The sequence below is a fragment of the Bacillus sp. 205(2023) genome (assembly GCF_037027485.1).
GTDB classification, from domain to species: Bacteria; Bacillota; Bacilli; order Bacillales; family Bacillaceae; genus Bacillus; species Bacillus halotolerans.
Map to the genome: position 1 here is coordinate 634,385 of NZ_JAXCHF010000001.1, position 57,671 is coordinate 692,055.

Here is a 57,671-nt window from a genome sequence, read left to right on the forward strand (position 1 = left end):
TCGTCGACATCCCCATCTCCTGCATATCAATAAATTGCTGTTTTTTCATCGTTACACCTCTTACTGTAAAGGATAGTGTTTTCCCCTTTACTGTAAAAAGTCTCCCTTGCAGGAGACTCTTTTTTTGTTTCATTTAAATGTATTACGGATACAGACGGTTCAACAGTCTTGGGAACGGAATTGTTTCACGTACGTGAGGCGCTCCGCTGATCCAAGCTACTGTACGCTCTAATCCAAGGCCGAATCCGGAATGTGGAACTGATCCATATTTTCTAAGTTCAGCATACCATTTATATGCGTCAGAATCCAGTCCATGTTCTTTAAGACGCGCTTCCAAAAGTTCCATATCGTGAATCCGTTCAGAACCGCCGATGATTTCTCCGTAGCCTTCAGGCGCGATCAGATCTGCGCAAAGCACTACATCTTCGCGGTCAGATGCCGGCTGCATATAGAACGGTTTTAAGGACGTCGGATAGCGAGTGATGAAAACCGGTTTGTCATAGTGCTCGGCAATCGCTGTTTCATGAGGCGCTCCAAAATCGTCTCCCCACTCGATATCGTCAAAGCCTTTTTCTTTCAGAAAATCAACCGCTTCGTCATACGTAATTCTTGGGAACGGCGCTTTGATTTGCTCAAGTTTTGACGTGTCTCTTCCTAGTGTGTTTAATTCAATTTTGCAGTTCTTAAGAACCGATTGCACGATGAAAGAAACGTAATTTTCCTGTACTTGAAGGTTCTCTTCAAATTCTACAAACGCCATTTCCGGTTCGATCATCCAGAATTCGATTAAGTGACGTTTTGTTTTAGATTTCTCTGCTCTGAACGTCGGTCCGAAGGAGAATACTTTTCCTAATGCCATCGCCGCAGCTTCCATGTACAGCTGTCCGCTTTGAGAAAGGTAAGCATCTTCATCGAAGTATTTTGTCGCAAAGAGCTCAGTTGTTCCTTCAGGCGCACTTCCAGTCAAAATCGGCGGATCTACTTTTACGAAGCCTTCGTTATTAAAGAATTCGTAAGTCGCGCGAATGATTTCATTACGGATTTTCATGATCGCATGCTGACGCTTTGAACGAAGCCATAAGTGTCTGTGATCCATCAAAAATTCCGTACCGTGTTCTTTTGGCGTAATTGGATAATCAGTCGCTTCGTGAATGACTTCAATATCTGTCACAGCTAATTCATAACCAAGCGGAGAACGCTCGTCCTCTTTGACAATTCCTTTTATATAGAGTGACGTTTCCTGCGTCACAGATTTAGCCGTTTGGAAAATGCTTTCTTCAACCTCCGCTTTTACAACGACACCTTGAATAAAACCTGTACCGTCTCTCAGCTGTAAAAACGCGATTTTCCCGCTTGAACGCTTATTAGCGACCCAAGCTCCGATCGTTACTTCCTCACCTACGTGCTTGTACACTTGGTTGATTGTTGTTTTCAAAATATTTCCCTCCAAAACAAGAAGACATTCGGAAGCTTTTGCCCCGCGAACTCTTTTATCATCACTTTATTATACCCGGTCTTAACTGACCGGGTCAATGCAGATAAAAAGCGGCTTTTTGTCAGCCGCTTTCTGATCCGTTAGCTATGTTTTTCTACAAAACGTTTGATTCGTTCCACCGCTTTTTCTAGAAGGTCTAATGATGTCGCGTAGGACAACCGGACATTATCAGGAGAGCCGAATCCGGAACCTGGAACAATCGCGACTTTTTCTTCTTCAAGAAGCGCCTTGACAAATTCATCTACATCTTTGAAACCGCAAGTTTGAGCTGCTTTTTTTGCATTCGGAAATAAGTAAAAAGCACCTTCCGGCTTCACACAGCTGAAGCCCGGGATTTCAACGAGCTGATCATAAATCGTGTTTAATCTATGCTCAAATGCTTTTCTCATCTCCTCCATTGGCTCAGAAGGTCCGTTGTATGCGGCAATCGCTCCGTATTGTGCGATAGATGTCGGATTTGACGTGCTGTGGCTTGCAAGGTTTGTCATCGCTTTGATGATCTCTTCTGCTCCAGCCGCATAACCGATTCTCCAGCCTGTCATGCTGTGTGATTTTGATACGCCGTTGATGACGATCGTTTGCTCTTTCAAACGGTCAGACAGCTGTGCGATAGAAACGTGTTTTTTTCCGCCGTATGTAAGTTTTTCATAAATTTCGTCAGATACTATCAGGATGTCATGATCAAGGCATACTTCGCCAAGCGCGGCCAGCTCTTCTTCCGTATACATAACGCCAGTCGGATTGCTTGGTGAATTAATAACGATTGCTTTTGTTTTTTCTGTAATCGCTTTTTTCAGCTGCTCAGGAGAAATTTTAAAGTGATTTTCCTCAAGCCCTTCCACATAAACAGGCTGACCGCCAGCGAGTTTCACCTGTTCCGGATAGCTTACCCAGTACGGCGTTGGGATAATCACTTCGTCTCCTTCATCCAAAATCACTTGGAAAAGGGTATACAGTGCATGTTTGGCACCAGTACAGACAATCAATTGAGACGGTTTGTATTCAATATTCTGGTCACGTTTAAATTTCTCTGCAATGCTGTTCTTTAATTCAGCCAAACCGCCTGAAGGCGTATATTTCGTATGTCCTTCGTTCATTGAGCGTACAGCTGCATCAATAATGTGCTGCGGTGTATTGAAGTCGGGTTCGCCCGCTCCAAGGCCGATGACATCATGGCCTGCCGCTTTCAATTCTTTCGCTTTCGCTGTAATGGCCAGTGTGGTAGACGGTGTTAATGCGGATACTCTTTTTGCCAGTTTCAACTTGAACTCCCCCTAATTCGTCTTAAGGCGTGATATTTTTGAGAATCTTTCCAGTTGTAAAGTCCACATAACTTAAACTGTATTGCCCTTCTTTGTCTAAGTACGTTACTTCCCAAAGCAGGACGTTCCCTTCTCTTGCCAGGTGAACCTCTTTTTGCTTTGAAACCAGCCCTTCATCTTGTATGATTTTCGCCGCTTTGTCCTCGGTGATTCCCTCTTTTGCTTCTTTTGAGAGAATTTTTGCTTTTTTATCTTCAGGAACCCATACATATAATTTGATGCCTTTTTTGTCGGTTCCCTTTACGATATAATACTTTTCTTTTCCGACAAATGTTTCGACTTGATCAACGCTGGTGAGGTCGGTTTCTTTTTTCGCTTCAGCAGCTGCTGCTTCGTGCCCCTTTTCCTTTTGTGCCATGGCTGATTTATAAATGTTTGCCGAGACAAGAAGTACTGCTAAAAAAATAATACCAAATATGGCGGTAAATATTAATGCTTTTTTTCTCATCTTCTCACCTACGTACGATAAATGGTAAAAACGGCTTGGTTTTTGTTTTCTTCATCAAGCGCAAGACCGAACATCAGATTATCTCTTTTCAGTGTCCGATTCAGCGTGTCTACAATTTTATAAAGGTCATCCGAATGCTCTACATTAATTGTTGAAAGAATTTCGATTTTGCTTTCCATTTTTTCATCCTCCAAATTGAACAAATATTGTTAGTCATACTCCTTTTCAGGACGCGCCATACTAGTACCACAGAGCGGAAAAAACCGCTTTTACAAATAAAACACGTCCTACTCCCACACCGGAAAGCCGCTTTATGCGGCTTTTATTCACTTTTTCCGGCAACATAAGCTTCAATCTCACTGTCAGTCACTTCAGATATTGCGGACGTCGGCAGAGCGTCAAGAAACAGGCGCCCGTAACCAGCGGTTTTGACTCGCCTGTCTAATATGACAATCGTTCCTTTGTCTCCGGCTGTCCGGAGCAAGCGCCCAATTCCTTGTCTGAACGTCAGCACCGCTTCCGGCAGTGAGACCGTTTGAAACGGATTGCGCCCTTTTTTCCTCGCCAGCTCACATTTTGCAGCGTGCAGCGGATGATCCGGAGCCCGGAAAGGAAGTCTCACGATGATCACTGTCGTCAGCTCATCACCAGGGAAATCAACGCCTTCCCAAAAATGATTCGTTCCAAGCAAAATGGCCTGATTGGCTGTTTTGAACGTTTTCATCAGTTTTCCGGGACTGCCGCCGGTTATGCCCTGAGCCAAAAGCTGAATGCCTGAAACACTCATGGCGAGCTTGAGTTCCTGATGTACTTTTTTCAGCATGTCATGAGACGTAAACAGCACAAGGATTTTCGGCTGTTTTTCTTTTGCCATCAGTTCGATATAACGTGCGGTATCCTGTATAAATTCAGTCTGCCCCGTATCTTGGATCGATTTTATTTCTTTTGGAATCATTACCTGCATCCGCTCATCATAAGAAAAAGGCGACGCGATCCTCATTGTGCGGGGGAAAAAGTCGCTTAACCCCAAACGCTCAATGATAAATTGAAACGAATTTTCTATCGTTAGGGTTGCAGATGTAAGAACGACACTGTTTTTCCGGGCAAAAAACTGATCAGCAAGAAGCTCGCCCGGTTCCAGCGGCTGCGCATATATAGCTACTGCATTCTTTGCACCTTTAGCATCTATCTCAATCCAAACCGCTTCATTTTCATCTGAGCCAAAGAACAGCTGATTTAGAGTCTGGCAGTACTCCCCCAAATCATTCATGCTTCTACTATATTCATCGGCCAAAAAAGCATTTTTGCTTTTCATAACCGTCACATGTTCTTCCATCAGAGCCGTCTGGGTCTCGAAAAGCTGCTGCAAATGCGCCAGCATAGAACAAAGCCTTTCCGCTCCATCTGTTAAAATAGGCCATCCTTTATCGTGACTTTTTTTGTTCACGTTAAAGACAAGACGGTTTAAGTCTTCTTTAGGTTTTCTTCGTTTGACAAAAGAATGCACAGAGCTGAAAAACGCATCACTTTCCGCCTGAATATGCTGAATCCACTCCTCCACTTCGAAAAATGAATCCACCGGCAGGCTGTGGCGCTGAAAAAGCTGTCTCATTTTTTTCAGAAGCCCCTGCTCTTTCAGCGTTCCGATTCTGCTCAATTTTGTATGCAGTTCTATGTAAGTTGCTCTTTTTCCTAAATGTTCGCTTGCAGCACGTTCAAAATGGTGTGCTTCATCAATTACAAAAGTCCCGCTATCCGGGAGTCTTTTTTTCCGGCTTGCCTCATCGGTTAGCAGAAGAGAATGATTCGTAATCACCAGATCAGACCGCATGGCACTTTGTTTGGCCCGTTCATAAAAACCAATCACTTGATCCCTCTGATTTCGTTTATAAGAATGATCATCATATGCCAATCTGTCCCACAGCAGTTTTCCGCCTGACGGCAAATTCAGTTCTGCTACATCTCCCGTGTTTGTCTCTGTCAGCCAAACAAGAAGCTGGGCTTTTGTCAAAACGGCATCATAGTTATCGTCTTCCTCATGAAGCACCTGCTCAAACTTATAAAGGCACAGATAATGCGTTTGCCCTTTTAAAATAGCCGCAGTCACCGAAAAAGGGAACATATCTTTGATGATCGGCAAATCCTTCGTCAAAATCTGCTGCTGAAGAAGGGTTGAATACGTGCTGATGACGACCGGTTTTTTTGATTTTTTAGCAAAAAGCGCAGCCGGAATCAGGTAGCCGATCGTTTTTCCGATTCCGGGAGCAGCTTCAATCAGCGCGTGTTCACGATTGGCAAAGGCCTCAGCCACTTCTTTCATCATCAGCATTTGGCCTTCTCTTTTTTCGTACTGGGGCATGAACTCAGAGAGCGCTTTTTCATTTCCTGCTGCCCAATTTTCTATCTCAAATAGAAATTCTTCATCTTCATTGAGACGTTCAATCCCAGGTTCAGGTTCTCTGACAGAAAAAGATGAAAAACGCGTATAGCCTGGCATATCTGTATGTCTGTTTTCATAAATGAACATATCTAACAAATGCGTCAGATCACTGATAAAATGCTGTGACAGCCTTCTTAATTGCTTTAATGTCGGATAAGGAAGCCGCCTTAGCTTTTCAAGAATTTCCAAAAAAATAAGTCCTGTGACTTCAGCGTCGCTGTCAGCTCGATGCGGCTGATCATGCCGCAGCTGAAGCTCTTCGCTTAATTCAGTCAGCTTATATCCCTCAAATCCCGGAAATGCGATACGGGAGAGCTCAACAGTATCCAGCACTTCACAATCTGGGAGCTGGAAACCCGCTTTATGTAACTCATGCTTCACAAACCCGAGGTCAAAATGGATATTGTGGGCGACAAAGTAAGCGCCGTCAAGCAAATGAAACACTTCTTCAGCCACTGCTTTAAACGGCGGCTGATTTTCTACCATTTGATTCGTGATTCCCGTAAGCTGTTCAATAAAAACCGGAATGGATTTATTTGGATTAATATATTTTGAAAACCGCTCAGTAATTTGTCCATTTTCAATTACAACCGCTGCAATTTGAATGATTTTATCGCCCTTTTTTGGCGAATTCCCTGTTGTTTCTACATCTATAACAACGAACCGTTGCTTTTTCATTAAAATGGACACCTCAATTCTTGCATACGACAAAAGTGTAACACGTTTTGTACGGAAATGGAGCGGCAAAACCGTTTTACGCTGAAAATCTTAAACGAAAACCCCCGATAAAGGAGGGGGCGGTATATCTACAAAATGGTGCTGGCAGGTTCTTGTCCAAGCATTTGTTCAATTTTGTTTTGGTCATTCAAAACGGCAACTTTCGGCTGATGGTTTGCCGCTTCTTGATCAGACATCATTTTGTAGGAAATAATAATAACCTTATCGCCTTCCTGTACAAGGCGTGCGGCAGCTCCGTTTAAACAGATGACTCCGCTTCCGCGCTGACCGGGAATAATGTACGTTTCCAGGCGTGCTCCATTGTTATTATTCACAATTTGCACTTTTTCATTAGGAAGCATTCCTACCGCATCAATAAGATCTTCATCAATTGTAATGCTGCCCACATAGTTAAGATTTGCTTCTGTAACCGTTGCCCTATGAAGCTTTCCGCTCATCATCGTGCGATACATCATTATATTCTCTCCATTTCTCGAATATCAATAATGATATTGTCTATTAAACGCGCTTTTGAAAATGCAACTGCTACAGCCAGAATAATCTTTCCTTCGAGCTTGTTCACAGGCTCAAGTTCCGGATAAGAATATAGCTCAACATAATCAATTCTGCCGCTTGTCGTTTCAATGATGTCTTTTGCAGCATTGATGACCGCTTCAGGATTTCTCTCACCTGCTCTGATCAGCTCGGCACTCGTCTGAAGGGCTTGGTAAAGCTTAGGCGCTTCTCTTCTTTCCTCAGCCGTTAAATACACATTCCGGGAGCTTTTGGCTAACCCGTCTTCCTCTCTGACCGTATCTACAGCAACCAGTTCAATATCCATGAAGAAATCACTGATTAAACCATCAACAACTGCCACCTGCTGCGCATCCTTTAAACCAAAATAAGCGCGTGTCGGTTTAACAAGATTGAACAGCTTCGTCAGCACGATGGCAACTCCGTCAAAGTGTCCTTCTCTTGAACGCCCGCATAAAACATCTGTACGTCTCTCAACATGTATCGTTACATTTTTTTCACCGGGATACATGTCACGGGCATCAGGAGTGAAAAGAATATCAACGCCGGCATTTTCCGCAAGAGCGGCATCACGTTCGAGATCGCGCGGATACGCTTCAAAATCCTCCCCGGGACCGAATTGCGTCGGATTTACAAAAATACTCATAACGACGGCATCATTTTCTTGTCTGGCTTTGTCTGCCAAGGTTAAATGCCCTTCATGAAGAAATCCCATCGTCGGAACAAATCCGATTGTTTTGCCTTCTGCCTGATATTGTGTAATGATTTCTTTCAGCTGTGAGATATCTGTAATCTGCTTCATCTTATTTTCCTCCGTACAAGCCTTCCAGAACTGCCTGATTCATCTGAAAGGAATGCTGTTGTTCAGGGAAAGCACGATGTCTTACATCATGGACATATCCACTGATTGCTGTTTCTATAGTGCCGTCAATTTGCGTATATTGTTTCACAAATTTAGGTGTTCTAACAACACCATGGCCGATAACATCGTGATAAACAAGAACCTGTCCGTCCGCTTTTACACCAGCTCCGATTCCAATGACAGGAATGGATAATGTTTCTGCGATTTTTGACGTGAGTTCTGCAGGCACACATTCAAGCACAAGCATCATGGCTCCCGCTTCCTCACATTTTATGCTGTCTTCTATTAATTTCTTGGCGCTTTGTTCATCTTTGCCCTGTACTTTATATCCGCCTAATACACCGACTGATTGCGGTGTCAGCCCTAAATGACTGACAACAGGAATGCCACCGATCGTCAAGGCGCGGATGGATTCAAACACCCCTTCACCGCCTTCCAGCTTCAGCGCGTCGGCTCCGCTTTCCTGAACGATAGCTGCGGCATTTTTCAGCGTATCCTCTTTAGACAAGTGATAGGACATAAACGGCATGTCGGTTACGATAAAAGTATTTGGCGCACCTCTTTTGACCGCTTTCGTATGATGGATCATATCCGCAACTGTCACGCCGACAGTTGAATCAAGACCTAGCACGACCATTCCTAGTGAATCGCCGACTAAAATCATATCCACTCCCGCTTGTTCAGCAAGCTTGGCTGCCGGATAATCGTATGCCGTCAGCATGACAATCGGTTCTTCCTTCTCTTTCATTTTTAAGAAATCAAGTTTTGTTTTCACTTTTTCTCCTCCTCATTTTTAGAGGAGATGAGCTGCCGTTTCTTATCCAAGCCAAAAAACCTTCCGCTACACGAGAAGGATTCTTCACTTTCTAAAGTTCGGCGAGTTTCATCCCTCTGTCCCAGTCCTTTTTGGATCAAGGCAGACTGCTGCTATGTCTATCTATTTTTTATGAATAGGTGCAGTTCGCAGGCGATACTGCCCAATGGAAGTATATCAAAATCAACAGGCTTGTACCAACTACAATGAACCCATTTCGATATCTGCCGAATAGATTTTTTTTATGCCTTCCTTTGTTTCTAAAAGAAGAACACCCTCTTCGTCTATTCCTAAAGCTTTCCCATAAAATGTTCCGTTTAGCGTTCTTGCTCTTAATTCACTGCCGATACCCAGCGCGTAGCTTTCCCACAGAAGTTTAATCGGCGTGAAACCATGCGCTAAATAATCGCGGTACCGTTTTTCAAAAGAAAGCAAAATATGCTGCATGATGCTGGCCCGATCTATTTTTTCACCGGCTGCCTGACTAAGGCTCGTTGCGGTTTCCTTTAGCTCCTCGGGAAAATCATCGGCCTCTTGATTAACGTTTATGCCTGTTCCGATAATGACTGAACGGACGCGGTCTTCTTCCGCCTGCATTTCAGTTAAGATGCCGACTGCTTTTTTTCCGTGAATTAATATGTCATTAGGCCATTTAATATCCGTTTGGAGACCTGTTGCCTCCTCTATTCCTTGCACAACAGCTACCGCAGCAAGAAGCGTAAGCTGAGGTGTTTTTTGAAGCGGAATGTCTGGACGCAAAATTAGGCTCATCCAGATGCCTGTTCCTTCTTGAGAATGCCACAGCCTTGACATACGCCCTCTGCCGGCTGTTTGTTTATCTGCGACAACGAGAGTGCCCTCCGGCGCGTTATCATTAGCAAGCTCATGAGCCTTTTTTTGAGTGGATGAAAGGACGTCATGATAAAAAAGATGCTGGCCCATCACTTCTGTTTTCAGCCCAAACCGAATTTCACTTTCACTGAGTTTTCCAGGCTTTTTGATAAGCCGATACCCTTTTCTTCTGACAGCTTCCACTTCATAGCCTTCTTTGCGAAGCTCCTCAATATGCTTCCATACAGCTGTTCTCGAGCATCCGAGAGCATCACTGATTTTTTGGCCGGAAATAAACTCGCTTCCGGCCTGAGAAAATAATTCAATAAGATCGTTTCTTAAGGTTGATCGCATGTCTTCAGCCACTCCTCTATGTGTTCCTTCTGATTGGAGAGCTTTCCCGTTACAACAGCCTGCTCTATCCGCTGTAATTCTTCAGATACCCATTTTCCAGCGGGCTGGTTTCGCAGTGCAAGTAAATCCCGCCCTGTGATGGCAAGATTCTTCAAACTTTTGATGGGCAGGCTTTGATAAGCTTCTCTAACTTCCTCCAGTCTCTCGCCGTTCAGCTGCTTGGTTTGCCGGAGCATTGATATTTTGACCGCGGATAAAAGCGCTTTTTCACCTGCCTTGTACATGGACATAGCGTCAAGGCTCTGGCCAAATGTATCGGCAATGTGAGCGGCTTCCTTCATCACTTTTCCAGGGAGCTTCCAGGCTTTCAGGAAAAGCATCGCTTCTTTCAAGTCTATCTGAAGATCAATTAAAAGCGCTGCCCAAAGCTCCTCACGAGAAGCGAGAAGAGAAAACGGAAACTCGCTCGCCGTCAGCAGGTTCTCTCGTTTGTGATAAAAACCGGGCAGTTCTTCATAAAGCCCCGTATGTACAAGCATTTGAATGGCCTCTTGGGACGCTTTTCCCAGTAAAAGCTTCTCGAACTCTATAGTTTTCCGTTCGACTGACACATGAGACAGAAGTGTTTTCTCTTTTATGATCGCTTCTTCTGTTTCTTTCGAAAGCGTAAATCCGAGCTGGCTCATAAATCGCACCGCTCTCAGCATGCGAAGCGCATCCTCCTGAAAGCGGTCCTCCGGTTTTCCAACCGTTCGAATCAGCTGCTGATCAATGTCTTTCTTGCCGCCAAAATAATCAAGAACTTGACCGTCAGCTGTCATGGCCATCGCATTAATCGTCAAATCCCTGCGTTTCAAATCCTCTTCTAATGAGGTGATAAAGTGCACTTCTGACGGTCTTCTGTAATCTTCATAATCTGATTCAGTCCGGAATGTAGTGACTTCATAGGTATCATCTTCCCAGAGCACGATAATGGTTCCGTGCTCTTTGCCGACATCAACTGTCCGCTTAAAAAGCCGTTCTACTTGGTCCGGTGCCGCATCTGTCGCAATATCGACATCTCCAATTGTTCGTTTCATATAGCTGTCACGAACTGCGCCTCCGACAAAGTAAGCTTGGTGGCCTGCTTCAATTAATGTGCGGAGCACGGGCAGTGCTTTAATAAAAACTTGTTCCATGTCATCACTCCGGTTCTGCTAAATCGGCATATATCTGTTCATACTGGCTGACAATCTTTTGTGACGAAAATTCATTATTGAGCATTTCCATGGCCGCTTCGGTAAACCGCTTGCTCAGCTGTTCGTCTTCTAAAATGCGAACCGCTTTGGCTGAAGCGGCTTCGACATCGCCGACATCCACCAAAAACCCGCTCACATTGTTTTTTATCACTTCAGGGATACCGCCAATATTCGTTCCGATGCAAGGTACTCCGCATGCCATCGCTTCAAGCAGGACAAGGCCGAAACTTTCTTTTTCAGACAGCAGCAGCTTCAAATCACTGATAGAGTAAAGCTCCTCGACACGGTCTTGATTTCCAAGCATCAGCACTTGTTTTTCCAGCCCATATTTTCTGACAAGCTCACAGGCCACTGATTTCTCAGGACCGTCTCCGACTAAGAGCAGTTTTGCTTTTGTTTTGCCGGCTATATTGCGAAACACCTGGATGACATCCTGCACACGTTTGACCTTTCTGAAGTTGGACACATGGATCACGACTTTTTCATCCGGCAGTATGCCGTGTTTCTCTTTAATGGCCGCTGTGTTTTTCTTAAGGTATACACGTTCATCTATGAAATTATAAATCGTTTCTATTTTTTTCTCCGGCTTAATTAAATCGTACGTTTCAGCAGCAAGGGCTGATGAGACCGCTGTCACCCTGTCTGAAGCCTCTATCGCAAAACGGATAAGATCTTTTAAGGATGGATCGTAGCCTAATACTGTAATATCCGTTCCATGCAAAGTTGTTACGATGCCGATATTCCGTTTCAGCATCTGCTTTGCGAGATAAGCGCAAACGGCATGCGGCAGAGCGTAGTGAGCATGGATAATGTCTAAATTCTCCCGTTCCGCCACCTCAGCGATTTTGCTTGCCAATGTTAAATCATACGGCGGATATTTAAAAACGGCATATTGGTTAACTTCAACTTCATGAAAGTGAATATTAGGATGGTATGTATTTAATCTAAACGGGATGCTCGATGTTATAAAATGGATTTCATGACCCTTTTCAGCAAGCTGTTTCCCGAGTTCTGTCGCAATGATACCTGAGCCGCCGACGCTCGGATAGCATGTAATGCCTATTTTTAACTTTTTCATTGTTCGCCCCCAAGCACATCATGATCCAGCATCAGCATCCGATTGGAAAAGAAGCCCTCGGCGTACCCTACACCCGCTTCTTTGCCGTACAGCTTTTCTCTTGCTTCAATAATCTCGATATAACCGTTCGTCAATGGTGTTGAAACAGAATTCTGTGACGGTACAAACTGGCTTTTGTAGGCATTGAGGCTTTTCTTTTTATCCTCTATTGTATCCGAGATATCAATAACAAAATCAGGCTGATGAAAACCATTTATCATATAATAGTAGACCTTACTTACTTTATGCGCGGGCAGGCTGTTTTCATCTTTATATTTATGAATTCCTGCTGAAAAGATCGCTTCTTCTACCAGTGCGGCAGCATTGCCGTGATCCGGATGACGATCCTTTTTATATGGCATAAACACCGCTTTCGGCCGGCAGGTTCTAATGACTGTGACAATCGCCCGAATCGCCTCATCACTCATCATCAGCCCGCGGTCAGGGAGCGTCAGCTGAATTCTTTTGTCCACACCTAATATACGGGCTGCTTCGGCCGCTTCTTCTTTTCGCAAACTGACTGTTCCGTTTGAAGACAACTCCGCTTCAGTCAAATCGCATATCACAGCTTTTTTTCCCTGTTTGACAAGCTTTGCTATTGTGCCGCCCATACCGATCTCGACATCATCACTATGGGCGCCAAAAGCAAGAACGTCAGCATTATACATGAGGTTCTTCTCCCCGAAGAAGATTGCGGAATTCAAAAACGCCTTCATCAAGTGTGCGAACAAGAATTTCTGCAGTTCCCATATTGGTGGCAAGCGGAATTGAATAAACATCACATAAACGGATTAATGCCGAGACATCCGGTTCATGCGGCTGTGCGGTCAGCGGGTCGCGCAAAAAGATAACTAGGTCAAGTGCGTTAGCGGCAATTAACGCGCCGATTTGCTGGTCTCCGCCTAAAGGGCCGGATTGAAAACGCTGAATTTGAAGGCCGGTTGCCTCTTGAATTTTCAATCCCGTTGTTCCCGTTGCATATAGATCATGATGACTCAAAATCTCTTGATAAGCGGTTGTAAATTGGATCATATCCTGTTTCTTCTTGTCATGCGCGATCAAAGCAATTTTCATCATTTATCCCCCTGTCTAATCAATGATATTTTCCAATCCGTAGACAAGCTGATCAATCTTCATGACTTGTTCTACAGACAGTTTTACACCGGACATGAAGGAAGCACGGTTATAAGAATCATGACGGATCTGCAGCGTTTGGCCGTCCATGCCGAACATCACTTCCTGATGGGCGATCAACCCTGGAAGACGAACACTGTGCAGACGGATTCCGTTTAGCTCCGCACCTCTTGCTCCTGGAAGGATTTCTTTTTCATCTGGATGTCCTTGCTGTTTTTCTTTTCGAACCTCGGAAATCATTTCAGCGGTTTTGAGAGCCGTTCCGCTTGGCGCATCAAGCTTCTGATCATGGTGAAGCTCAATAATCTCAACATCATCGAAGTAATTGGCAGCCATTTTTGAGAATTTCATCATGAGTACCGCACCCAATGCAAAATTTGGAGCGATGATAGCCCCGATCCCTTTTTCTTCTGTCAGAGATGTAAGTTCTTTCAAATCAGCTTCAGAGAAACCGGTCGTACCCACTACAGGGCGGACACCGTGTTCTAATGCAACTTTTGTATGTACTTTCCCGATTTCGGGTGTAGTTAAATCGATCAATACATCTGGTTTTGTTTCTGTAAAGCAGGCATGGATATCTGTGTAAATAAGAGCATCAGACTCAACAGACATCACATCAGATAATTTGTGCTGATCGTATGTATGGTCAACTGCTCCGACTAGGTCAAAATGAGGTGTTTTTTCCGCCAATTTAACAGCTTCTTGCCCCATTCTTCCCCGCGGTCCTGCAATGACTACTTTAATTGTTTCGTTTGACATCTTGATCTCCTCTACTTTCCTTCTTCTTTTCTTGTCCAGCGGTCTTTATCTCTTGTATTAAATTTATGCATGACTCGGTCGTGGGCTTCCTCTAATGAAATATCAAGTGAGTTGGCTAAACAAACCAATACAAACAGCACATCACCCATTTCCTCTTCCATGCTTTTATCATCTTCAGTCGCTTTTTTTGGTTTTTCTCCATAACGATGATTGACTTCTCTTGCAAGCTCGCCCAGTTCTTCGGTTAATCTTGCCATCATGGCAAGCGGGCTGAAATACCCTTCTTTAAATTGGCCGATGTAGCGGTCCACCTCAGCCTGTATATCTTTCATTGTTTTATCATTCACTGCACGAAACCTCCTATCATCCTCTTACATGTTAGCTAATTCGGATACGTTTGACAAATGTTTAAGCACGTTTGCTGTTTTCTTTTGCATCCACTATAATATAAACGCTATCTAATGGAAGGAAAAGGGGTTTTGTGTGATGCTTGGAGAAATTAGATTAAAAAACATATTTTTTATTTTAATCGGTGCAGCAATTTTTTCATTTGGCCTGGTTCATTTCAATATGCAAAACAATCTGGCAGAGGGTGGATTCACGGGAATTACACTATTGCTTTATGCCCTTTTCCATATTAGTCCTTCTATTTCAAACCTGGTTTTGAATATCCCGATCTTTTTTATCGGCTGGCGTTTGCTGGGCAAGACGATGTTTGTATACACCCTAGTTGGTACTGTAGCACTGTCTTTATTCCTCAGCATTTTTCAGCGATATGAAATACATATGCCCCTTCAGCATGATCTTGCGCTTGCCGCTTTATTTGCCGGCGTATTCATTGGAGCCGGCTTAGGCATTATTTTTAAGTTCGGCGGTACGACGGGCGGGGTTGATATCATTGCCCGTTTGGTCAATAAGTATTTTGGGATACCAATGGGCCGAACGATGTTTGCTTTCGATGCTTGCGTGATCATTTTATCATTGCTTACCTATCTCTCTTACAAAGAAGCCATGTACACATTGGTTGCCGTTTTTGTGGCGGCAAGACTGATTGATTTTATTCAGGAAGGCGGATACGCAGCTAAAGGTGCAACAATCATCTCTTTTAAAAACGACCAGATTCAGAAGAAAATTCTTGAGGAAATGGAACGGGGCGTTACCATTTTGAAAGGACAGGGATCCTACACGAAAGAGGATCTAGACGTGCTGTATTGTGTAGTGCCCAAAAATGAACTGGTCATGCTGAAAAGTGTGATTAACTCCATTGACCCTCATGCCTTTGTCGCGGTCAGCGATGTCCACGATGTGCTTGGAGAAGGATTTACACTCGATGAAAATAAAAATCCGCTCCCGCGCTAATGTTTTTTGATAACAAAAGGCGGCTGCCGCCGCCCCTCTTACTCATTTTGGATAATCCCGCTTTTTTAGTTTCTTTTTCTCCGCTCTGTATTTTCTGTAACCGACATAAGTAAGTGCAGTAATGATGATACCGCCTGTAGTAATCATCACCCATAACAAAGACGGATCTGCATCATCCTCTTCCACCCTGTCAAATACACTCTTCAGATCGTTCTGGAGTAGGGAAAGCCGTTCAAGCTTCGTACTCTCGGTCATTTGCTGAAACCCCTCTTGCTCAATCACTTCAATATGTTTTCCGACTGTATCAAGCTGATCTTCTGATATATCGATTGTAAGACTTGGATAAATCAAATCATACAAGCTGATAAATTCGTTCCACTTTTCATGAAAGCTCGTACTTTCATTTTTTTGGACATCCTGCTTGAGTTCGGCAAAGACCTCCATAATCGGCTTCTCCAGTGACCCCCAAAGGGGATCAGACTGATTGTCAACAGCATCCATCAGCATTCTGAACTGCGCGGCTGCTCTGAGCTTTTGTGTGTCTGATGCATCAGCCTGTTTTAAACTCCGTACCATATCGTTATAGCCCAAAGTAATTTGGCGAATTTGGGCTCCAGTTAACATGCTGTCTTGCTTCTGTTTTTCAGCGGATTTTAATGTTTTTTCAAAATAAGATAAGACTTGTAGCGCCTCTTCATATTTCGACTGGCGGGTCATTTGAAAAACCGTATCGGATAAATCATTCAATTCCTTGAGGCTTCCCCGCTCTTCAGCCTTGGCATTCCCATTATAAAAAATAAGAGCAATCAACAAACAGATCGTCAGCTTTCGTTTCATGCAGGTCCCTCCCACTCTCTCTCCTTACAGAATATGAAGGAAAGGACAAGGATAGACCAAGATTGTCTTACGTCAGTTGAAGCTTTGTTTGCTTTTTCGAAATGACGAGATAGAAGGCAAGTCCGATTGAAAAGATGCTCAGCCAAAACGTTCCGTATCCTATGTCAGTCATATATTCAGAAAGCATGGAGTATTGCGGCATCATCCCAAACAGGTAATCAATGACATCATTATGAAGCGTCCAGACCGCAGCGATAACAAGATGCCATAATGAAAATCGAAAATACGGGCTGTACAGCACCCCCTGGACAGCCATTGCAAAATGCGAGGCAATCAGCATATAGCCTTCCCATGGCAAATCACCCGTGACAGCCAATACGAGAAGATTCATTCCGACCGCCCACAAGCCATATTTCACGAGCGTCACTAACGCAAGCGCTTCAAAAAGCGGAGCATTCCGCTTCATGAGAAAGGCCAGCAGCACAAACAAAAAGAAAAACGTTGCTGTCGGGCTGTCCGGAACAAAGATGAGAAAACGGGCCGGCGTCTCCAAAAGCTGAGGCAAGTACCAATAGTATCCGTAAACCGTTCCCAGAAAATTGATCGCTAAGACAAGAATAAGCATCGTTCGCTGTCCTAATACATATTGAAACCATTTCACATCAAATCAACTCTCAGTCTGTAAAAATAATGTGTCCATATAAAAAAGCTGACGCCTGGTCAGCTTTTGATAATAAAAGTATATCCTTCCGTTTCGCAATTCACAATACGTTATTTCGCCGTTGTTTCGGAAATGAATTTCGCAAGTTCTTCAAGCTGCTTATCATTTCCTTTGAACACGCCTGCCGGCATTTGGCCTTTTCCTTCAACAGCGATCTTTTTGATTTCTTCCGGCTTCAGTCCGGTGTCTACCAATGAAGGCCCGGCCGCTCCGCCTTGAAGATTATCCCCGTGACATGAAATACAGCCCTGCTCCTGAAAAATTTTATATCCTTCGGCACTGGTATCGATATCCGCTTCTTTTGTGATTTTCCCCTGCTCCTCCGCCTTTGCCCAGTCGTGAGTAGCTACGGACTGCCAGGTCAAAAATACAGCCGCGGAAATAGCCAAGAGCATCATCCCGACAGCCACGGGACGCTTCCAAGGCCTTCTTTCCGTTCCCCTGTCGAGAAATGGCGCCAAAAGCAGAGCGCCAAAGGCGATCCCCGGCATAATCATAGCGCCGACCACCGTAAAGCTCCCAGCGGCGTATTCATATTTCAAAAGCTGATATAAGAAAAGAAAATACCAGTCCGGCAGCGGAATATAACCTGTATCCGTCGGGTCCGCCATCCGCTCCAAAGGCGGCTGGTGTACAATCGTCAAAACAAGAAAACCGATCAGAAAGACAGCTCCGACCATCCATTCCTTCAATAAGAAATTTGGCCAGAAGGCTTCTGTTTTACCGGGATACTCTGAGTAATCCTTCGGTATATTCGGCTTTTTCTCAGCCGGTATCCTTGAGTCTCCTACAAATTTCATCCCTTTGCCCCGGTGCATGTCATCCCCTCCCTTTTATTCGCAGATCAAGTTTAAAGCGGTCCTGAAATCCCCTGCTTGCGGATCATAATAAAGTGTGCGGCCATCAATCCAAACAAGGCGGCAGGAAGAAAGAATACATGGATCGCAAAAAACCTAGTCAGCGTTTGGGCGCCTACAATATCCGGATGCCCTGCCAGGAGTGTTTTAACTTGCGTTCCGATCAAAGGAGTGGCTTCAGCGATCTGCAGCCCGACTTTTGTGGCAAACAGAGCCTTCATATCCCAAGGAAGCAAGTAGCCTGTAAACCCAAGCCCAAGCATGACAAAAAAGATTAACACACCGACTATCCAGTTCAGTTCCCGCGGCTTTTTATACGCCCCTTGGAAAAAGACCCTCAGCGTATGTAAAAACATCATCACAATGACCAAGCTGGCGCCCCAATGGTGCATTCCCCTGACAATCTGGCCGAATGCAACTTCATTTTGCAAATAATATACCGATTCCCAGGCATTTTTAATATCAGGCACATAGTACATCGTTAAAAACATCCCAGACAACACTTGGATAACGGTTACAAAAAACGTCAGTCCCCCAAAACAGTACACAAACGCAGAGAAATGATGGGCGGGATTCACATGTTCCGGCACTTCGTGATCGGCAATATCCCTCCACATCGGTGTAATATCAAGCCGTTCATCTACCCAGTCATAAATTTTGTTCAGCATGTCACCCTTCCCCCTTAGGCTTTGCTTTTCCAAGATACAGGAAGCCGTCTTTAACTTCTTGCTCGTAATGATCAAGAGGCGCAAGCGGCGGCGTGCCCGGGACATTGGTGCCGTCTTTTTCATAGAGTCCGTAGTGGCAAGGACAGAAAAATTTATTCGGATTTTTAGGATCGCTGTTCCAGTTCACCGTACACCCCAAATGCTTACAAATTGGTGAAAGTGCTACAATCTCATCCCCATTTTTGAAAACCCAAGCTGATCTCGATTCTTCCGACTCATACCAGGCATCGACTTGATTAATTTTGAAATCAAAGCGTTGCGGCTCTTTTGTCAGCTCATCTACGCTGACAACCTGAACCATGTCCTGCTTTCCTGTCGATTTTAATACCGGGTCGAGTGCAAAGCGAACCATAGGCATGAGCATACTAGCCGCCATAAACCCCCCTACGCCTGTTAGCGTATAATTTAAAAATTGACGTCTCGATATATCATGTCTTCCGCCCATCTCTTCTCCCCCCTCAAGGTCAACCCTGCAAACTGACTAAAATAGAAAATATTTCATAACTCTAGACACCCTCATAATATATGAATCTCTCAGCAAGGTCAATATAGCCAAAATATTGTTTATAAGGAAATGTAAGTGTTTTTATGAAGCGTTCCATAACTGTAACAAAACGTTCAAAATTTCAGCTGTGCGTTCATCTAATATTTTTCTTTTTATGGAGTCATTTAAGTGCTCTAACGGAACAGAAGGCGCAACAATAATCTTCCCCAATGACTCTTCGCTACTCCAATGATCATCAGCTGTCAGCAGTACAACATGCTGAAAATCGGATTTGGCCTCCTCCTGTAAATCTTTCAGCCCTTGAACGGTATTTTCATTTCTATCAACATATGTATAAGCAGGCAATAAATATACCCGTCCTTTTAACTGCCTTTCCAATTCGTCCGCTAGAAGCTGCGTAAATTCGCCTCTTTCTGCTGCTATTTTTAATTGGCTCCCCATTTTTATGTTAATTAATGGTATGACAGCGGTATCAATGTAATCTTTAGATTGTAAATAGTCCTTGGCATCAGGCATTTTCCACCTCATCATCGTTCTCCCCTTTTTACGACAACGAGCCTTGCATTACACTGCAAGGCTGGTCATGTTATGTGAGCTGATTCAATTGGTGCGATAATTGTTCAAATGCTTCTTTATCGTGACGATCGAGCGCATCGTCAATGTCTTTTAATAATTTTTCTCTTTGGAATGTAGAAATGGCGTGCTCCAGGATTTGTTCAGCCAGCCCCTGATCTTTTTTGTTTTCAAACAGATCTTTCGGAATGTGAGGGTTGGACTCCAGCACCGCCGCATACTCAGGAGAACTGTAGGCTGAACGGAAATTAAGCTGGATAAACAAATCCTGCTGTTTATTTAATCTAATATCATGAAAAGATTTTTCCGCGTCGGTTGTCATGACATTCTCTTTATAAAACCGAAACGGAACTTCTTCAACACAATGTGTTGACATTATAATGCCTCTCGGGCAAAATTCTGCCTGCTCTACAAAATGAACCTTTTCCATTAAAGAATCGTGGCTCATTAAGTAGTTCAAGATCCATACGCACTCTCTGCGCTTTAGCTGATAATGGTTTAAAAACCAACGGATAAAATCCTTTTTCTCATTGACAGAAACAGGGGTCTGCATGTAATTCCCTCCTCTATCGTTCGTATAATCTATACTTATATGTTCCACATAAGCGGTTAAAATTCCTGCTTATCTCGAAAATTCATCCTCGATCCGCAAGATTATTTCTTCCAGCTCTTCATTGGCTCCGTCTATTTCGAGTACCTTTTTCAATAGCGGCAGCGCTTCTTGTTGGAGGCCTTCTTCTAATAAAAAGGTTGCGTATTCGTATAAGAAATCTCTGTCCTCACGATAGTGAAGAAAAGCAGCTTCAAAGGATTGTTTTGCTTCTTCGTACTGCTCTAATTCGGTGTAAGCGCTGGCCAGATACCAATTGTATTTCGGATCTTCTTCCCCGTAGCCCCGCACCTCTTGAATCAGATCAATAATTTGCTCATAATCCTCTTCCTTATGATACACAGCAAGTAAAGTATGGAGTGCTTCAACGAAGCCAGGATCAAGAGCAAGCGCTTCCTGAAGAAGTTTTTTCCCTTCTTCTGACTTCCCGATTTTTAACGCCATCTTCGCGGCATAGAGGAAAAGCTCTTTGTTATATTCATCATACCTGATACCCTCTTTTGCCGTTTTTAATGCCTCTTCATACATCCCTTCAGCCTCATAGCTTTTTGAAAGCGGCATATAAAGTGATGAATAGGATGGATCAAGCTCCTTTAAATCGGACAGCTGTTTAATAGCCGTTTTGATCAGTCCCGCCTGCGAGGCTGTAAATCCATAGCCGAAAATTGTATTAGGGTCAGGATTCTCATCTACAGCTTTTTCATACCACGGAATGGCCTCCTCAAAATCTCCTGATGCACTTAGCGATTCCGCCAGTCTTTGGTGGACATTAACGCCTCCGATCTCACTCTGCTCCCCAGCCGTTCTTTTAAAATATTGAACAGCTTTTGCATAGGCTCCTTGAGTAAAGTATAGCTCGCCTAACGCAAAATCAATGATTGGTTCATTTTCAAGAATAGACTTTGCCTGTAAAAGCTTTTGCTCACTTACTTCGAACAGCCCCTGCATCTGATAAAGATCAGCCATGAGCAGCAGGCTTTCCGGATATGATGGGTCTGATTCCGGGATCGTTTCCAGCACAGCTAATGCTTTTTCTTCTTCGTCAATATCTATTAAAAGTTCAGCATAAAAATTCGTCAGTTCTGTTTCATTCGGATATAAATCATGCAAATCACTGATCAGTGAGATCGCTTTCTCTACATTTCCCCACTCGTAATAAAGCTGTGCTGCGATGGCTTTATCTTCATCATGAAGCTGTTTTTCGGCCTTCGAGAGGGTGTTGAGTCCCTTTTCTGTTTCTCCTGCTTCAACTAATTTTATGGCTTCTTGAATTAATGTATTCAAATCGGACCGGTCCTTTCTTTTCCTAACAACATCAATCATACATAAAAGTCTTATTTGTTCGGGTTAATCCTATCATAATTCAGAGGAAAGCCCTCGGCAAATAAGATGCTTACACTGTACGTCAAGGAATTTCTGAGTCTTATTAGTTTATCAAAAGATCCTGCGATAGCAAATAAAAAAAGGAAGATAGCCCTCTATTACAGTAACAGCCCTTGACCTGCCGACTTGTAAGTAAAGCACCCCTCCCTCTTTTTTTGTTTTTATATGCCTCTATAAGACAGGCTATGTTTTTTTCCTTCGGTTTATGACTGATAAACGCTCACACAACAAATCCTGAAGCATAAACTTCAGGATTTGTTTGAAAGCTTATTTAAATGATCAAAAAAGTTTGGATATGACACATGAATGGCGTCTGTCTGTCCGATCTCAACCGGCTCTTCTGTTAAACAGGAAGCTATGCCTAGCATCATCCCGATCCGATGATCTCCATGACTTGATACTTTCGCGCCGCCTTTGAGAGTTTGTTTGCCGTATACCTTCATTCCGTCTTCAGTCGGTTCAATCTCAGCACCGAGCTTTCGAAGCTCTGAAACAACTGTATCGATACGGTTCGTTTCTTTCACTTTAAGCTCTGCGGCATCCTTAATGACTGTTGTTCCCTCCGCCTGAGTCGCAAGAAGGGCAATAATAGGAATCTCATCAATCAAACGCGGAATAATATCTCCGCCAATTTCAACCGCTTTAAGAGATGACGTTTCAATGATCAAATCTCCATAAGCCTCTGCGCTTTCATCAACAGATGGTATGATTTCAAGCTTTGCCCCCATGTTTTGAAGCACATCGATGACACCGGTCCGAGTCGGATTTAACCCCACGTTTTTCAGTACAATTCTGCTGTTTGGAATCATTGCGCCAGCTGCAAGGAAAAACGCGGCTGAAGAAATATCTCCGGGAACAAAAATATCTGCAGCCGTAAGCTGCTGGCCGCCTTTTATGGAGACACTTGTCTTGTCCTCTGCCAGTTTCACTCCGAAAGCAGACAGCATCCGTTCAGTATGATCTCTGGATTTATGAGGCTCGGTGACAGTGGTAGTTCCCTCAGCCTGCAACCCGGCAAGCAGAACAGCCGATTTAATTTGCGCGCTGGCCACAGGTGATACATAGTCAATGCCTTTTAATGTACCGCCGCTTACTGACAGCGGTGTAAATTCTCCGCCGGCTCTGCCGTCAATTTTAGCGCCCATTTGTTTCAGAGGTTCTGTTACACGCTTCATTGGGCGTTTCGCAATGCTTTCATCCCCAGCTACCGCGCTGTAAAAAGGGCGGCCCGCAAGGATTCCGAGCATCAGACGAATCGTTGTGCCTGAATTACCGACGTCTAACAGACTTTCTGGTTCTCGCAGGGAATCCATCCCTTTCCCGTGAATGATCACATCACTGCCGTTTCGCTCAATTTGAACGCCCATCTTACTAAAGCAATCGATGGTGCTCAGACAGTCTGCTCCCGGCAGAAAATTTTTAACAGTTGTTGTGCCTTTCGCAAGCGCGCCAAACATAACAGAGCGGTGAGAAATGGATTTATCACCGGGGATATGTATTTCGCCGTTTAGCGCCTGCACCTTTTCTCTTTTCATTGTTTCCACCTCAATCAGCATAAAAAGTTTCGTATTCCGCGCGGGCTTCTATGCACTGTTCGGCCCGTTTGCGGTCATCATCGGATTGAAAACTGATCCTTAAAATCCCGTTAATATCTTCTCTCGTTTCAATAATGCGGATATTCGTTATACTGATGCGTTCCGCAGCAAGTATAGCCGTTATCTCGGAAATCACACCAGGATGATCCGGCACGTCTACGTATAAATCATAAAATGCCGGTATTGCGCCCTTCTGGCGGAGAGGCAGTCCGTCACGGTAGTCCTTTGCCGTTTTAAAATAATTGAATAGTTTTTCCGCATCTCCATGCTCTACATATGTCCGGATCGTTTCAATCTCACGAGTCCACTCATCAAAACGATCTAAAATCTTATCTTTATTATGTAACAGAATATCACGCCACATTGCAGGACTGCTTGATGCAATCCGGGTAATATCCCGAAAACCGCCGGCAGCAAACCGTTTCACAAGCGGATAAAGCTCTTCCGAGTGATGGGTCTGATGCACAAGACTGGCTGCAACAATATGCGGAAAATGACTGATCACGCTTGTTACGCCATCATGCTCTTCAGGCGACATTTCTACAAATTGGGCATTCGTCCCTTGCAGCAAATGTTTTAACTGATCGACCGCTTGTCTGTCCGTTTTACGGCCCGGGGTTAAAATATAAAACGCATTTTCAAACAGAAATTCCTTTGCAGCGGCAACTCCTGATTTATGCGAGCCCGCCATCGGATGCCCTCCGACAAATTGGTAGCCGGCAGGCAGCACTTGATCGGCGTAATGAACCACTTTTTGCTTTGTGCTTCCTACGTCAGTAATCAAAAGCGGATGCTTAATTTCTGAATGGGCCAGCTCATCAAGCATAAGCAGCGTTTGCGCAACAGGTGTTGCAATAATAACGGTTGCAGCTTTTTTCGCGCCGTCAATAAACGAATCAGCACTCTCGTCTATCACACCTAATTTTAAGGCAGCCACTACCTGCTCATCTGAGATATCGACCCCAATAATGCGTTTTTCCGGATGTTTTTTTTTGATGGCTAACGCAATAGAACCGCCTATCAATCCGAGACCGGCGAGCAATATTGTATCTTTGATTTGATTCATTCGTCATCACCTGGTTCATAGACTAAAGAGGTGATACTGATCACCTCTTATAAAATTTCAGCTAAAGTTGCGAGAATTTCCTCGTTTTGCTCTTTTGTGCCGATCGTAATCCGGAGTGAAGTCGGGAACCCTAATGCATTTCCTGATCGGACAATATAACCTTTTTGCAGCAATGCCTGAAACAACTCATCAGACGGGCGGTTAAAGTCTATTAAAACAAAGTTTGTCTGTGAAGGGTAGCACTTTAATCCGTGTGTTTCCGCAAAATCATAATACTGCTGAAGGCCTGCTTGGTTTTTCTCGATACAAGAAGCGATAAATTCTTGATCGTCAAGGGCTGCAATCGCTGCAGCCTGGCCAAGGCGGCTGGTGTTAAACGGCTCTCTTGCCGGCTCTATTTGGCGGATCAATTTTTCGTCAGCAATACCGTATCCGACTCTAAGCGCCGCCAGACCGTATGCCTTTGAAAACGTACGCAAGATCATCAGATTGGAATACGTATTCAAAAGCGGTATGCTTTCCGGGTAATCCTCAGCTGTTACATATTCATAATATGCTTCATCAAGAACAACGAGGACACGAGAAGGAACACGTTCCAGAAATGAAATCAATTCTCCTTCAGCTGTATAAGTGCCAGTCGGGTTGTTCGGGCTGCAAATCCAAACGACTTGAGTCTGTTCGTCAATCGCTTCAAGCATCGCGTCTAAATCATGAGAGCCGTCAGAACGAAGGGCAATTTCACGAACTTCAGCCCCTTCAATCACCGCATTATGCTTATATTGCGGAAAAGTCGGTGCTGCTGCAATCGTGTTTGTTTTGTCGTTTAAAAAAGCCCGGCATATAATTTGGATGATTTCATCTGAACCATTGCCGAAAATAAGTGATGTTTCGCTCACATTGAGGTGCTCACTGAGCCTTGTCCGCAAAGCTGCGCTATATCCATCGGGATAAAGCGCAAGCTGTTGAATTTCATGATGAAGTGCCTCTTTTGCAGCTTCCGAACAGCCGTACGGATTTTCGTTTGATGCAAGCTTCACGACTTTATCCAAGCCATATTCTGCTTTTACTGCTTCAATCGGTTTACCCGGCTGATAAGGCTTCAGTTGTTTTAAATGTTCTTTGATACGCAAATCCAGTCACCTCATTTTAAACTGTACAAACCGCCAAACGTCTTCGCGTAATCTTCAAACTCCTGCACTGCACGATCTCTCGTCTCAGTGCTGATGAGCCGATCCTTTAATTCTTCTATCTTTTTGACGAGCGCACTTCCCACTACGACACCGTCACAGATTTCATTCATCTTGACCACCTGCTCGCGGCTGGAAATACCAAACCCAACAGCAACCGGCACAGCGCTGAGATTCTTCACTGTCCGGATAAATGGATAAGATGATGAATTGAACTCATTTCGGACACCGGTCACACCTAACGAAGATACACAGTAGACGAAGCCCTCGGCTTGTTCAATAATCGTTTTCAAACGGCTTTCGCTTGTCGGTGCAACTAAAGAAATATACGTTACCTCATGGGTTTTGCATTCCGCTTGAAGGCTGGCGCTCTCTTCTAAAGGCAGATCCGGAACAAGCAGGCCGTCTATATGATTTTCCCGCAGTAAAGCGAAAAAGTATTCTTTGTTCAATTGTAACACAGGATTATAATACGTAAAGAGGATAATGGGAATATTGACGCCATTTTTTTTCATTTCTCCGCCTAATTCAATCGCATTTACAATATTCATCCCGTTCTCAAGCGCCCGTTTTGAAGCCCGCTGAATCACCGGACCGTCTGCCAGCGGATCTGAATATGCTACACCGATCTCAAGTGCCGTGGCACCCGCTTTTTGAAGAGACTTAGCCAGTTCGACTGAAACTTCCGGCAACGGATCACCCGCTGTAATAAACGGGATAAACAACTTTCCCGACTGCTGCAGGTCTGCTTTAAACATGCGCTTTCACCTCATCTTCCAATACGTTCATTAATGTGTTGACATCCTTGTCTCCTCTTCCTGATAAACAGACGAGGATAGTTTGATTCCGCCCCATCTCTTTTGCGATTTTAAATGCCTTCGCTAATGCATGAGCAGATTCGATCGCTGGTAAAATCCCTTCTTTTTCTGACAATAGTTTTAACGCATCTACTGCTTCTTCATCAGTTATGCTATCGTATGTGACACGGCCGCTTTTATGCAAATAAGCGTGCTCCGGACCAATTCCCGGATAGTCAAGTCCTGCTGAAATTGAATAAGGCTCAATAATTTGACCGTACTCGTCTTGAATGAGGTAAGTGAGCGAACCGTGAATCACACCGACAGTACCTTTCGTAATGGTAGCGGCATGAAGCGGGGTATCAATTCCTTTTCCTGCCGCTTCAGCACCGATCAGTTCAACATCTTCGTCTAAAAATGCCTGAAACATGCCTATCGCATTACTTCCGCCGCCTACGCAGGCAACGACTTTATCCGGCAGTGTTCCCTCAATGTCTTTCAGCTGATCCTTCGCTTCCTCTCCGATCATTTTTTGAAATTCCCGGACAATTTGCGGGTAAGGGTGCGGTCCGACGACCGATCCGATCATGTAAAAATGATCCTCACAATGCTGAACCCAATAGCGGATAGCCTCATTTGTCGCATCCTTCAGTGTCCCGTTTCCGCTTGTGACCGGCACAACCTCTGCTCCAAGAAGCTTCATTCGGAATACGTTCAGAGACTGGCGGGCGACATCCTCTTCACCCATAAATACAATGCAGGAAAAACCAAACTTTGCAGCAACCGTGGCGGCGGCTACTCCATGCTGTCCGGCACCTGTTTCTGCAATGATTTTCGTTTTGCCCATTTTTTTTGCAAGCAATGCCTGGCCTAAAGCATTGTTGATTTTATGGGAACCTGTATGGTTTAAATCTTCTCTTTTCAAATAAATTTTAGCGCCGCCTAAATGCTCTGTGACTCGATCGGCATATGTTAATGCTGTAGGCCTGCCGGAATATTCAGCTAACAGCTTATGATATTCTCCCCTAAAAACAGGATCATCCTTTATTTCCTTAAATGCTGTTTCAATTTCTTCTAACGGCTGCATAAGAGTTTCCGGAACAAATTTCCCGCCAAAATCGCCGTATCTGCCTATTTTATTCGGATATGGATACATATCGGTTCATCCTTTCTTCTAAGAGCCTAATCAGTTTGACATCTTTTTGCCCGTTCTTTTCTATTCCGCTGGCAAGATCGACTCCGCCCGGTCTCCATTTCAATAAGTCTGCGATTGTGTCGGGATTCACACCGCCTGCGATGAAACACCGTTTCCCCGTTTGTTCAGCTTTCTGCTGATATTCAGGCACACACTCCCAAGCAAAAGCCACTCCAGTCCCGCCTCTTGCCCCTTTTACAGATGAGTCAATCACAAAACCGTCTACAGAATCGTTAAAGCGGTCCAAATTCTGAATTGCTGTGCTGTTATGATGGAGCGCCTTCCATATTTCACAATTTGTCAGCAGACGGAGGACTTCAGCATCCTTTGGTGTCTCATCACCATGAAGCTGGATGACGTCAAGCTGCAAATCGTCTGCTATACGGGCAATCGTTCCCAGCGACTCATTCACAAAAACGCCTGCAATCTGTTTCTCGGTACGAACTTGGCTCAGCCACTTTCTCACATCTGCCGGAGATACTTTTCGTTTACTGTCAGCAAAAATAAAACCCAGATAATCTGCCTGTGAATCCGCTGCAAGCCTCAGGTCCTGCAGTGACCGTATACCGCAATACTTTAATGCCGGTTTTTTCACATCCTCACTCCCCATACAAAGCATGGATTGCTTTTTGCTGTGAATGCTGTCTCATCAATGACTCTCCGATTAGAACAGCTCGTGCTCCATGTTCTTTGACAAATGTTAAATGTTCTAAAGAACCAATGCCGCTTTCACTGACAAGCAAGCATTCTTTCGGAACGAGGGATGCAATCTGTTTCGTCTGTTCGAGCGAAGTTTCAAACGTTTTTAAGTTTCGATTATTAATACCGAGAATATCAGGGGTGAATACCTTTACTATTTGTTCAAGCGTCGTTTGATCATGAACCTCCACTAACACGTCCATTTCCTTTTCCCCTGCTTCGAGATACAACTCGTGAAGCTGTACGGGATCAAGCACCTCTCCGATTAACAATATGGCATCTGCTCCGATTCTCTTTGATTCCTCCACTTGAATCGAATCAATAATAAAATCTTTTCTCAGCACCGGAATCGAAACAGCACGCTTTACGTCTGATAAATAACTGTTTTTCCCTTGGAAAAACGGAAAGTCAGTTAAAACAGAAAGCGCGTCTGCCTGCGCAGCTTCATAGTCTTTTGCAATCTGCTCCGGAACAAAATCTTCTTTAATGAGTCCTTTTGACGGCGACGCTTTTTTGACTTCAGCAATCAATCCGATAAAACGGTTCGGGGTAGCCAGCGCCTCTTTAAAAGACCGTTTTTCAAAAGGCTGCTCTTCTGGCAGGATGAGAGTTTTGACTTCTTCTTTTTTTTGATTGATTATGTTTTCAAGCATAGATCTCTCCCTCTTTCTGTTTCAATCTATCGAGCTGCGCTGCGGCACCTCCGCTTGCAATCGTTTCTAACGCAAGCTCCGTTCCTTCTTTCAGTGTTTCGGCAATACCCGCCGTGTATATCGCAGCGCCGGCATTAAAGGCTGTAATATATAAAGCTGATCGGCTGCTTTTATTTTCAAAAATATTCTGAATCAGATGAGCGCTTTCTGTCGGTGACTGCACCTGTATATCTTCAAGTCTGCCATTTTTGAAGCCGAAGTCTTCGGGTGAAACAGTATATTCCCGGCGCTCTCCATCCTTTATTTCAATCACATCGGTCGGTGATGTAACCGAAAGCTCATCTAAACCGTCACGGCTTGCTGCGAATAGTACATGCTTCGGCTGGAACATTTCCAGTGCGCTTGCCATCAATCCCGCTTTTTCAGCAGAATAGACACCGATCACCTGACGCTTCGCCTGCAAAGGATTGCTGAGCGGTCCGAGCAGATTAAAAATCGTTCTGAATCCGAGCTCTTTTCTTGTACCTGCCACATGTTTCATGGACGAATGATAAAGCGGCGCAAAGAGAAATCCCATGTTATTTGTTTCAATGCTGACTCTGACTTCTTCAGGAGTGGTTTGAATTGGTATCCCAAGCTCTTCAAGAACATCGGCACTTCCGCTTTTAGAAGATACGGAGCGATTGCCGTGCTTTGCAATTTTAGCTCCTGCTGCTGAAGCAACGATTGCCGATGCCGTTGAAATATTAAAGGTAGAGATGCCGTCACCGCCTGTACCGCATGTGTCAACCACATCATGAAGTCCGTCTACCGTAAGGGCATGTGTCCGCATGGCCTTCACAAAGCCCGCCAGCTCTTCTGCAGTTTCGCCCCGATGAGCCAGGATTGACAATATACCGCCCATTTCAGAAGGAGTCATTTCTGCTGTCATCATCATATTCATAAGCGCTTCCGCTTCAACAGCAGTAAGTGTCTTACCGTCAACGCACGTTTGCAGAAATTGGTTCATCGGCTTCATCCCCCTTGCTACGAAACATGTCTTCAGCAATATGAATGGTTTTCAGCAGTGCGCCCGCTTTGTTGCAGCTTTCTTCATATTCGGCTTCCGGCACAGAATCAGCAACAATACCTGCTCCAGCCTGTATCGATGCAACACCGTTTTTTACGCTCATGGTCCGGATCGTAATACAGGAGTCGATATTCCCGTCAAATCCGATGTAGGCGATGCAGCCGCCGTATGTCTCTCTCGGTGTCGGCTCCAGTTCATTTAAAAGCTGCATGGCGCGGATTTTTGGGGCCCCGGTTAAAGTTCCCGCAGGAAAAGCCGACATTAGCGCATCGACAGGGTGAACTCCCTCTTTCAACCTTCCTGTGACGACTGAAATGATGTGCATAACATGTGAAAATGAGACGATCTTTGTGAACTCCGGCACAGCAACCGATCCATACTCTGCCACTCTGCCGATATCATTTCGAGCTAGATCAACGAGCATATAATGCTCCGCTTTTTCTTTCTCATCTTTCATCAGCTCAATTTTGAGTTTTTCATCTTCCTCTTTGTCTGCGCCTCTTTTTCTTGTTCCGGCAATCGGATGGATTTCCAAATGCCCGTCTTGAACGTGGATTAACCGTTCCGGAGAGCTGCCGACAATCTCTCTGTCCGGGAGTTTTATATAATACATATACGGCGAAGGATTGACGATTCGCAGCACTCTGTACAATTCAAAGGAATCTGCTGTTATCGGAATCTCAAATTTTTGTGACAGGACACCTTGAAAGATGTCGCCTGCATTTATATATTCTTTGATCTTTTCTACATCTGCCATAAACGCTGATTTTTCGTAATTTGAAGATACCGTATCGAAACCAGGCGTCTTATATGACTCAGATGAAAGAAACAGTTCTTTTATGTTTTTTTGATCCATCATTTTATCAATGAGGCCTTGGAGCTCTCGGTGATTTTTATTGAACACAGCAATTTTTTCAGCTTCAGTTTCTTGTCCATTCAATCTAGCATACTGAATAAAGTGGACGTTTTTTGTTTCATGATCATAAGCAATTAATGTGCTGCAAACAAACAGCATACACTTTTCAAATTCCGTTTCCTTCCTGTGGCGAGGAACAGAAGGTTCAATCATCGGGATCATATCATAGCTTAAATACCCGACAGCTCCGCCTACAAAGGGAATGGCAAGCTCTGGCGTTTTGATTTTGTATGCTGCATTCATCCAATCCAGAACCTCTTTTAATTCTTTTCCAGTGTAAAGGGATCGGTCATTCTCATCTTGAGCAGTAAAATCATTTTGCTGTTCTTTGATCGTGAGAAATGGCTGAAGGCCGATGAACGAATATCTGGACCAATTTGATGTGTCATCCTTGCTTTCAAGAAGGTAAGTGATCTTCCTGTCCAGCTGCTCGATCATTTGGATAGGTGTCAGTGTGTCAACTGTGAATGTCTCCACAATCGGTATGGTGCGGTAGGACATACTGTCCTCTAAAAATGCAGAAATGTTTGATTGGAAATTCATTGCTCTCACTCCTTTTGGCAAGGAGAATGAGAAGAAGGCATGAGAGGGAAAATCAAAGATATAACAAAATAAACCCAAAAGAAAGGCTTCTTTTGGGTAGAATAAACATACATGTCTCAGCTCAACTACACTCATTCTCTGCTACCCTATTCTCTAACTCAACTCATTCACTAAGCTTTATACACACTCTTGTGTATTTCTAAGCTGTTCTAATCGTATTACAATTCATTATTTTTTGTCAATGATAAATCGGGTCTTAATACAACCGCTTTTTCTAAATAGACATGTCTGATTTGATTCTGAGGAACTTCAGTCTGAACAGTCATCATGACCCTTATACATTTTTTCAGCCCGCCTGTAACATCCATTTCCTGCATACATGTCACCGGCACATACTGCCAGCCAGAAAGCTCGCGGACAGCTTTTGCCGGGAAAACAGAGTGCAGGTCAGGCGTCGCCGATAGAAGCATTTGAACAACATCTTCCGGCTTTGTTTTGTTTTCTTCTATCATTTTTTCTAACAGCTGTTTGGTTTTTTGTAAAATCTCTTCTTCAGTATCTTTTTCTACTGTAGTTGCTCCGCGAATTCCACGAATCATCATGATGTCTCCTCCATTCGCCATTTGTTCAGCCAGCTCTCAAGTTCATCTCTTGAAAACGTATGGTCGGCGACTTTTCCTAATTCTTTGAGAATGATGAATTGAATCATACCGCCGCGGGTTTTTTTATCATTCATCATACGGTCTAAAAGCACGGAAGTTGCCGTTTCTCTTTTAATGCGGCTTGGATAGCCTAGGTTCTTAAGCCAGCTGACTAATCGATTTCTGTCCATTTCACAGCCGGCTTCCTGTTCACTTATATATAAAGCAAACTGCATACCGAGTGCTACCGCATCACCGTGGGTGATCTGTCCATAGCCATACTCCGCCTCAACTGCGTGGCCGAGTGTATGCCCAAAGTTAAGATAGGCTCTGATTCCTTCTTCCTTTTCATCCTGATGAACGACAGACGCTTTAATCGAAATACCTTTAAAAATCATGTCATTCAGCTGCTCGCTGGTGATATCGTTCAGTGAGTGAATGTCCAGCAGGTCTTTCAGGAATTCTCTGTCATAAATAAAAGCATGCTTAATCACTTCTGCCATCCCGGACCGAAGCTCTTTTTCCGGTAGGGAACGGAGAAAGTCCGTATCGTAAAGCACGGCTTTGGGCTGATAAAATGCGCCGATCAGATTTTTTCCAAGCGGATGATTCACCGCTACTTTTCCTCCGACCGCGCTGTCATGCGCCAAAAGCGTTGTAGGCATTTGAATGAAATCAATGCCGCGCATAAAAGTGGCAGCCACAAATCCAGCAAGATCTCCTACAACACCGCCTCCAAAAGCGATGATGCATGAGGAGCGATCCATATGAAATCGAATCGCTTCACTCTGCAGCTTCGTGTACATATCCATTGATTTCGCCTGCTCTCCGCTCGGCACCGTCACTTTTTTCACAGGCCATTTTTCTTCCAGCAGGTGAAGCATTTCATCACCGTACAGGCGATCCACTTCTTCATCGGTAACAAGCATAATGCGTGTTAATGGCCTGTTTAGCGAGGTTAATAGTTCACAAGCCTTTTTTCTGATTCCTTGTCCGATAAATACAGGATACGAAGAGGAAGCGGTTTGAACATGCAGTGTTCTCATTAAAATTCCCTCGACAGTTTTCTCATATTCTCTACGTTTTCTCTAATGCGGTCAATTTGGTCTAAGCCGAATTGTTCAACAACAGCGTTCGCAATTTCCCATGCAACAGCAGCTTCCGCTACTACACTTGCCGCTGGCACTGCGCAGCTGTCTGAACGTTCAATGCTGGCAGAAAACGGTTCTTTCGTTTCAATATCCACACTTTTCAGCGGTTTATATAATGTCGGAATCGGCTTCATGACTCCGCGGACAACGATTGGCATTCCTGTCGTCATGCCGCCTTCCAATCCGCCAAGTCTGTTCGTAGCACGCGTATATCCTTTTTCTTCGTCCCAAATGATCTCGTCATGAACCTCGCTTCCGTTTCTTCCGGCCGCTTCAAAACCGATGCCGAATTCCACACCTTTAAATGCATTAATAGACAGTACTGCCGCAGCAAGCTTGCTGTCCAGTTTACGGTCATAATGAACGTAGCTGCCCACGCCCACCGGCATTCCTTCAACAATCACTTCCACAATTCCGCCGATGGAATCTCCGTTTGCCTTCGCTTCGTCAATGGCATCCATCATTTTTTTGCCTGCTTCTTCATCGTAGCATCTGACCGGAGACTCTTCAGTCACACGCTTCAAGTCATCAATTGAAGTATAATCCGTTTTTTCAGCCTTAACTGCCCCAATCTGTAATACGTGGCCCGCTACCTTAATGCCAAGCTCAGAAAGGATCTTTTTAGCGACAGCGCCTGCCGCCACTCTTACGGTCGTTTCACGTGCTGAAGAGCGCTCAAGCACATTTCTCATATCGCGGTGGTTATATTTAATCGCACCGTTTAAATCTGCGTGTCCCGGTCTTGGTCTGGAAATTTGGCGTTTCATTTCCTTTTCTTCTTCTTCAGTAATCGGATCCGCACCCATAATTTTAGTCCAGTGTTTCCAATCGTTATTTTCTACAACAAGAGCGATTGGTGAACCGAGAGTGCGGGCATGGCGCACCCCGCTCATAATTTTCGCCTGATCCTTTTCGATCTGCATGCGGCGCCCGCGGCCATGGCCTTTCTGGCGTCTGCCAAGCTCAAAGTTGATATCTTCCTCAGTTATGTAAAGCCCCGCAGGCACACCTTCAATAATGGTTGTCAATTGGGGGCCGTGTGATTCACCGGCTGTTAAATATCTCATGACTTCTTCTCCCTTCATCGCATTAACGCTTTTAAGTAAAACTACTATAACATATTTTTCGGCAAAAAGTCAGTCTATCTTTTTTGATAAAAGAATGTATCCGCGGGAGAAAGGCCGAATTTCTCCGGATTGAAGATCTGCTCTGTGCTGCCAACAAAGAGAACCCCATTCTTTCTTAAGCTATGCGCCATTTTTAAGTACAGCTCTTCCTTTGCGTTTTCTGTAAAATAAATAAAAACATTGCGGCACACAATCAAATCAAAGTCTTGCTCGTAGCGATCCGCAAGCAGATTATGTTTTTGAAACCTAATGTTCTTCTTTATGTCATGTTTCACTTCATAGCTCTTATCAGCGTTTTGAGTAAAATAACGATCCTTCACAGAAGACGGCACTTCTTGCAAAGACCGCTCCTGATACACGCCTTTTTTCGCTTTTTCCAATGCTTTATCATCTATATCAGTCGCCAAAATCTGATAGCCTGGGAGCCCTTTCTGCTGGTCTAAAATCATTGCGAGCGTATAAGGCTCCTCCCCTGTAGAGCATGCCGCGCTCCATATTTTTAAAGGCTTAGAATGTTTGATTAAAGGCAAAATAGCTGTTTCAAGAACTTCCCATCTTTTATAATTTCGATAAAATTCTGAAACATTAATCGTCATTCTGTCCAATGTTTCATTTAAAAGCGCCTGATCCTTTTCTAATGCCGCTGCAAAATCCTTAAAGCTTTGAAAACCTTTTTTCTCATAAAGGGATGTCAGCCTTCTCTTCATTTGCGCTTCTTTGTATAAAGTTAAATCAACTCCGGTTAATTGCTTCCATTTGGTTGTAAATACGCTGTATGTATCCATCTCTTCTCTCCCAGTCTCGCTGTCTTTTGTCCTAGTATAGCTTGTTTTATCAGGAAATTGTATTGTTTCAAATAAAAAAATCAGCTTTTCAGCTGATTTCAGATGATTGGTAAAGACAGTGGTGGATCCCCTGCCGTTTAGCCATATATTCAAGTCAATGTAAACCTTTACAAAAAAGCCGGAACCGGCGGCATGCAGATACCGGCTCTTCTCTCGGCTTTTTCAGCAATGATTAATAGATCCAGCCTGTCATGAGTTGTTGATATGATACTAACTCTTCATCCTTAAAGAAAATATTAATCTCACGCTCAGCACTTTCCAGAGAATCAGAGCCGTGGATAATATTTTTTCCGACAAACATGCCGAAATCCCCGCGAATGGTGCCTGGCAATGCTTCTTTAGGGTTTGTTTTTCCAATCAGCTGCCTGGTCACTTCAACGACATTTTCGCCTTCCCACACCATCGCAAAAACTGGTCCGGAAGTAATAAACTCAACAAGTTCTCCAAAGAAAGGCTTCCCTTGATGTTCGGCATAGTGTTTCTCAGCCATTTGTTCAGTTACTCTCATCAGCTTTGCGCCAGCTAATTGTAAGCCCTTACGTTCGAATCTAGATAAAATTTCCCCGATCAGCTGCCGTTGGACACCGTCCGGTTTCACCATGATAAAAGTCTTTTCCATCACATTCTCCACCCCATCATATGTATGTATAGGCTTTCACATTGCACACCGAAATCGTAACATCTTTCAGATAATTAATCAATCCGGGGCGGAGAAATTTCTTAATATCTACAAAAAATTAAAATTTTCTTTTGCCGATATATTTTGCGATGGCTGCAAGAGAAGAACGCGCACGCCCTCTCGGAAGCGTGTTAAGTTTTTGGAAAGCTTTTTGCAGATACATCTCGCTCACTGCCATCGATGCTTCAATCGCATCTGTCTTTTTGATTTCTTCAATAATAGGCGCAAGCTGTTCTTGTGTCGTCTCGCTGTTAATTAATTTAAGCTGATTCTTTAAAGCTGGGTTTTTTAATGCATATAGGACAGGCAATGTAACATTTCCTTGAAGCAAATCGCCTCCAACCGGTTTACCCAGTTCTTCTTCAGTTGAAGTAAAATCAAGAATATCATCAATGATTTGATAAGACATGCCGACATAATATCCAAACCAGTAGAGCGCCTTATGAATCTTCTCTTCAGCTCCGGACGCAATAGCCCCCAGCTGGCAGCTGACAGCGATAAGAAGCGCCGTTTTTCTCTTTATGCGCCGCAGGTACGTTCTGAGATTCTGTTCCATGTTGTATTTGTCTTTGATTTGTTCAATCTCACCAAGACACACTTCAACAATGGTCTGTGACAAGATCCGATGAGCTTTCGGTTCATTAATTCTCGTCATCATTTCAAGAGATCCGGCAAGCATATAATCGCCTGTATACATCGCAATTCGGTTATCCCATTTGGCTTTGATCGTCGGCTTTCCCCGGCGAAGCTCCGCATCGTCAATGACATCATCATGAACCAACGATGCCATATGAATCATTTCCAGAGTGACAGCGACATATTTAATCTTATTGATATCGTAATCGCCAAACATGCCGGAAAGCAGAACGAAGACAGGCCGAATCCGTTTGCCTCCTGCCTGCAATAGATGAAGACCCGCCTCGCTCAAAAGCGGATAATCGGAGCGTACGGTTTGTTCAAGCTCCCTTTCAATTACATCAATATCGTCATTTAAAAAAGAGTAGGCCATTTTAAATTTCATATCATTCACCCAAACATCTGTGTTTTCATTTCCATCCGATATGCGTGGCAGCAACTCCGCCAGTAAACGAATGATATTTGACATTTTTCAGACCCGCCTCTTCAAACAGGCCTGCCAGTTCCTTCATACCAGGAAATTCTCTGGCTGACTCTTGGAGCCACGAGTATTCTTTATAGCTTTTCGCAAACAGCTTCCCGAAAAACGGCATAATATACTTAAAGTACATAAAATAAGCCTGTCTAAATCCAAACATTTCAGGCTGTGAGGTTTCCAGGCATACTACTTGTCCGCCAGGCTTCACCACACGTCTCATTTCTTTCAGTACGGTCAAATAATCAGGCACATTACGCAGTCCGAAGCCAATTGTTACAAAATCAAATGTATTATCATCAAAAGGGAGCTCCATTGCATTTCCGTGCAGCAGTTCGATTTGACTGAAACCGCCGTCTTTTACTTTCTGTTTGCCGACGCTCAGCATGTTTTCGCTGAAATCCAAACCCTTTATCTCACCGGTTTTACCGGCTGCTTTTGCAAGAGCAATCGTCCAGTCAGCTGTTCCGCAGCAAACATCAAGAGCTTTGGCGCCTTCTTTTACACCCATGATGCGCATCGTTTTATCACGCCATTTTTTGTGCTGCTGAAAACTGATGACAGAGTTCATTTGGTCGTAGTTTTTATATATTTTTTCAAATACTCCGTGTACCCGCTGTTCTTTTGAGTCCTGCATAATGGTTACCCTTCTTCCACTTTCTGATGATAAGTTTGATCTTGGCTGATTGTCTTCAGGCGGTTTAATAAAATTTGCTGAATAGGTGAGCTTAGAGGCAGAAGTGACTCAATGCTGTTCTTTGCTTTCTTAAAACACTCTTCCAGCATCTCTTCTTTTGTTTTCCCCAGCTGTATAACACTGCCGATCACATCTAAAAATGTATCATTTCCGGTCATAAGCCGCTTATATACAAAAAAATCACTCGATAGCTTCTTCCAGCGCGGGAGATTGAAATGTTCAGACACCCGATGGAATAGAGCTGATTCAACGATGCCGACACTTTCGAAAAAATGGTGTTCGTCCTTTACAGATCGGTCATACAGACGAATTTTATGTTCATTGATTTCTTTAATTGCTGTAGCGAGCGTTCTAATCATGTAGATATCCTTCATTTCAGATAGTAATGAATAGTACAGTCCGCTGAAATAATCGCCTGCAAGAACAGTCAATTGGCGATTCTTGTTTTCATCTCGTTTTATGACTCTGGCTGTCGTTACTTCATCATGGGTATCAAGGGCGCTTTGTACAAGCATCGCTGTTACAATATAATTTTCTCTGTCATTGTTTTTTATGTCGGCTTCTTCAAATAATGCATGAAAAAGAAGAAGCTTATCCTCATCGATCTTAGGCGCAGAAATATGCTTCGCTAAATAAGGATGAGACAGCTTTTGTTTTATTTTCGTGTTCAGATTGGCTAAAGTTCCGTAGATGTCTTGCAAAAATATCACCCTTGTCCCCAAATTCACATTTATTTCTAAATCATATGTATGAGTTTTATTTTGTCATAAGATTACGCAGGTATCATTATAGCATAAAAAAAACAAATTGGCTGTATCCTCCCGCTGTTTGCGAGCATTTGCTTTAAAACAGCGGGGACAGCCAGCTTATTTTTTTTCGCTTTTCATTTCTCCGTATGCGGTTTGAATGAGCGCCTCTCCTCTGACTTTAATGGCAGAAGTATGCTCTGTAAACTGAGCAATGATCACTTCTCCCTTGTCGAGTTTTTCGGAATGGTGAAACTTTGTGTCCGTTCCCCTTGTCAGGCCGATCACATTCACTCCATCCTCAATTGCTTTAATGACGACAAAATCGCTTGAATGCTTTTCGTTCATTTATAGCACCCTCTATCTTTATTAGTCCTGGCGTTTAATATGTTCCAATACTTCTGAACGTGCAGCAGCATCATCTTTGAAAATGCCTCTGACAGCTGAAGTGACTGTTTTGGCGCCCGGCTTTCTTACGCCCCGCATTGTCATGCACATATGCTCTGCTTCAACAACAACCATTACGCCATGCGGATCAAGCGTTTCTACGATGCTTTCTGCAATTGTAGAAGTGATGCGCTCCTGAAGCTGCGGACGCTTTGCAACTGCCTCAACGGCACGCGCCAATTTGCTGAGCCCTGTGACTTTTCCGCCCCGCGGTATATATGCAACATGTGCTTTTCCGTAAAAAGGAACAAGGTGATGCTCACACATAGAATGAAACGCGATATCTTTTACTAGAACAAGCTCCTCATGGTCTTCACCGAAGATAGTCTGGAAATGTTCTTTTGGATCTTCATTCAAGCCGGAGAATACTTCGGCATACATCTTTGCGACTCGTTTCGGAGTATCAAGAAGCCCTTCTCTGTTTGGGTCCTCTCCGATCGCTTCTAAAATTTGACGAACAGCTTGTTCGATTTGTTCTTTATTAACTTCTTTCATGTTCTGTGTCCTCCACCAATGAATACATTTAATTTCGATTCTAGCACACATGCCCCGCTAAAAGCAAAGTGAATGCACACGCTCCTAAAAAAATGAAAAGCCCCTTAAGAAGGGGCTTTTCTGTGAAGAAATAAAGTGTATGTAATCTAGATGCATACACGATCTATATTCACAATTATTTTCCGGCAACTGCGTCTTTAAGCGCTTTACCTGGTTTGAAAGCAGGTACTTTGCTTGCTGGAATTTCGATTTCTTCACCTGTTTGAGGGTTGCGTCCTTTACGTGCAGAACGTTCACGCACCTCGAAGTTACCAAAACCGATCAGTTGGATTTTATCACCGTTTTTAAGTGCATCTAAGATCGTATCAAAAACAGAGTCAACTGCTTTTGTCGCGTCTTTTTTAGACAATTCGCTTGCTTCCGCAACCGCATTAATAAGTTCTGTTTTGTTCATGCCTTTCACCTCCTCCCAAAAGGAATAAGCTCAGTTCGTTTATTATCATTTCTTCACAGTTCAGTCTGATTCTAAACCTGCCTGAGAAAAAAATCAGACAAGCAAGAGAAAGACAATTAAACGGCTTTTAAGAAAAACTGCACTCCAAGGAATGTTTGTCCATCAGAGTGAAGAATTTCTGTATGTAGAGTAACACATATAAAAAGCCATATCAAGCATTTTAAAGCGTCAATCCCTTGCTCGTCAAGGATTTAACGTGATTTATCGAACAAATATTCCTTTTTTTCCTTTTTTCATCCTATTCCTTGATCCTTTTCCAATATTAAGAGCAAAGAAAAAAGACCTCCTATTCTATAAAGAGGTCTCCCCGCATTACAGGATAATGGCGATTAAGCCGCCTGATCCTTCGTTTATGATTCTTTCTAATGTTTCTTTTAATTTATATCGTGCGTTTTCAGGCATCAGTGACAGCTTAGCCTGAATCCCTTCTCTCACGATAGAGCTGAGCGATCTTCCAAAAATGTCAGAATTCCAAATTGAAAGCGGATCATCCTCAAAGTCCTGCATTAAGTAACGCACCAGTTCCTCGCTTTGTTTTTCAGTTCCGATAATCGGCGCAAATTCGCTTTCGACATCCACTTTGATCATATGGATTGACGGTGCGACAGCTTTCAATCTTACCCCGAATCTGGAGCCTTGCCGTATAATTTCCGGCTCATCCAGACTCATGTCAGTTAAAGCAGGCGCTGCAATGCCGTATCCCGTCTGTTTGACCATTTTTAAAGCATCGGACACCTGGTCATATTCCGTTTTCGCATGGGCAAAATCCTGCATCAGCTCAAGCAGGTGGTCTCTGCCCCTGATTTCAACGCCTACCACTTCTTTTAGGATTTGATCATATAAATGGTCGGGCGCATACAAATCAATTTCTGCAACCCCTTGGCCGAGCTCAATCCCGGCTAATCCGGCACTTTCAATAAACTCAAACTCGCTGAATTGACCGACAACCCTGTCGACATCACGGAGCCGTTTAATATCCTTAACAGTTTCCTTCACTGATTCCTGATAGCTCTCGCGCAGCCAATGGTTTTCTTTCAGCACCATGACCCAGCTTGGGAGATTTACATTTACTTCAAGCACCGGAAACTCATAAAGAGCCTCTCTGAGAACATTCAGTACATCGTTTTCCCGCATACTTTCTACGCTCATTGCCAAAACAGGGATATCGTATTTCTCGCTTAAATCCTGGCGCATCGCCTCTGTCTCCGGGTGATACGGTTTTACTGAGTTAATGACCATAATAAAGGGTTTTCCGACTTCTTTCAGCTCTTCAATGACTCTTTCTTCTGCCTCTATATAGTCACTTCTGGCGATATCACCAATCGTGCCGTCTGTCGTAATAACCACTCCGATGGTCGAATGTTCTTGAATCACCTTCCGCGTTCCGATTTCAGCAGCCTCATGAAACGGGATCGGTTCTTCGTACCAAGGTGTATTAATCATCCGCGGGCCGTTTTCATCCTCGTATCCTTTTGCACCCGGCACTGTATAGCCTACACAATCTACTAATCTTATATTGACATCGAGTCCGTCTGATACATGAACAGACATCGCCTGATTCGGAACAAATTTAGGCTCTGTAGTCATAATCGTTTTTCCGGCTGCGCTTTGAGGCAGTTCATCCTGCGCACGTGCCCGGTCTGCTTCATTACTGATATTCGGGAGCACCACAAGCTCCATAAATTTCTTAATAAACGTAGATTTCCCTGTACGGACAGCACCAACGACTCCTAAGTATATATCGCCTCCTGTTCGTTCAGCGATATCCTTGAAAATATCGACCTTTTCCAAGTGATCCCCTCCCGGACTTCCTATCCTTATCAATTTTATTAACCTTTTTCAATCAAACACAGGACACTATATGTGTATGACGTTGTCCTATTTCAATATGACATCTTTAGAAAATTTTCCATCCTTAATCTATTAAAGTATAAAAAAACCTTTCTCCCTATTTGTATGCAAGGGAGAAAGGTTCATTCCTTTTTTATATCATTTTCTAAAAAAACAGGTTCTTGTTTGTCATTAACGGTATATTTCACTGAAAATGCGGGGACGAAAGGCGTCTCTTCCCATATTATGTCCTGTATTTCCGTGCCGGGTTTAAAAGTTTTTTTGCTTTTTTTGAGACAGGAAACGAGCTCTGTCCGATAGTCGGCGTAAATTTCTCCGTCTCCGTCAATCATAAGCGGCAGGGAGTTTCCTGAGATTGGGCTTGTGACAGAAAGAGAGTCAGCCTCCCCTAGTTTTTTCCCATCAAGCGTAAACAAGTCACGCGCTAATACACCCTGATATGGCGGATATTTATGCTCTTGGCGGTACATTTGAACGCGTAATTTGATATCACGTATTTTTTCCGCCATCTTTACATCAATCAGTTTAACAGTCGGATTGTTCTCTACATCGACAAGCACGTATTGATAGTCTCCGCCGCTTTCATATGCCGTGCTTGGAGGTTCAGCCATATATCTCGGCGCTAAACGGTTAAAATCTATCGGATATTTTTGATAAAGCGGTGTTGACATATCTTTTGTTTGAATCGGAAGCAGTCCTCCGTTTGCCTTTTGAAATTCATCAACGGCAGATTGAACCAGCTTTAATTGGTCCTGATATGGAGTGGCTTGTACACTGCTTTTCCGTTCATGCGGATATAAACATCCAGATAAGAAAATCACTGCTACAAAAATCATAGCGCACTTCAGTTTACCCATACAGCACTTCCTTTTACAGCTTTATTCATTAACAGGGCCGCTGAATACCACCACAAATACAATAATTCCCGAAATTAATACACACATGTAAGCAACCGATGAAACCGCAATCTTCAGAAAACGGTTTCGGCATTTAAAACGGCTTAAATAGATGCATGCTACGGCCAGAAACATCAGCCCCATGGAACCAAGGGCAAACCACATTTTGATCAATGCCAGACTCAAATGACCCGCGCCCCCTCCGACATTTGTTTTGTAAGCGTTACATTTTATTTTAATATACAGCGCTTGAAAAGATCAACCAGATTTTCCATCCTTTGATAGAATAAAAAAAACTGAAGCAAAGAGGGGGACTTTGCTTCAGTCAAATTGACTATATTCACCTACGTTTAAGAAACACTCTCTTGGACTTCGATGCTATAGTATGCGACTTTGCATACAGATGCATCCTCTCTTGCCTAAATCGGCAAAATGTTTCAGGAGATCCCAAGGCATGGGTATTCTTCTGTGTTTCGAGCTTTCGTGCAATTAGAATATGCGGAATTCTATTCCGTTGACACTTTTATTTAACTTGGTTATCAAATGTATTCACCAAGTCCTCCATCTCGTGGGTTTTCCCTCTCGCCATTAAGGATTCAACAGCGGTTTCTACCTTTTGTCCATTAAATAGAACTTGATGAAGGGCTTCTGTAATCGGCATTTGCACCTGATATTTTTCTGAAAGCTGGTAAGCCGCTTTTGTCGTGCGCACTCCCTCAACGACCATTCCCATTTCTTCGAGAACGTCCTCAAGCTTGTACCCTTTTCCGAGTAAATTGCCGGCACGCCAGTTTCTGGAGTGAACACTTGTGCACGTAACAATCAGGTCTCCGACACCTGTCAATCCGGAAAACGTTAGCGGATTCCCGCCCATTTTTGTGCCGAGTCTCGCAATTTCAGCAAGCCCCCGCGTAATCAAAGCAGCTTTGGCATTATCGCCGTATCCTAAGCCGTCTGTGATGCCAGCAGCAAGGGCGATAATATTTTTCAGAGCGCCTCCGATTTCAACACCGATAATGTCAGGATTTGTGTACACCCGAAAATTGTGGTTTATAAACAGATCCTGCACCTCTTCTGCAGCCTGCATGCTCTTTGAAGAGGAAGTGACGGTTGTCGGATGCCGGAGTCCTACTTCTTCAGCATGGCTCGGCCCGGAGAGCACGACAATGTCCTTTCTGACATCACTCGGGAGCTCAAATTCCATAATTTCAGAAATGCGCAGGAGCGAATCCGGCTCTATCCCCTTACTCACATGAACAAAAACTGCTTTTTTCGTCATAAAAGGCACTGCCTGTCTCAACACTTCCCGAATCGCTTTGGTCGGAACAGCAACTATGATGAAATCTGCGTCTGACACAGCCTCCCCGATTTCCGTTGTTGCTCGAATCGATTCAGGGAGCTTGACATCAGGCAAATAATCCTTATTTTCGTGCAGATCATTTATTTGTTGGATCAGCTCCGCACGATGCCCCCACATTCTCACATCATGGTTGTTATCGGCTAATACTAAAGCCAGTGCCGTTCCCCAGCTTCCCGCTCCAAGCATTGTGACTCTTTTCATATTTGCTTCACACCTTTTTATTTTCTAGCTCTTGCAAATATTTTGATTGGTGTCCCCTCAAAACCGAACGCATCTCTGATTCGGTTTTCTAAAAATCGTTCGTATGAAAAATGCATCAGTTCCGGATCGTTTACAAACACAACAAAACTCGGCGGCTTCACCGCAACTTGAGTCGCATAATAAATTTTCAAGCGTGACCCGTTATGAGTCGGTGTCGGGTTCATTGCCACAGCATCCATAATGATGTCATTTAAGACATTCGTCTGGACACGAAGTGAGTGATTTTCACTTGCTTTAATGATTGCAGGCATGAGCGTATGAATCCGTTTTGTCGTTAATGCTGACATGAACAGAATCGGTGCATAATCAAGAAATTGAAAATGATCACGGATATTCTGTTCAAATTCTTTCATCGTGCTTTCATCTTTGTCAACAGCATCCCATTTATTCACTACGATCACGACAGCCTTGCCTGCTTCATGTGCATAACCCGCGATGCGCTTGTCCTGTTCGATAATGCCTTCCTCACCGTCAAGCACCACCGCAACAACTTCAGAGCGGTCGATGGCTTTCAGCGCCCGCAGCACGCTGTACTTTTCAGTCGTTTCATACACTTTACCTTTTTTTCTCATGCCGGCAGTGTCTACAATGACAAAATCCTGCTGGTTATAAGTAAATGTTGTATCAACCGCATCTCTTGTTGTTCCTGCCACGTTACTCACAATGACACGATCTTCGCCAAGAATCGCGTTTACCAGAGAAGACTTTCCTACATTCGGGCGTCCGATCAGGCAAAATTGAACGACTTCATCATCATATTTTGTTTCAGGGATATTTTTAAAATGCTCCGCTGCGGCATCCAATAAATCTCCGAGTCCCAGCCCGTGTGTTCCTGAAACCGGGTACGGTTCACCAAAGCCCAGCGAATAAAAATCATAAATATTCGCTCTCATTTCTGTGTTATCCAGTTTATTTACCGCTAAAACAACAGGCTTTTTCGTGCGGTACAAAATTTTCGCTACTTCTTCATCAGCAGCAGTCACACCTTCACGGCCATTCACCATAAAAATAATGACATCCGCTTCATCCATGGCGATTTCGGCCTGCTCGCGTATCTGTGTTAGAAACGGCTCATCACCGATATCAATACCGCCCGTATCAATCAAATTAAAATCATAATTCAGCCATTCAGCCGAGCTGTATATCCGATCCCTTGTCACACCAGGGGTATCTTCTACTATTGAAATTCTTTCACCCGCAATCCGGTTAAAGATTGTGGATTTTCCTACATTCGGTCTCCCGACAATGGCTACGACAGGTTTACCCATAGTACCCTTCCTTTCGATCCAGCCGCTTTCATTTTTACATAAATTCTCAACCGGTTATTTAAATCATCTCATTCACTTTTATGAAAAGAAACCCTTCAGAGGAAGGGCTTAACTCATTTATTATATCAGTTTTTACTGGGATCACAACTATTCTTAAAAATGTTTCACGATCAAATAAACATCTTCCCCAATTCTATGGGCAATTCCGTCAAGGATTGCCTCAAGGTTTTTAGCGAAAAGCTCCATCTCTTTTTGGTCATTACAAAAAAAGATAGGTGTCCCTCCTGAAGCACGGTTCCGGTTTGTCGTGATAACAGACAAAATCACTTTCGTCAGCGATTCACTCATCCTATCACCTTATCCTGTTTTTTGATAAATTCCGTTGGCATTCTGATCGCGTTTTCCAAGGTCGGAACATTGCTGATAATCTGAACAGCTGTTTCCGGGTGATGAATTTGCGGCAGGACAAAAACGCCCACTCTTCCGTCATTAAGATCCCTTTTCGCGATTGGCGTCAGGGACGGCTCTCCTGAGTCCCGATACACCCCCAGCACATTGGAGACATCAAATAAAATGGCCTGGCGCTGACCCAGGTTGGCAATGGTTGCAGCTGAATTAAAATTTTTAGGCGTTAAAATAAACCCCATGCCATGCTTTAAAATCAGCTCCTGTTTCTCCGGAAGTCCGATGTTCATCATATAAATATTATCTACAAACAGACCCGGCCCTTCAAAGTGAGGCTCTATGTACTCAATATCGACAATATCTTTCAATACACTGCCGGACATAAATTTCATTGCTAACAAAAAACAAACAACAGCGGTGATGACAGCAGCCCAGATTGAGAAAAACACGTACGCCGATGTTGTCAAAAGAGCAGTAAAAATTACGATATAATTTCTGCTTTCAAACGCAATGGCGATTCCTTCAATATAAGTGCTTCCTCTTGAGACAAGTTCGTACGAATCCATTTGTGTCAGCGTATTCCGCTCCATATTTCTGACATCTCTGAATTGAGTGGCTGCAAGTGTCAAAAACGTGATGGCCGTAAACTCCTCCTGTAATAGCGCAGGCATAATAATTGCCCCTAACCCTGCCGCAATAAGTCCAAGTGCAATATGAATGACTTTTCCGTGAATATAGGTCGGATACTGACGGTAATCTGTTTTCAGCATATACAGCCTTGTGGCGACTCCTGCTACGACCCCCGCAATAATCGGATAGATGTAATCACTCATGACATTTTAGTAGCTCCTTTGTTTGATCTTTTGCCTCTCTGGCCAATTTGACTGGCGAGCTGTTCATATTTTGATATGCCAAACAGCAATATCGTTCCCGCAGAGCACGCGTTAAGCCATTGAAAACCTCCGACAGCCGTATGCCCTGCCAATTGTTGAATGACAAAAGAATACACCAGTTCGCCTTGGCACATTCCTAGAACATATAAGGCAAGCTGCATCTGAAAATCCCTTTCAACAGAAGCAGTCAACAGCACACATAATACAACAGCGGTCCACTCAGGTTTTATGATGAACCAAACCGGATCATATAATGCAAAAAGATAAACAAACGCATACCCGGAAACAAGCGTCAGGTGCACCATGATATAGCGAAATCGTTTATACATCCCTAAATATCCGGCATAGACGCACCCGCAAACGAGAAACATCACGTACGCCGCATTCAGAGAAAAATATAAAGTAAAGTGATGTATGCTTAAGATGATATTAGTCAAAATAAATACTGAGACGGCAAAGCGCCTTTTCGTCTTTCCAAGAATAAAGGTTGTGAGCACCCACAAAAACCACATTGACCAATAATAATAAAATTGTTCCATATCGCTTCCTCCATACTCCCAGTATGGAGTCTAAACACTTTTTTTAAACAAACCGCTTTACGTAAAGGAGAATGATCATGGGAAAAGACAGACAGGAGAAAAAACTCAAGGCTTCGGGCAGAGTGGAATCAGACCGAGACCAATCGATTCACTATGACGGAGCCACCAGCCTTGAACAAAACGGCAAATTTAAAAAGCGTAAATCATAATACAAAAAGCCCAAAACTCACACCGTTTTGGGCTTTTCTTATACAGCTGTCAACGCACATTGTAATTGGAAGTATGAATGCCTCTCTCTGTCAGCCAGTGATGAGTCTCACCTTTTATGACAAGAGGAGCCTTTTGCAAATCAGAAATCGTACTGGTGCCAAGCACAGTCATAATCATTTTTAATTCCTCTAGGATCAGCTGAATCTCTTCGAGCAGCCCTTCTTCGCCTTTTTCAGTCAGCGCTTTTAAGAAGTGCCCTGCCATTCCGGTACAGGAAGCCCCAAGAGCTATCGCCTTCGCGACATCAAGCGCATTTTGAAGGCCGCCGGACGCAATCGTTGTTTTACCTGGAAACTCAGAGCGGATTTCTGCCAGGCTCGCTGCTGTTGAAATCCCCCATGAGTTGAAAAAAGTGATCTGGCGCTGTCTTCGGAGATTTTCTATTTTCGAGAAATTTGTCCCTCCGTAACCGCCGATATCAACAGCTGCCGCACCAGCTTCATACAGCTTTCCTGCTGATTCTTTGCTCATTCCGAAGCCTACTTCTTTTATTATGACAGGCACTTTGACTTCGCTGCAGACCTGTTCAATACGGGAAAGAGCGCCGTTAAAGCTTCTGTCACCTTCGGGCATGACAATTTCCTGAATCACATTCAGGTGAATCTGCAGCGCATCCGCCTCAATCATTTCGACAGCTTCCTTCGCCTGACGAGCTGTCGCCTCACTGCCCAGATTGGCAAAAATCAGCCCATTCGGATTTTCCTTTCGGACGATTTCATATGAATAGCGTTCAGACGGGTCTTTTAACGCCGACATTTGTGAGCCGACAGCGAGAGGAATATCAGCTATACGAGCTGCTCTAGCAAGCGCCTTATTAATTTCATATGTAAGTTGTCCGCCGCCGCCAGTCATTGCATTGATAAAAATCGGCGAACTGCTTGAAAGTTCGCCGATTTTTGTGGAAATATCTACTTGTTCTAATGCAAGATCGGGCAGACTGACATGAACAAACGTAATATCATCAAGACCCGTCTCCCGCTTTTGGCCGGTAGACAGGGCATGATTGATATGTTCTCTTTTCCGTTCTGCTCGAGTCACGTTTATCACCAATTATTTTAGTTTATTAAGCTTATCTCCGATCAGATCTCCAAGCTGGAAGCCAGTGCTTGTTTCTTCCTTCGCCTGATATTGGCGGTAATCCTCTTGATCGGCTTTAGGAGCTTCTTCAAGCTCACGCATGCTTAATGAAATGCGCTCTTCATTTTCATTCACATCAAGAACCTTCACTTTTACAGTCTGTCCTTCTTCAAGGACTTCATGCGGCGTGCCGATGTGTTTATTAGAAATTTGAGAAATATGAACGAGACCTTCTACGCCAGGAAGAATTTCAACAAACGCACCGAAGCTCACGAGGCGCTGAACCTTTCCTTCAAGCACATCACCCGGCTTGACCTTCTCCCCAATTTGGCTCCAAGGCCCAGGCAGAGTTTCTTTAATAGATAAAGAAATACGCTCATTATCCCGGTCAACCGATAATACTTTCACTTTCACTTCCTGTCCCTCTTCCACAACATCAGACGGCTTTTCAACGTGGGAGTGGGAAAGCTGTGAAATGTGCACAAGCCCGTCGATACCGCCGATATCAACAAACGCGCCAAAGTCAGTCAGGCGCTGCACTTTACCATCGAGTACACTTCCAACTTCTAGAGACTGAAGAAGGTCTTGTTTTTTATTCGCCTGCTCACTTTCAACAACCGCACGGTGTGAAAGGATGACGCGGTTTTTATCACGGTCAAGCTCTACTACGAGCAGAGACAGTGTTTTTCCTTTATAGTCGGTAAAATCTTCTACAAAATGCGCTTCTACAAGTGATGCCGGAATAAAGCCTCGTACGCCGATATCAACGACTAGACCGCCTTTTACGACATCTTTCACTTCAGCTTCAAACACTTCTTTTGTTTCAAATTTTTTCTCAAGGTCTTCCCAAGCGCGGTCTGCATCAACAGCACGTTTAGATAAAATCAAAGCATCGTCTTCCACTTTTGTTACTTTCAGGTCAAGCTCGTCGTCTACTTTTACGACATCCGATGCTTTCTCTACATGAAGACTTGATAATTCACTGATTGGAATAATACCGGACTGTTTGACATTGATAATTTCAACATCCACATGCTTGTCCTCTACCTTTGTCACAATCCCTTTTACTACATCTCCAACCTCTGGTACTTGAACATCAATTTGATTCATTTCCTCTGTCATTTGAATAACCTCCTTGGTCCAAACCTACACAGCTTAATTAAAAACGGTTTGAAAGCTGAACACGTATCATGCATGTCCGCTTTTAGCCGAATATGTATTAAAGAATCATCCAAAAAAGATTTTGAATGATCAATAAAAAGTTTTATTAGTATTAACTTCTAATAAAAGGACAGGTTTGTCAAGCAATAACATTCTTTCTTTGTTGAAAAATTCAAAAAAAGTGGCCTCCGCCGGTATCAGCGGGACTTTTGCTCCACTACATCAAGGATTTTTTCAGCAACTTCCTGAATGGAAAGAGAAGTCGTGTCGATTTCAAGCGCGTCATCTGCTTTTCGAAGCGGAGAAACTTCGCGCTCTGAATCAAGTTTATCTCTTCTTGCAATTTCCTCAATTAATGTTTCATAGCTGGCATCGTAGCCTTTTTTTACATTTTCTTCATAACGGCGTTTCGCTCTCTCTTCAACAGATGCCAAAAGAAAGATCTTCACTTCGGCATTTGGAAGCACATGCGTTCCGATATCACGTCCGTCCATGACAACGCCGCCTTTTTCCCCGAGCTGCTGCTGGCGTTTCACCATTTCTTCCCTGACGCTTCTGTGCTTGGCAGCAATTGAAACTTGATTGCTGACCTCGTCTTTTCTGATGTCCTCAGTCACATCTGTGCCGTTGACAAGCACCTTTTGTCCTTCTTTTGTTGTAATCAGCTCAATATCGGTTTGCTTTAACAGCTCAGCCAATTTTGCTTCATCTGTCAAATCAACTTTTTCTTGTAAAGCCACATATGTAATGGCCCGATACATCGCTCCCGTATCAATATATATGTACGATTTTTTTTCAGCCACAATTTTGGCAACGGTGCTTTTCCCCGCAGCAGCCGGGCCGTCGATCGCAATAGATAATTTCTTTTCCATAATTCCTCTCCTTGCTCTTTTCTCCTCTATGGATTGTATCATGAACTTTATGAAAAAGGGTGAAAAATTCATGAATAATTAATGTTTGAAGGTTTCTATCCAATCATTAACTTCCATTTTATCCACCCCTTCATATTGAATCACTTTTGAGACATAAGGTTCAATATGCTGATAGTGAAAAAGAAACTGGATACCAAGTAAAATCACTGCCTGAATGAACAATAATTTGAGCAGCAGCCGTTCAAAGGTCTTCATCAGCCCACCTCCATCACAAATAGTATGGAAGTGTTAGCCGATGTTTATTCCAATCGTCCCTTTCTTCTCTTGTTTAACTGGCTGCGAATGCAATACTGAAGAAGGAGCTGCTGATCACCGGCTGAAATCCCCGAATACTCCAAGGTCATTTTACGTTTGCCTGATTTTGAATCATTAAACACACGCCTGACAACCGCGGCAGCCTCTATTTGATGCGTTTTCTCCTCACCCTGAAGGCTGATGAACAGGCGCAGCGTATCCCCGTGCTGAAAAGAATAGCCATCTGTCACAATCAAAGCAATACCGCCGGCGCTGATATTGTACGAAAGTGTATGAAACCCGTCTTTTTCATCTGCCGGCTCGACCAGCACATCCAATACCGTGTCAGTTCTTACATATTGCCGGCGTTGAATACGTTTCATTTTTTCACGGGGAGGCACTTCAAGGCAGATCATTTGAAGCTTGTCCGTCACTTTTCCCTTAATGCGGCTTGAGAAGCGGTAAGGCACTTCGTCTTTACCGACAAACTCTACCGTTACTTCAGTATTATGATGCAAAATCACGGTTCTTCCTGTGTTTACATCAACCGGATATGCGATCAGGAGCTCTCCGTTTTCTATACTCACGGCTTTGCTCTTTGCTATTTTTAAATCATTTTCTTCTATGTATTCTAAGTGTACAGTTTCCCCAATCTCTATCATTGACTTCACTCTTTCGCATTCAATATACTCACTTTTTTATTAAAGCATGTAATGAAAAAAAGGAAAAGACTTTTAGTCCTTTCCTCCTAGTTTTTATAGGTCTTTATATATAGGTTCAGCATTTTTTAGTTTTTCAACTTTCTCTTCCGTTCCGTCATTAGCATTTATATACATTCTGAATGTATCATTTTCAATCGTACCCAGTATTTCATAGCATAATACTTCCTGTCCTAATTCATTTGTGATCACAGCAAGCCTTGTTTCTCTCACTTCTACATTTTTGTTTAATTTTGCTTTCGCATCTTGTTCAGAGATAGCCGGCTTTGGTATGTCTCTTTTTCTGTGGGATGTTAAGAAATCTCGCGCTGAAAAGCCGACAACCTCGCCGTCATCCAAGGCAACTTTCATACGGATAGCTTCTGGATACATCCGGACATTATTTTCTATTGGAACATATGAGAATACACCGATTTTATCGTATTGCGCACTTTCATCAATTTCCAGATCTTTCGTTTCATATCCGTTTTTCTTTAGAAAAGCAAGGGCTCGATTCGATCCGTCATTCAAGCTGATTTTCTGATCTTTCACTTCTCTGTTTTGGATTAAATAAACCGGGTGTCCGCCTTTTTTTGTAATATCCATATATATCGCTGCTTTATGATCAGGATCTTTCATACTGATACTGTAGACGTCACGGTTTGTTTTTTTTCCGCTCTTTATCACTTTGATTGCATAATTGTCATCAGGTGCAAAGCGTTGGGCAATTTGTTTGGCTTCCTGTGAAGAAATTTCTTTTCCCTTCAGATGGGCAAAACCCTTCTCCTCTTTTTTGGTGCTGGTGAAACTTGGCCCAAGATCTGTTCCTGAGGCGAAGGATCCGACATTTTTTTCAACCGTTTTAAAGCTGTTGATGATCGTGTTATCACTCTGTTTTTCATCAGAGGCCAGCGCCATCTCTACATCCATCCAGCGCAAGTTCTTGCTCATGACAAGGTGCTGAACGTGGCGCAGTTCATTTTGTATATCTTCTGATTGCTGATAAAGCTTATTTAACGAAGTATACTCTTTTTCATCGAGCGGTTTTTGATCCAAATCCCTGATTGACGTTTTATAGCTGAAATCGCCGATCTTGGATAACAGCTCTTCCGTTTTGTTAAACGGCATTAATGTAAGCGGCAGCTGACTGACACTGTTATGGGCTTCTGATGTAATTCTCCAAACATCTATCAATGCGGGGGACAGTGATTTTTTGCTGTTCATGGCAAGCGTTGCGCCAATTTTATCATGCAGCTGGTCTACCTGATAGGTGAGCTCATGAAACGCCCGCTGATAGTTATTTTCAGCATGAAGAAGGACAGCGTCTTTTTCCTGGTGCTCTTTGTATCCCCAGTAACTAGTACCGACAATTGCAATACCGAGCACTGCGATTAAAATAGCTCTGATCATTTATCACACCTCATTTTTATGCTTTCTTATATCCTGCTACTCACAGAAAATGTGTTTACCGATTCTCTTAATCTGCGGGCGCCCCCAAATCCACGCGCTGGTAGCTGTATCCGGATTAAAGTAATACAGCGCTTCCTCGGAAGGGTCCCAGCCATTAATGGCGTCTAATACTGCTTCTTTTGCTGTTTCGTTCGGCTGCATATAAATTTGTCCGTCAGCCACCGCTGTAAAGGCAAGCGGTTCAAAAATAACACCTGATATTGAATTTGGAAATAACGGACTGTTTAAACGGTTCAAGATAACTGCTGCAATAGCAACCTGTCCCTCGTACGGCTCGCCACGTGCTTCCCCATAAACCGCTTGAGAAAGCAGCCGAATATCATTATTGGAAAAACCGCCCGGCATGTTAGCTGCAACCGCATCCTGTTTTCTGGTTTTTGCAGGCGTGTTGTTGTTTTGCTGTTTATTCGCTTGCGGCTGCTGTGTTATTTTTTCAGCAGGCTGTTTCTGCCGCGTCTCTGCTTGCTGTCTTGCTTTTTGAGTCGCTGTTTTTGACGGTTTTGTTTGGTATTTCAGCGGTATTTTTCCGTAATGCGTGAATTTATTTCCTTTTTGAAGCTGCTCTATGACATATTCACGGTAATATTTAGACTTACATATCAAGGTCTTTTTGGTTTGGGCTCCGACCAGACCGTCTACCTCTTTTAAGCCGAATTGATCCTGAAAGTTCCGTACTGCCCAGTATGTCCCCCATCCATAAACTCCGTCAATTTTCCCATTATAATATCCGTTATATTGAAGACGCGCCTGCAGCTCGATCACATCGTCCCCTGTTGCCCCTCTTTGAATGACTTGATTAGAAAAGGCTGAAATGGTTTCAGTATTGATAAACGTCGTAATTATAAAGGAAAATAAAATGAGACATGCCATAATCGATCCTTTGGACTTCATTTTTTCAAGCCTCCTACAGCAAATTTTTGAGTGTAATCGTATTTTCTGTAACGAGGTTATTTTTATACACTCTTTCCTTCTTATCCCTCACAGCTTAAAAATTTCAGCAAATCAAAAAGCCGCACTATCGCTGTGCGGCTCTTCTAAATCTGTATCATATTAACAGAACGGGCTTTTTTTGCTTTTCGCAAACCAAACCACCATAAAAATAACATAAATGGAAGCATGTAATAGATCCAATTACTGAGGGCTGTCAGGATAAAGTCATACGACCCATGTAAAAGTGAAGGTACGGCCAACGAAAGGAAAAGCCATTTTACACGTGCTTTTTCAGCGGAAAAACGCGCTTTCCCTAGGTAAAACCCCATAATCACTCCAATTAAGGCATGGCATGAAACGGGCAGCAGCGCTCTGACAAACGCATGCTCCACGCCATGACCGATTAAATAAAGAATATTTTCGAGTGTCGCAAAACCGAGCGATACACTTGCGCCGTATACAATTCCGTCATAATGTTCATCAAAGTGGGCGTGCGGGTAAACACTGATCATTAAAATAAACCATTTTAATGATTCCTCCAAAAAGCCAGAAGACAAAAAAGAAACAAAAAAGCTTCCGCCTCCCACATTCTCTTTTTCAAGCACATACTGGATAAACATGGTGGGAAATACAAGAACAACCCCAAGAAAAAATGACCGAAGCACCATATGTACAGGTTCATTATCATACTGATCTTTTAAATAAAAATAACTTAACAGCGCGATGCCGGGAGCAATTCCTGCAGAGATGATTGCAAACATCAGGCAACCTCTTTCCTTTATATTCCTATGTCTATCCTACCATGTTGTGTATGAATTTACATCTGTCTGACCTTAAAAAAACAAAAAGAGCATACGAATCCTTCATATGCTCTCCTCTTTTCACTTATCTTCTCTTTTTGCGATTTCATTTGCGATGTGGCCGCCGTGAAATCTTCCGTTTTCAATAAATATTTCATTTGCATTGTTTCCAGCAGCGATGACCCCGGCAATAAAAACGCCCTCCACATTGGTTTCCATCGTTTCTTCATTAAAAAACGGACGCCCTGATTCCTCATCGATTTTCACACCGATTTTTTTCAAAAATTGATGATCAGGATGATAACCCGTCATGGCAAATACAAAGTCGTTTTTAATGGTAATCAGCTCCTGCTGGCCGGAGCGGAAAACGACTTCATCTTCAGTGATTTTTTCTACACAAGCGCCAAATTCCATTCGGATTGTACCGTTTCTTACTAAAGATTCGAATTCTGGCAGAATCCATGGCTTAATGCTAGAAGAATATTCATTGCCCCTGTATAAAACGGTGACACGCGCTCCTGATTTTACGAGTTCAAGCGCAGCATCTACACTTGAATTTTTCCCGCCGATAACGACGACGTCTTTATCGAAATACGGATGTCCTTCCTTAAAATAATGGAATACTTTCGGCAAATCCTCACCGGGTACGTTCATATAGTTTGGATGATCATAATAGCCTGTGGCAATAATGCAGTATGGTGTTGAATACGTCTCTTTTGACGTTTCGATAACAAATGAATTGTTTTCTGCTTTTGTCACTTTTTGCACCATTTCAAATGCATTCACACGGATCTTTTTCCGCTTCACGACTTCCCTGTAGTACGACAAAGCCTGAATTCTGACAGGCTTTCTGTTTTCGGTAATAAATGCCACGTCACCGATTTCAAGCTTTTCACTTGAGCTGAAAAAGGTTTGATGCGTCGGATAATTGTAAATACTGTTAACGACATTGCCTTTTTCAATGACGAGGGCATCAATGCCAATTTGTTTTAGATGAATGGCCGCAGATAACCCGCAAGGACCTCCGCCAATAATTATTGCTTTTTCTTCAATCATTTCCGTCAACTCCTGCGATTGGCATTCGATTCACATTTTTCTATTTCCAAATAAAAAAATCTCCTATTTTATCATAGGAGATTTTTATTTTTTATGCAAATCATCAACTTATATCCAGCCTCTAAAGCGCGAAGCCTCCGCCATTTTACGCACGCCTACCATATAAGCGGCAAGTCTCATGTCGATTCTTCGGTTGTTGGCCATTTCATAAATATTGTTGAATGATTTTACCATCATTTTTTCTAATTTCTCTTCTACTTCTTCCTCGCCCCAGTAGAAGCCCTGATTATTCTGAACCCATTCAAAATAAGAAACGGTTACGCCTCCCGCGCTTGCCAGTACATCCGGAACAAGCAGAATGTCACGGTCTGAAAGAATTTTTGTTCCCTCAAGCGTAGTTGGGCCGTTTGCTGCTTCAACAACGATTTTCGCCTGAATGTTATGGGCATTTTCTTCTGTAATTTGATTTTCAATCGCGGCAGGAACTAAAATATCACAATCCAGTTCCAGCAGCTCTTGGTTCGTAATGGTATCGTTGAAAAGCTTTGTCACTGTGCCAAAACTGTCACGGCGGTCGAGTAAATAATCAATATCCAGGCCTTCAGGGTCATACAGTCCGCCGTATGCATCGGATATGCCGACAACCTTTGCCCCTGCATCATGCATAAATTTTGCCAAATAGCTTCCGGCGTTTCCAAAGCCTTGAACGACAACTCGCGCACCTTTAATATCGATGCCTTTTTTCTTCGCCGCTTCTTTTATGCAGATGGTTACACCTTTTGCTGTCGCTGATTCTCTCCCGTGAGATCCGCCAAGCACAAGCGGTTTGCCTGTAATGAACCCAGGCGAATTAAATTCATCAATTCTTGAATACTCATCCATCATCCAAGCCATGATTTGTGAGTTTGTAAATACATCCGGTGCCGGCACGTCTTTCGTCGGACCGACAATTTGGCTGATAGCTCTGACATAACCCCTGCTTAGACGCTCCAGCTCTCTAAACGACATATCCCTTGGATCACAAACAATTCCGCCTTTACCACCGCCATATGGAAGATCAATGATACCGCATTTTAAACTCATCCAAATAGAAAGCGCCTTCACCTCTTTTTCTGTTACGTTCGGGTGAAAACGTATCCCGCCTTTCGTCGGACCGACAGAGTCATTGTGCTGGGCACGATAACCCGTAAAAATCTTGACTGAACCGTCGTCCATACGAACAGGTATTTTTACCGTTAATAACCTCATCGGCTCCTTTAACAGTTCGTACACTTCTTCGGGATATCCCAATTTTTCCAGAGCCTTATGTATTACGGTTTGGGTTGATTTTAATACATCAAGTTTGTCCTCTTCTGTATGACCGGTGTTTCGATCGGCTGCCATTTGAGTTAACCTCCTAGAATCTTCTGTTTCTCACATGCTCCCTTTCAGAGAATAGTATACACCTTCATATGATCTATGCATAGGATAAACGTTATGTTTTTCCATGTTTTTTAACAAAAAAAACCGCTGTAAAAAACAGCAGTTTTTCTTCCATTCTTATGAAAAATGAGTTTGGATTGTCTCTACAGCATTTCCGTCCATAATGAGCTTACCATACTCTTGTAAGCGATAAATCGTTAATGTTGTCGGATTGCCGTATTCAGCCAGGACCGCCACAACACCCTCGGCAGTCTGTGATCCCAAGTCTTCAAGGCTGAGAAAGTACTGTCCTTCATAGTGGTAGACAGTTCCTCCTGTGATACCGATCCGCTGTAAG

65 protein-coding genes (2 of these 65 running past the window's edge) are annotated in these 57,671 nt (G+C 43.5%); 2 read left to right on the forward strand and 63 right to left on the reverse strand.

Features of this window, described 5'->3' with window-relative positions:
- The 16 genes from dnaD to WA325_RS03000 all read right to left on the reverse strand — a co-directional run.
- A protein-coding gene (gene dnaD / locus WA325_RS02925; protein ID WP_044155229.1) for a DNA replication protein DnaD crosses the window boundary here: on the reverse strand, positions 1 to 49 show its 5' end (the start). It extends 650 nt beyond the left edge of the window; 49 of the gene's 699 nt are visible here — the first part of the coding sequence; it begins with the start codon at positions 47 to 49; the stop codon falls past the left edge of the window.
- Between the two features lie 93 nt (positions 50 to 142).
- Positions 143 to 1,435, reverse strand: a complete 1,293-nt coding sequence (gene asnS, locus WA325_RS02930) for an asparagine--tRNA ligase (RefSeq protein WP_202852563.1) — start codon at positions 1,433 to 1,435, stop codon at positions 143 to 145.
- Between the two features lie 140 nt (positions 1,436 to 1,575).
- Positions 1,576 to 2,757, reverse strand: a complete 1,182-nt coding sequence (gene aspB / locus WA325_RS02935) for an aspartate transaminase AspB (protein ID WP_024121838.1) — start codon at positions 2,755 to 2,757, stop codon at positions 1,576 to 1,578.
- Between the two features lie 22 nt (positions 2,758 to 2,779).
- On the reverse strand, positions 2,780 to 3,265 hold the full coding sequence (gene tseB, locus WA325_RS02940) for a cell wall elongation/penicillin-binding protein regulator TseB (protein ID WP_024121839.1): 486 nt from the start codon (positions 3,263 to 3,265) through the stop codon (positions 2,780 to 2,782).
- 8 nt (positions 3,266 to 3,273) lie between these two features.
- Positions 3,274 to 3,444, reverse strand: coding sequence for a YpmA family protein (locus WA325_RS02945; protein ID WP_003225588.1), 171 nt, complete (start codon positions 3,442 to 3,444; stop codon positions 3,274 to 3,276).
- A gap of 143 nt (positions 3,445 to 3,587) precedes the next feature.
- Complete coding sequence (dinG, locus tag WA325_RS02950) at positions 3,588 to 6,383, reverse strand: ATP-dependent DNA helicase DinG (RefSeq protein WP_336183188.1); 2,796 nt, start codon at positions 6,381 to 6,383, stop codon at positions 3,588 to 3,590.
- A gap of 128 nt (positions 6,384 to 6,511) precedes the next feature.
- Positions 6,512 to 6,895, reverse strand: a complete 384-nt coding sequence (panD, locus tag WA325_RS02955) for an aspartate 1-decarboxylase (protein ID WP_044156733.1) — start codon at positions 6,893 to 6,895, stop codon at positions 6,512 to 6,514.
- A 2-nt stretch (positions 6,896 to 6,897) separates the two neighbouring features.
- Positions 6,898 to 7,758 (reverse strand): pantoate--beta-alanine ligase, encoded by an 861-nt coding sequence (gene panC / locus WA325_RS02960; RefSeq protein WP_105991741.1) that lies wholly within the window; start codon positions 7,756 to 7,758, stop codon positions 6,898 to 6,900.
- A 1-nt stretch (position 7,759) separates the two neighbouring features.
- Complete coding sequence (gene panB, locus WA325_RS02965; protein ID WP_336183189.1) at positions 7,760 to 8,593, reverse strand: 3-methyl-2-oxobutanoate hydroxymethyltransferase; 834 nt, start codon at positions 8,591 to 8,593, stop codon at positions 7,760 to 7,762.
- 240 nt (positions 8,594 to 8,833) lie between these two features.
- Entirely contained in the window at positions 8,834 to 9,817 is a 984-nt protein-coding gene (locus WA325_RS02970; protein ID WP_105991739.1) for a biotin--[acetyl-CoA-carboxylase] ligase, read from the reverse strand.
- Positions 9,802 to 10,995 (reverse strand): CCA tRNA nucleotidyltransferase, encoded by a 1,194-nt coding sequence (locus WA325_RS02975; RefSeq protein WP_305934394.1) that lies wholly within the window; start codon positions 10,993 to 10,995, stop codon positions 9,802 to 9,804. The genes WA325_RS02970 and WA325_RS02975 overlap by 16 nt, the downstream gene beginning before the upstream one ends.
- 4 nt (positions 10,996 to 10,999) lie before the next feature.
- Positions 11,000 to 12,133, reverse strand: coding sequence for an N-acetyl-alpha-D-glucosaminyl L-malate synthase BshA (gene bshA / locus WA325_RS02980; RefSeq protein WP_024121846.1), 1,134 nt, complete (start codon positions 12,131 to 12,133; stop codon positions 11,000 to 11,002).
- Positions 12,130 to 12,840, reverse strand: a complete 711-nt coding sequence (gene bshB1, locus WA325_RS02985) for a bacillithiol biosynthesis deacetylase BshB1 (RefSeq protein WP_024121847.1) — start codon at positions 12,838 to 12,840, stop codon at positions 12,130 to 12,132. The genes bshA and bshB1 overlap by 4 nt, the downstream gene beginning before the upstream one ends.
- Entirely contained in the window at positions 12,833 to 13,246 is a 414-nt protein-coding gene (gene mgsA / locus WA325_RS02990; RefSeq protein WP_044155160.1) for a methylglyoxal synthase, read from the reverse strand. The genes bshB1 and mgsA overlap by 8 nt, the downstream gene beginning before the upstream one ends.
- Before the next feature lie 15 nt (positions 13,247 to 13,261).
- On the reverse strand, positions 13,262 to 14,065 hold the full coding sequence (gene dapB, locus WA325_RS02995) for a 4-hydroxy-tetrahydrodipicolinate reductase (RefSeq protein WP_095713173.1): 804 nt from the start codon (positions 14,063 to 14,065) through the stop codon (positions 13,262 to 13,264).
- A gap of 11 nt (positions 14,066 to 14,076) precedes the next feature.
- Positions 14,077 to 14,412: a nucleotide pyrophosphohydrolase gene (locus WA325_RS03000; protein ID WP_105954956.1), complete on the reverse strand. Its 336-nt coding sequence runs from the start codon at positions 14,410 to 14,412 to the stop codon at positions 14,077 to 14,079.
- Between the two features lie 139 nt (positions 14,413 to 14,551).
- On the opposite strand from WA325_RS03000, the gene WA325_RS03005 reads away from it, so the two are divergent.
- Positions 14,552 to 15,424, forward strand: coding sequence for a YitT family protein (locus tag WA325_RS03005; protein WP_105954955.1), 873 nt, complete (start codon positions 14,552 to 14,554; stop codon positions 15,422 to 15,424).
- A gap of 42 nt (positions 15,425 to 15,466) precedes the next feature.
- Here the strand turns inward: WA325_RS03005 and ypjB are convergent, their stop codons facing one another.
- The 36 genes from ypjB to WA325_RS03185 all read right to left on the reverse strand — a co-directional run bounded on the left by ypjB (position 15,467) and on the right by WA325_RS03185 (position 47,284).
- The gene (gene ypjB, locus WA325_RS03010) at positions 15,467 to 16,261 is read right to left on the reverse strand and encodes a sporulation protein YpjB (protein ID WP_336183190.1); all 795 of its coding nucleotides are present in this window, start codon (positions 16,259 to 16,261) and stop codon (positions 15,467 to 15,469) included.
- 67 nt (positions 16,262 to 16,328) lie between these two features.
- Complete coding sequence (locus WA325_RS03015; RefSeq protein ID WP_181185685.1) at positions 16,329 to 16,922, reverse strand: DUF1405 domain-containing protein; 594 nt, start codon at positions 16,920 to 16,922, stop codon at positions 16,329 to 16,331.
- A gap of 110 nt (positions 16,923 to 17,032) precedes the next feature.
- A complete protein-coding gene (locus WA325_RS03020; protein ID WP_010334724.1) occupies positions 17,033 to 17,800 on the reverse strand; it encodes a menaquinol-cytochrome c reductase cytochrome b/c subunit in 768 nt (255 codons plus the stop codon).
- A gap of 32 nt (positions 17,801 to 17,832) precedes the next feature.
- Positions 17,833 to 18,507 carry a menaquinol-cytochrome c reductase cytochrome b subunit gene (gene qcrB / locus WA325_RS03025; protein WP_003225560.1) on the reverse strand — a complete coding sequence of 225 codons (675 nt, stop codon included), beginning with the start codon at positions 18,505 to 18,507 and terminating at the stop codon, positions 17,833 to 17,835.
- 1 nt (position 18,508) lies between these two features.
- The gene (locus WA325_RS03030; protein ID WP_010334725.1) at positions 18,509 to 19,012 is read right to left on the reverse strand and encodes a ubiquinol-cytochrome c reductase iron-sulfur subunit; all 504 of its coding nucleotides are present in this window, start codon (positions 19,010 to 19,012) and stop codon (positions 18,509 to 18,511) included.
- Positions 19,013 to 19,153: 141 nt separating this feature from the next.
- Positions 19,154 to 19,600: a YpiF family protein gene (locus WA325_RS03035; protein WP_305934484.1), complete on the reverse strand. Its 447-nt coding sequence runs from the start codon at positions 19,598 to 19,600 to the stop codon at positions 19,154 to 19,156.
- A 58-nt stretch (positions 19,601 to 19,658) separates the two neighbouring features.
- Positions 19,659 to 20,198, reverse strand: coding sequence for a ReoY family proteolytic degradation factor (locus tag WA325_RS03040; RefSeq protein ID WP_322008674.1), 540 nt, complete (start codon positions 20,196 to 20,198; stop codon positions 19,659 to 19,661).
- Between the two features lie 69 nt (positions 20,199 to 20,267).
- Positions 20,268 to 21,539 (reverse strand): tetratricopeptide repeat protein, encoded by a 1,272-nt coding sequence (locus tag WA325_RS03045; protein ID WP_059336621.1) that lies wholly within the window; start codon positions 21,537 to 21,539, stop codon positions 20,268 to 20,270.
- Between the two features lie 347 nt (positions 21,540 to 21,886).
- Positions 21,887 to 23,173, reverse strand: a complete 1,287-nt coding sequence (gene aroA, locus WA325_RS03050; RefSeq protein ID WP_336183191.1) for a 3-phosphoshikimate 1-carboxyvinyltransferase — start codon at positions 23,171 to 23,173, stop codon at positions 21,887 to 21,889.
- A gap of 10 nt (positions 23,174 to 23,183) precedes the next feature.
- A complete protein-coding gene (locus tag WA325_RS03055) occupies positions 23,184 to 24,299 on the reverse strand; it encodes a prephenate dehydrogenase (protein WP_105954950.1) in 1,116 nt (371 codons plus the stop codon).
- Positions 24,300 to 24,346: 47 nt separating this feature from the next.
- The gene (hisC, locus tag WA325_RS03060) at positions 24,347 to 25,429 is read right to left on the reverse strand and encodes a histidinol-phosphate transaminase (RefSeq protein ID WP_024121856.1); all 1,083 of its coding nucleotides are present in this window, start codon (positions 25,427 to 25,429) and stop codon (positions 24,347 to 24,349) included.
- An 11-nt stretch (positions 25,430 to 25,440) separates the two neighbouring features.
- Entirely contained in the window at positions 25,441 to 26,244 is an 804-nt protein-coding gene (trpA, locus tag WA325_RS03065; protein ID WP_336183192.1) for a tryptophan synthase subunit alpha, read from the reverse strand.
- Positions 26,237 to 27,439: a tryptophan synthase subunit beta gene (gene trpB / locus WA325_RS03070; protein WP_336183193.1), complete on the reverse strand. Its 1,203-nt coding sequence runs from the start codon at positions 27,437 to 27,439 to the stop codon at positions 26,237 to 26,239. Before trpB ends, trpA begins: the two co-directional genes overlap by 8 nt.
- Positions 27,420 to 28,073, reverse strand: a complete 654-nt coding sequence (locus WA325_RS03075) for a phosphoribosylanthranilate isomerase (RefSeq protein ID WP_127696823.1) — start codon at positions 28,071 to 28,073, stop codon at positions 27,420 to 27,422. Before WA325_RS03075 ends, trpB begins: the two co-directional genes overlap by 20 nt.
- Before the next feature lie 4 nt (positions 28,074 to 28,077).
- A complete protein-coding gene (gene trpC, locus WA325_RS03080; RefSeq protein ID WP_202852576.1) occupies positions 28,078 to 28,830 on the reverse strand; it encodes an indole-3-glycerol phosphate synthase TrpC in 753 nt (250 codons plus the stop codon).
- Entirely contained in the window at positions 28,823 to 29,839 is a 1,017-nt protein-coding gene (gene trpD, locus WA325_RS03085) for an anthranilate phosphoribosyltransferase (RefSeq protein WP_202852577.1), read from the reverse strand. Before trpD ends, trpC begins: the two co-directional genes overlap by 8 nt.
- Entirely contained in the window at positions 29,811 to 31,358 is a 1,548-nt protein-coding gene (trpE, locus tag WA325_RS03090; protein WP_336183194.1) for an anthranilate synthase component I, read from the reverse strand. Before trpE ends, trpD begins: the two co-directional genes overlap by 29 nt.
- Positions 31,359 to 31,576: 218 nt before the next feature.
- A complete protein-coding gene (aroH, locus tag WA325_RS03095) occupies positions 31,577 to 31,960 on the reverse strand; it encodes a chorismate mutase (RefSeq protein WP_095713184.1) in 384 nt (127 codons plus the stop codon).
- Positions 31,957 to 33,045 (reverse strand): 3-dehydroquinate synthase, encoded by a 1,089-nt coding sequence (gene aroB / locus WA325_RS03100; RefSeq protein ID WP_202852579.1) that lies wholly within the window; start codon positions 33,043 to 33,045, stop codon positions 31,957 to 31,959. Before aroB ends, aroH begins: the two co-directional genes overlap by 4 nt.
- Entirely contained in the window at positions 33,045 to 34,217 is a 1,173-nt protein-coding gene (gene aroC / locus WA325_RS03105) for a chorismate synthase (protein ID WP_202852580.1), read from the reverse strand. Before aroC ends, aroB begins: the two co-directional genes overlap by 1 nt.
- Before the next feature lie 74 nt (positions 34,218 to 34,291).
- Entirely contained in the window at positions 34,292 to 35,062 is a 771-nt protein-coding gene (gene cheR, locus WA325_RS03110) for a protein-glutamate O-methyltransferase CheR (RefSeq protein ID WP_105955079.1), read from the reverse strand.
- Between the two features lie 232 nt (positions 35,063 to 35,294).
- Complete coding sequence (gene ndk, locus WA325_RS03115; protein ID WP_081638330.1) at positions 35,295 to 35,744, reverse strand: nucleoside-diphosphate kinase; 450 nt, start codon at positions 35,742 to 35,744, stop codon at positions 35,295 to 35,297.
- A gap of 115 nt (positions 35,745 to 35,859) precedes the next feature.
- Entirely contained in the window at positions 35,860 to 36,822 is a 963-nt protein-coding gene (gene hepT / locus WA325_RS03120) for a heptaprenyl diphosphate synthase component II (RefSeq protein WP_024121868.1), read from the reverse strand.
- Positions 36,823 to 36,847: 25 nt separating this feature from the next.
- A complete protein-coding gene (gene menG, locus WA325_RS03125) occupies positions 36,848 to 37,549 on the reverse strand; it encodes a demethylmenaquinone methyltransferase (protein WP_024121869.1) in 702 nt (233 codons plus the stop codon).
- 5 nt (positions 37,550 to 37,554) lie between these two features.
- A complete protein-coding gene (gene hepS / locus WA325_RS03130) occupies positions 37,555 to 38,310 on the reverse strand; it encodes a heptaprenyl diphosphate synthase component 1 (protein ID WP_024121870.1) in 756 nt (251 codons plus the stop codon).
- Positions 38,311 to 38,475: 165 nt separating this feature from the next.
- Positions 38,476 to 38,703 (reverse strand): trp RNA-binding attenuation protein MtrB, encoded by a 228-nt coding sequence (gene mtrB, locus WA325_RS03135; protein ID WP_024121871.1) that lies wholly within the window; start codon positions 38,701 to 38,703, stop codon positions 38,476 to 38,478.
- 21 nt (positions 38,704 to 38,724) lie between these two features.
- A complete protein-coding gene (folE, locus tag WA325_RS03140; protein WP_010334745.1) occupies positions 38,725 to 39,297 on the reverse strand; it encodes a GTP cyclohydrolase I FolE in 573 nt (190 codons plus the stop codon).
- A gap of 175 nt (positions 39,298 to 39,472) precedes the next feature.
- Positions 39,473 to 39,751 (reverse strand): non-specific DNA-binding protein Hbs, encoded by a 279-nt coding sequence (gene hbs / locus WA325_RS03145; RefSeq protein WP_003153447.1) that lies wholly within the window; start codon positions 39,749 to 39,751, stop codon positions 39,473 to 39,475.
- Between the two features lie 372 nt (positions 39,752 to 40,123).
- Positions 40,124 to 41,602 carry a stage IV sporulation protein A gene (spoIVA, locus tag WA325_RS03150; RefSeq protein WP_010334746.1) on the reverse strand — a complete coding sequence of 493 codons (1,479 nt, stop codon included), beginning with the start codon at positions 41,600 to 41,602 and terminating at the stop codon, positions 40,124 to 40,126.
- Positions 41,603 to 41,784: 182 nt separating this feature from the next.
- Positions 41,785 to 42,519, reverse strand: a complete 735-nt coding sequence (locus WA325_RS03155; protein ID WP_336183195.1) for a hypothetical protein — start codon at positions 42,517 to 42,519, stop codon at positions 41,785 to 41,787.
- A gap of 21 nt (positions 42,520 to 42,540) precedes the next feature.
- On the reverse strand, positions 42,541 to 42,744 hold the full coding sequence (locus tag WA325_RS03160; protein ID WP_105954941.1) for a DUF2768 domain-containing protein: 204 nt from the start codon (positions 42,742 to 42,744) through the stop codon (positions 42,541 to 42,543).
- A 337-nt stretch (positions 42,745 to 43,081) separates the two neighbouring features.
- Positions 43,082 to 44,119 (reverse strand): NAD(P)H-dependent glycerol-3-phosphate dehydrogenase, encoded by a 1,038-nt coding sequence (locus WA325_RS03165; protein ID WP_105954940.1) that lies wholly within the window; start codon positions 44,117 to 44,119, stop codon positions 43,082 to 43,084.
- A gap of 17 nt (positions 44,120 to 44,136) precedes the next feature.
- The gene (gene der, locus WA325_RS03170) at positions 44,137 to 45,447 is read right to left on the reverse strand and encodes a ribosome biogenesis GTPase Der (protein ID WP_010334750.1); all 1,311 of its coding nucleotides are present in this window, start codon (positions 45,445 to 45,447) and stop codon (positions 44,137 to 44,139) included.
- Between the two features lie 153 nt (positions 45,448 to 45,600).
- Positions 45,601 to 45,795: a capping complex subunit for YIEGIA gene (locus WA325_RS03175; protein ID WP_024121875.1), complete on the reverse strand. Its 195-nt coding sequence runs from the start codon at positions 45,793 to 45,795 to the stop codon at positions 45,601 to 45,603.
- Positions 45,792 to 46,685, reverse strand: a complete 894-nt coding sequence (locus WA325_RS03180; RefSeq protein ID WP_044155014.1) for a YIEGIA family protein — start codon at positions 46,683 to 46,685, stop codon at positions 45,792 to 45,794. Before WA325_RS03180 ends, WA325_RS03175 begins: the two co-directional genes overlap by 4 nt.
- Entirely contained in the window at positions 46,682 to 47,284 is a 603-nt protein-coding gene (locus WA325_RS03185) for a YphA family membrane protein (protein WP_059336631.1), read from the reverse strand. The genes WA325_RS03180 and WA325_RS03185 overlap by 4 nt, the downstream gene beginning before the upstream one ends.
- 77 nt (positions 47,285 to 47,361) lie before the next feature.
- Between WA325_RS03185 and WA325_RS03190 the strand changes: the two genes are divergently transcribed.
- Positions 47,362 to 47,493: a YpzI family protein gene (locus WA325_RS03190; RefSeq protein ID WP_010334754.1), complete on the forward strand. Its 132-nt coding sequence runs from the start codon at positions 47,362 to 47,364 to the stop codon at positions 47,491 to 47,493.
- A 49-nt stretch (positions 47,494 to 47,542) separates the two neighbouring features.
- Here the strand turns inward: WA325_RS03190 and fni are convergent, their stop codons facing one another.
- From fni to WA325_RS03245, 11 genes are all read right to left on the reverse strand, one after another.
- Complete coding sequence (fni, locus tag WA325_RS03195; RefSeq protein WP_105955078.1) at positions 47,543 to 48,592, reverse strand: type 2 isopentenyl-diphosphate Delta-isomerase; 1,050 nt, start codon at positions 48,590 to 48,592, stop codon at positions 47,543 to 47,545.
- Positions 48,593 to 48,604: 12 nt separating this feature from the next.
- Complete coding sequence (rpsA, locus tag WA325_RS03200) at positions 48,605 to 49,753, reverse strand: 30S ribosomal protein S1 (RefSeq protein ID WP_024121879.1); 1,149 nt, start codon at positions 49,751 to 49,753, stop codon at positions 48,605 to 48,607.
- A 236-nt stretch (positions 49,754 to 49,989) separates the two neighbouring features.
- Positions 49,990 to 50,664, reverse strand: a complete 675-nt coding sequence (cmk, locus tag WA325_RS03205; protein ID WP_105954938.1) for a (d)CMP kinase — start codon at positions 50,662 to 50,664, stop codon at positions 49,990 to 49,992.
- A gap of 78 nt (positions 50,665 to 50,742) precedes the next feature.
- A complete protein-coding gene (locus tag WA325_RS03210) occupies positions 50,743 to 50,919 on the reverse strand; it encodes a YpfB family protein (protein WP_105954937.1) in 177 nt (58 codons plus the stop codon).
- Between the two features lie 44 nt (positions 50,920 to 50,963).
- Positions 50,964 to 51,620: a flagellar brake protein gene (locus tag WA325_RS03215; RefSeq protein WP_105954936.1), complete on the reverse strand. Its 657-nt coding sequence runs from the start codon at positions 51,618 to 51,620 to the stop codon at positions 50,964 to 50,966.
- A gap of 93 nt (positions 51,621 to 51,713) precedes the next feature.
- The gene (ypeB, locus tag WA325_RS03220) at positions 51,714 to 53,066 is read right to left on the reverse strand and encodes a germination protein YpeB (protein WP_105954935.1); all 1,353 of its coding nucleotides are present in this window, start codon (positions 53,064 to 53,066) and stop codon (positions 51,714 to 51,716) included.
- Positions 53,067 to 53,102: 36 nt separating this feature from the next.
- A complete protein-coding gene (gene sleB, locus WA325_RS03225; RefSeq protein WP_336183196.1) occupies positions 53,103 to 54,017 on the reverse strand; it encodes a spore cortex-lytic enzyme in 915 nt (304 codons plus the stop codon).
- Between the two features lie 143 nt (positions 54,018 to 54,160).
- Complete coding sequence (gene prsW / locus WA325_RS03230) at positions 54,161 to 54,817, reverse strand: glutamic-type intramembrane protease PrsW (RefSeq protein WP_326324643.1); 657 nt, start codon at positions 54,815 to 54,817, stop codon at positions 54,161 to 54,163.
- Between the two features lie 120 nt (positions 54,818 to 54,937).
- Entirely contained in the window at positions 54,938 to 55,912 is a 975-nt protein-coding gene (locus tag WA325_RS03235; protein WP_151175111.1) for a YpdA family putative bacillithiol disulfide reductase, read from the reverse strand.
- 108 nt (positions 55,913 to 56,020) lie between these two features.
- On the reverse strand, positions 56,021 to 57,295 hold the full coding sequence (gudB, locus tag WA325_RS03240) for an NAD-specific glutamate dehydrogenase (protein WP_044154979.1): 1,275 nt from the start codon (positions 57,293 to 57,295) through the stop codon (positions 56,021 to 56,023).
- Between the two features lie 156 nt (positions 57,296 to 57,451).
- Positions 57,452 to 57,671 carry the final stretch of a genetic competence negative regulator gene (locus tag WA325_RS03245; RefSeq protein WP_010334765.1) on the reverse strand. 365 nt of this gene lie beyond the right edge of the window, so the window shows 220 of its 585 coding nt (coding positions 366–585); its start codon lies off the right edge, out of view — the gene reads right to left on this strand; the stop codon is at positions 57,452 to 57,454.

Coding starts and splice junctions, on each gene's coding strand:
- WA325_RS03005 (WP_105954955.1), top strand. CDS start 14,552: ATGCTTGGAGAAATTAGATTAAAAAACATATTTTTTATTTTAATCGGT.
- WA325_RS03030 (WP_010334725.1), bottom strand. CDS start 19,012: ATGGGCGGAAGACATGATATATCGAGACGTCAATTTTTAAATTATACG.
- WA325_RS02945 (WP_003225588.1), bottom strand. CDS start 3,444: ATGGAAAGCAAAATCGAAATTCTTTCAACAATTAATGTAGAGCATTCG.
- aroB (WP_202852579.1), bottom strand. CDS start 33,045: ATGAGAACACTGCATGTTCAAACCGCTTCCTCTTCGTATCCTGTATTT.
- WA325_RS03185 (WP_059336631.1), bottom strand. CDS start 47,284: ATGGAACAATTTTATTATTATTGGTCAATGTGGTTTTTGTGGGTGCTC.
- WA325_RS03155 (WP_336183195.1), bottom strand. CDS start 42,519: ATGGGTAAACTGAAGTGCGCTATGATTTTTGTAGCAGTGATTTTCTTA.
- qcrB (WP_003225560.1), bottom strand. CDS start 18,507: ATGCTGAACAAAATTTATGACTGGGTAGATGAACGGCTTGATATTACA.
- aroA (WP_336183191.1), bottom strand. CDS start 23,173: ATGAAAAGAGAAAAGGTGCAGGCGCTAAACGGCGAAATACATATCCCC.
- mgsA (WP_044155160.1), bottom strand. CDS start 13,246: ATGAAAATTGCTTTGATCGCGCATGACAAGAAGAAACAGGATATGATC.
- WA325_RS03165 (WP_105954940.1), bottom strand. CDS start 44,119: ATGAAAAGAGTCACAATGCTTGGAGCGGGAAGCTGGGGAACGGCACTG.
- ypeB (WP_105954935.1), bottom strand. CDS start 53,066: ATGATCAGAGCTATTTTAATCGCAGTGCTCGGTATTGCAATTGTCGGT.
- aroC (WP_202852580.1), bottom strand. CDS start 34,217: ATGAGATATTTAACAGCCGGTGAATCACACGGCCCCCAATTGACAACC.
- mtrB (WP_024121871.1), bottom strand. CDS start 38,703: ATGAACGAAAAGCATTCAAGCGATTTTGTCGTCATTAAAGCAATTGAG.
- WA325_RS03175 (WP_024121875.1), bottom strand. CDS start 45,795: ATGAGTGAATCGCTGACGAAAGTGATTTTGTCTGTTATCACGACAAAC.
- der (WP_010334750.1), bottom strand. CDS start 45,447: ATGGGTAAACCTGTCGTAGCCATTGTCGGGAGACCGAATGTAGGAAAA.
- rpsA (WP_024121879.1), bottom strand. CDS start 49,753: ATGACAGAGGAAATGAATCAAATTGATGTTCAAGTACCAGAGGTTGGA.
- menG (WP_024121869.1), bottom strand. CDS start 37,549: ATGCAGGACTCAAAAGAACAGCGGGTACACGGAGTATTTGAAAAAATA.
- trpE (WP_336183194.1), bottom strand. CDS start 31,358: ATGAATTTCCAATCAAACATTTCTGCATTTTTAGAGGACAGTATGTCC.
- cmk (WP_105954938.1), bottom strand. CDS start 50,664: ATGGAAAAGAAATTATCTATTGCGATCGACGGCCCGGCTGCTGCGGGG.
- WA325_RS03040 (WP_322008674.1), bottom strand. CDS start 20,198: ATGCAGACCCCTGTTTCTGTCAATGAGAAAAAGGATTTTATCCGTTGG.
- trpA (WP_336183192.1), bottom strand. CDS start 26,244: ATGTTTAAAGCAGACCTGCAGCAGTCGGGAAAGTTGTTTATCCCGTTT.
- WA325_RS02975 (WP_305934394.1), bottom strand. CDS start 10,995: ATGGAACAAGTTTTTATTAAAGCACTGCCCGTGCTCCGCACATTAATT.
- panC (WP_105991741.1), bottom strand. CDS start 7,758: ATGAAGCAGATTACAGATATCTCACAGCTGAAAGAAATCATTACACAA.
- sleB (WP_336183196.1), bottom strand. CDS start 54,017: ATGAAGTCCAAAGGATCGATTATGGCATGTCTCATTTTATTTTCCTTT.
- tseB (WP_024121839.1), bottom strand. CDS start 3,265: ATGAGAAAAAAAGCATTAATATTTACCGCCATATTTGGTATTATTTTT.
- WA325_RS03190 (WP_010334754.1), top strand. CDS start 47,362: ATGGGAAAAGACAGACAGGAGAAAAAACTCAAGGCTTCGGGCAGAGTG.
- trpD (WP_202852577.1), bottom strand. CDS start 29,839: ATGAACCAATTTCTGCAAACGTGCGTTGACGGTAAGACACTTACTGCT.
- trpB (WP_336183193.1), bottom strand. CDS start 27,439: ATGTATCCATATCCGAATAAAATAGGCAGATACGGCGATTTTGGCGGG.
- cheR (WP_105955079.1), bottom strand. CDS start 35,062: ATGGATACATACAGCGTATTTACAACCAAATGGAAGCAATTAACCGGA.
- bshB1 (WP_024121847.1), bottom strand. CDS start 12,840: ATGTATAATGCTGACGTTCTTGCTTTTGGCGCCCATAGTGATGATGTC.
- dinG (WP_336183188.1), bottom strand. CDS start 6,383: ATGAAAAAGCAACGGTTCGTTGTTATAGATGTAGAAACAACAGGGAAT.
- WA325_RS02970 (WP_105991739.1), bottom strand. CDS start 9,817: ATGCGATCAACCTTAAGAAACGATCTTATTGAATTATTTTCTCAGGCC.
- bshA (WP_024121846.1), bottom strand. CDS start 12,133: ATGAAAAAGTTAAAAATAGGCATTACATGCTATCCGAGCGTCGGCGGC.
- WA325_RS03235 (WP_151175111.1), bottom strand. CDS start 55,912: ATGATTGAAGAAAAAGCAATAATTATTGGCGGAGGTCCTTGCGGGTTA.
- hbs (WP_003153447.1), bottom strand. CDS start 39,751: ATGAACAAAACAGAACTTATTAATGCGGTTGCGGAAGCAAGCGAATTG.
- WA325_RS03215 (WP_105954936.1), bottom strand. CDS start 51,620: ATGATAGAGATTGGGGAAACTGTACACTTAGAATACATAGAAGAAAAT.
- folE (WP_010334745.1), bottom strand. CDS start 39,297: ATGAAAGAAGTTAATAAAGAACAAATCGAACAAGCTGTTCGTCAAATT.
- dapB (WP_095713173.1), bottom strand. CDS start 14,065: ATGTCAAACGAAACAATTAAAGTAGTCATTGCAGGACCGCGGGGAAGA.
- prsW (WP_326324643.1), bottom strand. CDS start 54,817: ATGTTTGCAATCATCTCTGCAGGAATTGCTCCCGGCATCGCGCTGTTA.
- aroH (WP_095713184.1), bottom strand. CDS start 31,960: ATGATGATTCGTGGAATTCGCGGAGCAACTACAGTAGAAAAAGATACT.
- panD (WP_044156733.1), bottom strand. CDS start 6,895: ATGTATCGCACGATGATGAGCGGAAAGCTTCATAGGGCAACGGTTACA.
- WA325_RS03035 (WP_305934484.1), bottom strand. CDS start 19,600: ATGAGGTGGAAAATGCCTGATGCCAAGGACTATTTACAATCTAAAGAT.
- trpC (WP_202852576.1), bottom strand. CDS start 28,830: ATGCTTGAAAACATAATCAATCAAAAAAAAGAAGAAGTCAAAACTCTC.
- WA325_RS03055 (WP_105954950.1), bottom strand. CDS start 24,299: ATGAATCAAATCAAAGATACAATATTGCTCGCCGGTCTCGGATTGATA.
- WA325_RS03020 (WP_010334724.1), bottom strand. CDS start 17,800: ATGCACCGGGGCAAAGGGATGAAATTTGTAGGAGACTCAAGGATACCG.
- hepT (WP_024121868.1), bottom strand. CDS start 36,822: ATGAAATTTAAAATGGCCTACTCTTTTTTAAATGACGATATTGATGTA.
- gudB (WP_044154979.1), bottom strand. CDS start 57,295: ATGGCAGCCGATCGAAACACCGGTCATACAGAAGAGGACAAACTTGAT.
- WA325_RS03210 (WP_105954937.1), bottom strand. CDS start 50,919: ATGAAGACCTTTGAACGGCTGCTGCTCAAATTATTGTTCATTCAGGCA.
- ypjB (WP_336183190.1), bottom strand. CDS start 16,261: ATGAAACGAAAGCTGACGATCTGTTTGTTGATTGCTCTTATTTTTTAT.
- WA325_RS03180 (WP_044155014.1), bottom strand. CDS start 46,685: ATGAGTGATTACATCTATCCGATTATTGCGGGGGTCGTAGCAGGAGTC.